Raw genomic sequence first — 57,671 nt, 5'->3', positions numbered from 1 at the left:
ATTCGAAAATAGCCCCTGTTCGCAGCAATTCTCCTAAGATGCCTGGATCGTACTTTTCGATTCTCGCAGCCAGCACCAGATGCTGGTTGGGCCGCACAGCATTGACTGGATCGAGCTGGACACACTCCAAATGCCTGATCACATCCATGACCACCTGCCGGGGAGAGCTGGCCCCGCTTGTGGACAACCCTGCTCTGCTTTGTGAATCGGGAAGCAATAACTGCGTCTCCAGCAAAAAACGCCGGAGCGCCCTTTTGGTCGTTTTGATTGGATTCATCATGGCACCTCCGAGTAACTCGCCTGCGATCGGGATTTCTTCGCTCCCCTGCCGCTGCGGGGAATGAGCAGAAAAGCGGACAGCAATACAAGCATACCGCTCACACCGCCTGCCGTCACCATCCAGGACAAAGGCATGATCGACAGCAGAAAGCCTCCGAGCGAAAAGCCAATCGTGTGACTCACGTTCATGATACTAAATCCTTCCGCTTTCCGCTCTTCAGGAATTTCCTGTTCGACGGCCAAGGAACGGACAGTCATCAGCGGAGCCGTAGACATGCCGATCACGATCATTGATATTGCCATTGTTACCCAGTTTGCCGAAAAGGCAAGGCCAATGCAACCCGTGGCACTTACAAACAAGAAAAGGATCGCTTGAAACGTATGGGAGAAGCGGATTTTATAAGAGAAAAACGCATAGGCAAGACCGCTGGCCGCACTGCTTACCGCCAATACCGAGATGAAAGCAGCCGCCGCACCCGTACTGCCGCCGTACTGTCTCACGATTGGCAGTGCTCCCACCTCCGCCGTGCCCAGTGCATGTCCAAACGCAATACTGAGCAGCATCCAGAAAACAAATCGGCGGTTCAGCCACCAAAGAGGGCCTGCTTGTGGAGGCTGTTGTGGCTGTTGGGACTGCTGCGACTGTTGCGGCTGTTGCGGCTGTTTCGACTGTTGGGACTGTTGCGGATGTTGCGGCTCTTGCTCTTCTTGTGGCTCTGGCAGTTGCTGCCGCCGCTTCACTTTGTCTGTCTCCGTTGCCTGAGCGCTGTTCCCATCCGGCGCAGCGTTTTCCTGCTCTGAGTGTACACGCTCGGCCTGAGACTTGCTGGCACCCGCCTCCATGCTTCTGCCCAATCGCCACGTCAAGAAAGCAGCCATCAGTGCAGAGACCACCATCGCGCCTACTGCTCCCGGCACCCAGTAGATCGCAGCCGCGGCCGCAATCAGCGGGGCGCTTACAACAACAAGCTCGACAACTGTCGCGTCAAAGGCAATGGCTGAAGCTAGCAGATGCTGCGGGATCGTACGGCTCAGGAGCGAACGCATGGCCCCGGGAATTCCCCCCATCAGCGCTCCGGTCAGTCCGGCGAACAGGATCAACAGCCAGCCCTCCGAGAAGATGGCAGCCGCTATGACAATCCCTGTCAGGACTCCTGCTACCAAGAGCAAAAAGAACGGCGCACCTTTTTTCACACCGATCCGGTCAATCAGACGGCCGCCAGGGATGGCAAAAAAGGTGGAGCATAAAATGTAGGCGGTAATCATCAAGCCGCCGATCTGATTGCCGCCGACCAAAACAAAGGCAAACGACGTCATGATAGACGGCATTCGCATCAATTGCACGGCCGCCGACCATTGCAAATACCCGCTGTGTGTTAGCAGCGACCGCATAGGCGGCCTTTCCTGTCTGGCTGTCGACATGAAAACATCCCTCCGGTGCGATGAACTGATGGTCACAGCAGTACTCGGCCGTTTTCCCTTATCTTCTCCCTGATGCTAGAATGAAAGAAATGTGGAAAAAACGCTGACCTGGTAAATAGCATGGATGGAATAAAATCACAGTGACCACTAAAACAATTATAGTGGTTCCGGCATTTCATAGTCAAGGAGGATCACTGTATGTCTGATTACGACGATTTGGACATTCTGGCCGATTTTTGCAATACCCGCGATGAGCGGCTTCGCTATGAAGGCGACCCGGGACTGGATCATTTGCAGACCTGCGAGCAGTTGCAGCTTTGGCTGCTTGAGCATCATTTGCTTACAGAAGAGGCCGTCGTTACGGATGAAGAGCTGCAGCTCGCTCGGGAACTGCGCAGAGGGATGCGAATCGCGATTGACCCGCTGGCGGATCGACAGGTTGAGGCTGCTGCAATCATAAATGAGGTCGCCTCGCAGTTGGCCGCCGCCGTTATATTCGATCCATCCATGAAAGCCACTATACAGTTTGCAGGAACAAAGGCCCGGCAAGCGATCGGGAAGCTTCTCTTGCTGATCCTAAACACGCAGCAGACAAACGCCTGGAACCGGTTGAAAATGTGCACTGCCGAAGATTGTCGCTGGGTGTTTATCGACCGTTCCCGCCCCGGAAGCGGAAAATGGTGCTCCATGCAGGCTTGCGGCAATCGGGCGAAGAAGCGGACGTTCAGGGAGCGGCAAAAAGAGGAGAAGAAAAAAGTCCCCGAATAATTTTCGGGGTTCAGGCAGGCTCGAATACTCCAGCGAAATGGTGGAATGACCACGACACAAAAAAACCTGGCATGTAGTAAACATACCAGGTGGCAACCCGCTTTATTCATACTCTCGTCTTTGATCCATCTCAACCATTCTTTCTAGCCGTTGCTGGTTTATCTGCCTTCTCCAACTGAAAGCGCAGCTTTTCCAATCGCTCGATCTGCGTTATTTGGGAGTCGTGCACGACGATTTGGACGGAGCCGTACTCCAATCCATCCAGTGCTTTCAAAATGCGCTGCACCCATTCTTCTCGATGGTCCTTTGCGTTTGACATGCAGATACTCCTCCTATTTTCAAACTACAATCTCATCGCAAGAGCGCTTCTCGCAAAAACGGCATCCGGATCTGGGTTTATTTACAAATTTCTATGCCTTGCCTGTAATTTTAATCAAATTATTCCCATCAAACAAGTGTGATTTAAGCCCTCGCTCTCCTTCCTTATGGCTTGCTGTTGTAAAAGTCCTTGAATTTCCGCAGCTCTTCTACCGTCACCTTGGTCGGGAGGTAGTTTCCTTTGTAGGTTTCTGTGATGAAATCGGAAACCTCTTTGGATTGATAAATAGCGACCAGCTTTTGCAGGTCTTCCCGATTTTCATTTGCTCTGGATGTCGCGATCACATTAATGTACGGTTTCGCTGTCGCGCTTTCGTGAAAAACTGCGTCTTTCAGCAGGAATCCGGCTTCCACCGCAGTGCCGTTATTGATAATGGAGGCCGCCACATCTTTCATGACGCGAGGGGTCGTCGCCCCGTCAACAGGGACAATTTCCAGCTTCTTCGGGTTATTTTTAATTTTGTCTGCCCCTCCAAAACCGTCGAATTTGTCTACGACCTCAATCAAACCCGCTTCCTGTAAAAGCAAAAGGGAGCGTCCCCAGTTGGAATCATCGTTCGGTACGGCGATTTTCGCGCCATCCGGGATTTCTTCGATGGTTTTGAACTTGTCGGAGTAAATCCCGAGCGGTGCAATAATGGTTGATCCGATTGGGACAATATCCGATTTGTTTTTCGTATTGAACTGATCCAAAAAGGCCACGTGCTGAAACGCATTGGCGTCGATATCCCCTTCTAGCAAGACGGTATTGGGATTGACATTGGCATTTAACTGAACGAGCTCGATTTCCAGCCCTTGTTTCGCCGCCTGTTCTTTTACAAACTCCCAGGTCCGGCTTTCCGAACCGCGAATCCCAACCTTGATGGCTTTTTGATTCTCGGTCGCTTGGCTGCAAGCTGTTGCCAACAGCGCCGTTGCAGTGAGGAAAAGTGTAAGAACGATTTTTTTCATGGGGATCTCTCCTGTCTTTTATACCTATCCATGGCGGCGTATTTTTCGGGCCAATACATTGCCCAGCGATTGGATCGCCTGCACAAGCACGACGAGAATGATGACCGTGGCAATGATCGTGACCGTGCTGAAACGCTGATACCCGTAAGTGATCGCCAAATCCCCGATTCCGCCGCCGCCGACCGCTCCGGCCATCGCTGTCGCCCCGATCAAGCCGATCGTTGCAGTCGTAATGCTCAGAACCAAAGACCCTAGACTCTCCGGGATCAGAAACCGAAAAATAATCTGCATGGGCGTCGCTCCCATCGCTTCGGCAGCCTCGATAATGCCCGCGTCTACATCAAGGAGTGAATTCTCTACCAGCCTGGCGATGTAGGGCCCAGTATAGATGACCAGCGGCACGATGGCGGCTGTCGTGCCGATCGAGGTGCCGACGATCAGTCGTGTGAACGGAATGATCGCCACCAGAAGAATAATGAAGGGAACCGATCGCAAGACATTGATGACCGGATTTAATGCCGAAAACAAGGCTTGGTTTTCCAGGATATGTCCCTTGCGCGTCACGACGAGCAAAATGCCCAGCGGCAGACCGATCAGGGTCGCAAACACCAAGGAAACACTCACCATGTACAAGGTTTCGGAGACCGCTTGAATGATCTGATCGGAACTGACTTCCATCTCTATGAAATCTCCTTCACTGTGACATTGTGCTGGCGGATATACTGATAGGCCCTGGCGATCTCTGCTTCGCTCCCTTGCAGCTCAACGATCAAATTACCGAAGGGGACGCCTTGCAATTCGGTGATATTGCCGAACAGGACGTTCACCTCGCTGTTGAAGCGTTTAGCTACTTTTGAAAGCAAAGGCTGCCCGGAGCTTTCGCCAATGAAGCGGATTTTTACAATTTTTGAACTCCCTTGTTTCTCTTTCAGCAATTGATAAACGCTCGGGGGAATGTCATCCCGGATAACCGATTTCACAAAGTTGCCAGCCGTCTCGGTTTGAGGGTTGGCGAATACGTCCAGTACATTGCCCTGCTCGATGACCGCTCCATTTTCCATGACAGCGACGCGGTTGCAGATTTCTTTGACGACATTCATTTCATGGGTAATCATCAGAATGGTAACGTGGTACGCTTGATTGACTCGTTTCAGCAATTGCAGGATCGATTCGGTCGTTTGCGGGTCCAATGCAGACGTGGCTTCATCACTGAGCAGGATGGATGGATTGGTGGCAAGCGACCTGGCGATACCCACACGCTGCTTTTGCCCCCCGGAAAGCTGATCGGGGTAGCTTTTTGCCTTGTCAGACAAACCGACAAACGACAATAGCTCCTCAACGCGCGCTTGCACCTCTTTCTTGGGAATATGACTAAGAGAAAGCGGCATGGCGACGTTCTCAAAAACTGTCTTGGACGAAAGCAAATTGAATTGCTGAAAGATCATGCCGATATTTTTCTTCGCCCTGCGCAAATCACTTACAGACAAGGCCGATAAATCTTGACCGTTGACGATCACCTTGCCCGATGTCGGCCTCTCCAGCAGATTGACCATGCGCAGAAGCGTGCTTTTTCCTGCACCGCTAAAACCGATGACGCCAAAAATGTCTCCTTTATCAACGGTAAGTGTGACGCCTTTGAGCGCCTCAACCGTTTGCCTGCCGCTCTCAAATGATTTTTTCACATCGCGAAATTCGATCATGCTTTCTTTTTTTATGGCCTGCGCTGCCGGCTGCTGAAGGAAAGTATCCTGACTCGGCAAATCCAATACAAAAGTCTCGCTTCCCATTTTTGCTTTCCTCCTTGTCAGCAATTTTTTGTTTATCAAGGGTGAGACGATCCGATCCTCCTTCAGCCCCTCACTCTTGTACCAATAAAAAAAGACTCCCTGCCTCAGCAAAAAGAAAATCAAGCGGCGGGAAGTCTCCAGTGGTCTGGTCGACTTTCATTAATTCGTATCGGATTACTTGGAATAATATCACCTGTTTCGTGGTACGTCAATCAGTATTTTGGGTTGGGAGTTACAAAATTGGCCCACTACGTTTGGCAAACAAAATAGCCGACTTTGCTCAAAGTCGGCTGCCGATTACCCTAACTCTTTCTCTCTGGGCTTTGTAGGTTGCTTCTGTCCTGCTACTTGATCCAAATACTGCGTAAAGATTGAGTCTCCACTATAGGTTACAAATAGCCATTCAAGGGCACGTGTCATTCCGATATACAACAGGGAAACCTCTCGTTCCACTCTTTCTTCCAAGGGAAATGGCATGTTTTCAACAGATATGATAAATACCACTCGAAAATCCAGCCCCTTGGCACTATCAATCGTCGAAATTTTTACCTTGTTATCTTCTCGTAGAAAGCTTCGTTTCGACTTCTCGTTTTCCGTAACCCAGGTGTAGGGAAGCTCATGCTTTGCCAGGCTGCTTTTGATCTCATCGATATAGGAGATACGGTGACTATTCTTGACCCTGTACAAAATTGCCATGTCACTGTAAGGTATTTTTTTCTCTCGGTTCAGGAAGTTAATCGACTTGGATACAAAGTTCATCTCTTCCTGAATGTTACGGAATCGCTGAATGATCGGCTCCGGTCCTCTTCTTTTCGTTGACTGTGGAGGGATAATTTCTACCCCTTCAATGGTTCCACTCTGGACTTTATTCTGTAGTGGAGAATGCGACTGAAAGAAATTCCAAGCAAATTGAACGATTTGGGCCGTATTCCGGTAATTAATTGTCAGGATCTTGGAGCGTCCCCGAAAATCAAGGCCAATGTCCTGTGCCAAACTAGCCTTTCTTTTAAAGATGGACTGGGCTCGATCCTCTACGAGCAGCAAGGATTGTGTATTCGGGTTCAAACAGTAGCTCAATAATTTTAGCCAATCCGGTTCAAAATCCTGGCCTTCGTCAATTAATATCGCATCGTACATGGGGAAAACTGCTTCTTTTTGGCCAGCCTTTTCCAAAAGTGCAGGAATCTCCGTATCTTTCATTCGCAGATGTTGAGTGAGCCATTCATGAAAATTGTAAACTTCTAATTTGGATTCAGAAGTAGAGTCGAGAGTGTTCATCATCTCAAAAAGATCTTCCGGTTCATTCATCATCTTTTCAATCATTTGTTTCAAGCTTTTTGACAAGGCAATCCCGTAACAGAGAACGAGAATTTTCCACTCTGGATGAGCTTTTGCTAACAACCTGGCACGACTCGCCAATACAAGGGTCTTTCCGCTTCCAGCAACCCCCCGGATAAGCCGATGCTTGTCTCCCAACTGCTTCGCCATGTTTTCCTGATGCAGGTCCATTGTTTTGATATTATGCAAAGAGAGCAGTAATTGATCCTGATGGCGAACCGGTGGAGTAAACTCAGCACTGATCCGAACCTCTGGAAAGAGATGAAATCGAATAGCCTGTATATCTTCATTCGTCAGGACGTACCTTCTCATATTGGGTACAGTGAACATTCCCTGTATTTTTTCAAGCAAGACTTCCGGAGAAAACCCATCCTCATCAGAGTCAATCTCGTCTTGGCAAAGAACAAATTGCGGTTCGATTACATGATAAAGATTATGCTTGAGAAAATACTCCTGTTTTAGACGGGTAAAAACTGTACCGTAGCCATAGGAGAATTTTAAATAGCTAGTATTTTCCTGAAGCAGGTTCCGATCTTTTTTTAATTGGTCAACCAGTAAACGAGCATTGTCCCTCGCTTGTTTTAAGGGACTTTTGGTTGTAACCATCCCACCGTCGGCCTTGTGCAAAGTCCAATCATCATTATTGATTTTATATATGGTATTACCCGTATAATCTTTTACTTCCAATACAACCAGACCCAGATCAGGCCCGATAATCACGAAATCTGGCCTTCTCCCCCGTATTTCCGGTTCATAGTACACAATATAATCACTCGGCAAATGGTTTTTCAGACACTCAAACAACATTCTCTCTCCCGCCGTTGCTACTCTCGGGATTGTTTCTGGTACCATGTAAGCCATGATTTGTCTCTCCTAGTACATTATACCTATTTCTATCATTATAATAGAAATAGCCGCAAAGCAGTAGACAAAAAACAAGAAAAAGGCCACCAAACGATGGCCTTCCCAACCTGCTATTCACATATTTGCATCCGGTGACTCGGAAATCTTCGCCCCATTTTCTCCTGCAAAAACCGCGCAGCCGTCACCAGTTTGTCGGGTTCAACCCCTGTATCCATTCCCATGCCGTCGAGCAGGTACAGCAAATCATCTGTAGCCAGATTACCTGATGCTCCCGGAGCGTAAGGACAACCGCCCAGCCCCCCCAGCGCGCTGTCAAAGGTGGAGATTCCCATCTCTAGCGCCACCAGGACGTTGGCCATGCCCATTCCCCGCGTATCGTGAAAATGAAGCGCCAGCCTCTCCGCCGGAAATCTCTTCAGCAATATCTCCAGAACGTCGCGCACCTGGCGAGGATGGGCCACGCCGATCGTATCGCCAAGCGAGACTTCACTGACTCCCATGTCCAAAAGTCTCTCCGTCACGCGAATAACCTCATCCACGGATACTGCTCCCTCGTACGGACAGCCAAAGACGGTGGATACATAGCCGCGAACGGATTTTCCTGCTGCCAATGCGGCTCTTGCCGTTTCCTGCAGGATCGGATAGGTGTCTGCGATCGATTTGTTGATATTCTTTTGATTATGCGTTTCACTGGCTGACAGAAAGATTGAGACTTCATCCACATGGACGGACAAGGCACGCTCCAGTCCTTTCGCATTGGGGACCAGCGCTGCATACGTCACACCCGGTACCCGCTCAATTCCCGCTGCTACCTCTACAGCGTCAGCCAATGCCGGAATCCATTTGGGATGAACAAACGACGTGATTTCGATATACGACAAACCGGAGCGGGACAACTGATTGATCCAGGCAATCTTGTCTTCTGTCGCCACGAAGTCTGGCTCATTTTGCAAGCCGTCCCGCGGCCCCACTTCCTTGATGATAATGCGTCTTGGGTCCATGTTCATCGTCATATCATGCTCCCAGCAGCTTTGCCATCATGTACGTCGAGCCGTAGAACACCATGAACTGCACACCGGAGCTGACGCCCAGCACGCGGTTCAGCAGACCGCCCACGGTCGCCATGATCAGCGTCAGCATGACCCCGACCAACTGCGCCTCGTGGAAAGCGAGCAAGCAGACCAGACCGATAAACATGCCGACAATGGCTTCCTGGCTGATGTGCTTCATGACAAATACCGTCGCTGTCCGCGCGTAGTTCATGGCAAACGGATAGGCAATCACGGTCGCGATCAGCAAACCAATCAGGCCGTACAAGAAGAAATCCCACGGCGTGAGCATATTATGCAGATTGTTGACCGGATCGCTCGTAAAGACAGGCGGTGCATTAAACAACGGGGAAGCCGGTCCCAGGGCAACAGGGCTGAGCGGGATGCCAAATGCCAGCAGCGGAATCACGGTTTCAGCGATATAGGTGGACTCCGTCACACCGTTCATGGTAGCCAGACTGGAGGTCGACTTTTTGTAGACGCCTTTGTTTCGAGAGCTGACGATCTCTCCCATCAGCGAGGTCATCCCTACCGGGCTAAAGGCAAACGTCAGCGACGATACGAACGAAGTGGCGGCGGTATGCGCCGTCTGTCTTGCGGTCAGCACGCGAAACGGATTGGGGAAAAACCCCTTCCACGATTTGTTCTCCGGTGCCAGATGGTACTCTTTCGCCTGGGAGCGAACCAAGCTTTTGCGCGCGCTCGATGACAAGGAAATCAAAATGTCAGAGAACATCGGCCCAATGGCGATCCCTAAAAAGAAGCTGATGCTGAGGTTTTTTTCCGTCAGCGAGAAGCTGTACGTGCCGATGCTTTTGATGAAGAAGGCAAACGGAATGATCATCAGGACGCTGACCCATTTTCCTTTGGAAAAATAGGCAATCAGAATCGCGGCGAGCGTAAAAATCAATCCCGAGGACGCTTTGAAAAAGTCTGCGAACTGTCCGAGAAACTGACCAAACAAAACGGCTGTTGGCAGCGCGATAAAAGCACCGATCAGACCGCCAGACAGCATTTTGCGCAGCGCCACGTGAGGCAAGCCCAATCTGCGCAATGCGGAGGCGTGGTCAATCAAAGGCACTGCCGTCGTATCACCCGGCACCCCCATCAGGGCGGTCGGTATGGCATGCGTCAAATGCTTTGACAAAACGGCGGCCATGAAAAAGGAGAAAACGGCTTCAGGCGGCGCCCCGAGCAAAATGACGAGCAAGGTAAAAGGCACCATGATAGCGGTTTCATCTGTTCCCGAAACGAGGCCGATCAAGGTAAACAGCACAGCCCCCGCCAATGCAAGCAAAATGGAAATCATCAGGACACTCATGGATTCACTTCCCTCCACTTCGCTTAATGGTTTCGAGAATTCCCAGCTCTTCTACTTCTTTTCGGGTGACGGGATCATTCTTGATCAGATCGTACTCCTCTTTGGGATCGGCCTGCAGATCAAGCAAAATCTCTTCAAACCCTTCTGACGAGGTCTCCGCCTCGGTCAACACGCGGCTGGGCGTAAAAAAGCGGGCATTGATCACCAGGGCGACCAAACTCCCCCCGATGCCCAGAAGCAAAGAGTAGGACGGGACCATTTTTTCACTGGCAATCGCGGGGAAAATGGCTTTCCCCAGAAAATAGCAGCCGAGACTGGCCACGATGCTGATGATAACAGATAAAAGAAGACGGGAGGGGACAACGGTATCCCCCAAAATTTCAATGTATTCCTGTGAAGTCGACGAAGCCGTTTTTTCTCTCACGACAGCTTCTGTTTTCATGGGCAACCTCCTTTTTGCAATTGTTTGGTCAACTCCAAAATGCGATCGTACCGGACGTCTTTTTCGGCGATGGCTTGCTGTACCACCAGATCGATCTGGTCATCGGCAGCACCTGCCATCATGGCGAGATTACGGGCGTGCAAGGCCATATGCCCCCGCTGGATCCCTTCGGCTGCCAAAGCCCGCATGGCCGCCAGATTTTGCGCCAAGCCGACAGCCGCAATGCAGCCGGCTAGCTCCTCAGCCCGCTTGATATCCATGATTTTCAGCGCCACACGGGCCGTTGGATGCGTCTTGGTCGCTCCTCCGACAATCCCGACTGCCATCGGAACTTCGATCGTCCCGACGAGATTTCCCTCCTGGTTACGCTCCCAGCGCGTCAGCGAGCGATAGCGTCCCGACACGGCCGCGTAGGCATGCGCCCCTGCTTCGACCGCGCGCGTATCATTGCCTGTGGCCAGTACGACCGCAGAAATCCCGTTCATGATGCCTTTGTTGTGGGTTGTGGCCCGATACGGATCAGCCTCGGCAAATTCATAGGCGCGAATGATATTGGACACGACCTCTTCCCCGCCCAGCTGTTCGCAGGAAAACACGGCCCTTACCCGTACCAGACGCCGGTCTGCCAGATTGGAGATAATCCGCAAAACCACGCGGCCGCCAGTCACTTCTTCAATGTAGGGTGCCACTGCTTCGGCCATCGTGTTGACCGCATTTGCTCCCATTGCATCGCGGGTGTCGACCAGCAGGTGCAGCACCAGCATGGAGGCAGCTCCGCGCTCGATTACATAGGCCTCGATGTCCATCGCGCCGCCGCCCAAAGAAACCAGGGTCGGGTCCTTCGCATTGCAGCGCTCCAGGATTTCCTGCTTGTTTTCGTAAACTCTCGCCATGGCCCCGTACGGATCAGCCAAATCGACGACCTGAACCTGCCCGCGCATGACGGAACCGCTCAGGGATGTGTGAAAACCGCCCAAATCATAGGCTGTTCGCGCCGCATTGCTGGCCGCCGCGACGACGGATGCCTCCTCTGTCGCCATCGGAATAAATCGGTCTACTCCATCAATTTTAAAGTTGGTGGCGACCCCCAGCGGAATGGAGATCATCCCGACCGCATTTTCAATCATCGCGTCTGCGATGCGCAAAGGAAAGGCAGTTTCTCCGGAAAACACCTGCTTCTCTTCCTCGCTCAATCCTCTTTCTTTTGCCACCAGTTCCAGTCGTTGTTCTGCTGACAGCTTGTAAAATCCTGATACTCGGCTGGTAACCATCATTCACTCTCCTGCTTCTTCGTTGACTTTTCGTGATACAGTGCCGATCTTTCCGCATTTTCTGGGATTCCCTTTGATAAAGCGCTTACAGAAAGACCGGAATCTTTGATGCTTTCGTGAGGTTTGTGCACTAGATGCAACTATGTTTCCTTTAATTCAACTTTGTTGAATGAATACATACTACTATAGGTTGCCGTTCTCTGTAAATACCAAAGATTCAAAGGATTTTTCCAGGCCAGGCTTTTCAGCGAGAGGGTGGGGGCTTTTACCGTACCAGGCAATCACTCGGTACGGTAATGGGGGTTTTTTCGAAGGCAATCGGAAGAAAAAACAAAAGCGGCATTGCCCGGTAGAAGACGGCCGTCAATGGGTCGGGGACGGCTGGATAAAGACACTCAATACTTTGGCTTCCTTGTCGCCGTGGGGGAGAAAAATATGCGGCTTGTCTCCGGAGAAATAAGCGGTGTCTCCCTCCTCCAGCAGGTATCGCTCTCCATCGTAGAACAGCACGATCGTACCGCTGACGATGTAAATAAACTCCTCTTCCGGATGGGTAAAGGGCTCGGTCATGGAAATGTCAGGAGGGACCGTCACCAGCACCGGTTCAATTTTGCTAAATCGGGAGCGGTTGGCCAGTGTTTCATATAAATAGCCCATTTCCTTGCTTCCGATTTTCGACGTCCGCTGTTTGCTTGGCAACAGAACCAAATGCTCATCGCGGTTTTCTTCGAGGAACCAGGCCAACGGGGTTTTCAAATGCTCTGCGATTTTTGACAGGGTTGCTACGGCTGATGCCGTTTGCCCGTTTTCGATTTTCGACAACAAACTTTTGGTAAATCCGCATCGATCCGCCAGCTCTTGCTGCGTAAATCCCTGGCTCAATCTCGCTCTCCTGATGCGTTTCCCGATTTCAGATAAATCGATGACAAACATCCCCTTCTCCTTTTTTTCATGATTGATTATATCGATTTGCTCCGCAGTCATCAACAAAGTTGAATCTTGTTCAATCTACATTGACTTATGCAATTAAGAAAAATTACTCTGTACGCCAAAAAACCCTTCTCGATACCCGCAGGGCAACAGGAAGGGTTTGTAGCTGGTTGAAGCTGGTTTCCGGCAGGGTTTACAGCCGGGTTTGCAACAAGGTTTACAGCCGGATTCACAGCCAGGTTCTCAGCCAGGTTCTCAGACGGGTTCTCAGCCAGGCTCTCAGCCGGGTTTACTACAGGGTTCACAGCCAGGTTACGCTCCTTACCCGTTCATCACTACGCTTTCAACAGGTGAAGACAAAAATCCAGATCGGCCTGCAAATGCTCCTGCATCAGCCGTTCCGCCCGGTCTCCATCATGAGCGCTGATGGCCTGGTAGATCTCTTCATGCTCATCTATCAGAAAAGGGCGCTTGTGGTAAACCACTGTTTTTCTGAACAAATAGATAATCGATTGCATCCGATCAATGATATCAATCATCTGCGGATTGTTGCTGGATTGCACGATAATATCGTGAAACTCTTTATTTGCTTTCATCGTCTCTTCGATCGTGCCGTTGCGCGCCGTGGTGATGCACGCATAGAGCCGCTCCAAGGTTTCCTCGCTCATATACGAGGCTGCACAGCGCGCAGAGAATCCCTCCAGCAGGATGCGCACCTGAAAAATATTGCGCAAATCCATGCTCGATGGATTGACGACTCTTTTCTGTTTGATCAGCCCTTCTTGCTCCAGCTTGCGGATCGATTCCCGGACGGGTGTCCGGCTGACCCCAATCTCTTCGGCCAATCGCTCCTCCACCAGTTTTGTGCCTCGCGGAAGCTCGCCGCTCAATATTTTATCTCTTATATACTCATACGACGATTGATACGCCAGTTGAAACGGTTGCTTGCCCATGTAGATAACCTACTTTCTCACACCAATAATCCTGTCTCTTTTGGTTGTCTATAAAAAGTATAAAGTCCAGCACCTTCTTTTGAAAGGCAAAATAACAGGCATTTTGTATACAAAATGTAAATAATGTATACAAAATAATAAACATTGTGTACAATCATGAAAACTATCCGTACCACTTACTACATACGAGGAGGACATACAATGAAAGTCGGCTTTATCGGGCTTGGCATCATGGGCAAACCCATGGCTCACAATCTGCTGCGCAAAGGTTTTGATCTCACGGTTTACGACATCAATGAACAAGCCGTTCAAGAGCTGGTGGGGCACGGTGCATCCAGCGCAGCTACTCCCCGAGAGGTTGCAAATGTAAGCGCAATCATTGTCACCATGCTGCCCAACAATGAGATCGTAAACCAGGTGATCATGGGTGAGGACGGAATCATCCACGGCGCCAAAGCAGGTTCGATTGTCATCGATATGAGCTCCATCTCCCCTGTCGTCAGCAAACAGCTCGCTGCTGCGCTGAAAGAACATGGCATACACATGCTGGATGCCCCTGTCAGCGGCGGCGCGCCGAAAGCGATCGACGGCACACTGGCGATCATGGCAGGCGGAGATGAAGAGGTGTTCCAGCAGGCCCTTCCTGTGCTGACCACCATGGGCAAAGAGGTGACCTGGGTAGGCGAACATGGCTGCGGGACGATGACAAAGCTGGCCAATCAGATCATCGTCAATGTAAATATCGCCGCCATGTCTGAAGCACTCGTCTTGGCCGCCAAAGCGGGTCTCGACATCGAAAAGATGTATCAGGCCATCCGCAGCGGATTGGCCGGGAGTGCGGTCCTCGACGCCAAAGTTCCGATGATCCTGGAGCGAAATTTTCAAGGCGGCGGACGAATTGACATCAACCTGAAGGATTTGACCAATGTCAAGGAGACCGCCGAGGCCATCGAGGTGCCCATCCCGTTAACCCGACAGGTGCTGGAAATGTTCCAATCGCTTACGGCGGACGGAAAACAAACGGATGACCACTGTGGAATCGTGCAGTACTATGAAAAATTTGCGAACGTCACCGTAGAAAAACAAAATCCTTGAACTACTCCCTGATCGGGGTTGCCTTTGTCACCGCTCTCAGCATTGGGCTGATCATCTCTCACAGTATGGTCGCCTCCACGCCGTGACCATTGGTCAACAAAAGCGGCATCGGCAACTACCTAAACGAAACGATGCAAAGCTGGACCATCCCCGTCCTGCTGCTCGCTTTCCTCTTCTCCCAGATCTTGCGGGCATCGCTCGGCTCGGCAACCGTCGCACTGGTGACGACCTCCAGTATCCTGGGTCCGCTGGCTGTCGATTTGGGCGTATCGCCTCTGCTCTTGGGTCTGGCGATTTGTGCCGGCGGCGTCGGTTTGTCGCTGCCAAATGATTCGGGCTTCTGGGTCGTCAGCCAGATTGGAAATCTGACCATTCCGTAAACGCTGAAAGCATGGACCATTGGCGGTTTTCTGGCAGGCCTGACCGCTCTTGCCATGGTATATGTGCTGAGTGGAGTTTACAGGGATATTACCGGGAATATGAGTAAAGGATGATTGATAGCTTGTGAGAAACAAAATGAGAGCAGCAAAAGAAGTGTTCGACAACCTGTCGGCAGTAGATACACGGATCGTGGATGAGCTACTGGCGAAAGAATGGCAGCGCTTTGACAAAAAAATCGTCGTGCTGGATGATGACCCCACGGGTGTGCAGACTGTTCATGGCATCTCCGTTTTCACGGATTGGTCGGAAAAGTCCATCGAACAAGGATTTTTGGAAAAGAATCGCCTGTTTTTCATTCTGACCAACTCCAGGAGCTTGATCGCCAGCGAGACAGAAGCGGTCCACCAGGAGATTGGGCGAACGGTCAGCCAGGTGGCAGCAAGACTGAACCAGCCCTTTGTCGTGATCAGCCGGGCGGATTCCACTCTTCGCGGTCATTACCCGCTGGAGACAGAGACACTGAAAGCAGCCATTGAAGCGCAAACGGACATTGTGTTTGACGGCGAGGTATTGATTCCATTCTTCCAAGAGGGTGGACGCTATACCATTGACAACACCCACTATGTGCAATACGGGGCTGAGTTGGTACCGGCTGGCGAAACCGAATTTGCCAAAGACCGGACATTTGGCTATACCAAGTCTCATTTGGGAGAATGGGTGGAGGAAAAATCAAACGGGGCCTACAAAGCGGCGGATACTACCTATATTACGCTAGAGCGGATTCGGACACTGGAGATCGACAAAATCACCGATCAACTGCTTGCTGTCCAAGGCTTCCAGAAAATCGTGATCAATGCCGTCGACTATGTGGATGTCAAAATCGTGACGATCGCACTGCTCCGGGCCATGATGGCCGGCAAGAACTTCATGTTCCGCAGTGCGGCGGCCTTGCCCAAAATCATCGGCGGGATCAGTGACAAGCCTTACTTGACGAGAGAAGAGCTTGTCACTGAGGAGACCGGTCATGGCGGTCTTATTATCGTCGGTTCCCATGTCAAGAAAACGACTGAGCAGCTGGAAGAATTGAAAATGTGCCCGTCGATCCGCTTCATTGAGTTTGACTGTCATCTGGTGCTGGAGCCGGATCGCTTCCAATCCGAGATCGACCGGGTCATTGCGCTTGCGGAAGAGCTTCTTGCCTCCGGGCAAACCGTGACCGTGTACACCAGACGGGAGCGCCTTGATCTGGGCGAGCACAGACAGGACGAGGAACTGCTGCTTTCGGTGAAGATTTCTGATGCCGTGACCAGCATTGTGGAGCGGCTGACCGTGCGGCCGAGCTATCTGATCGCAAAAGGCGGGATTACCTCCAGCGATGTTGGCACCAAAGGCCTTCGGGTCCGCAGAGCCACGGTTGCCGGGCAAATCAAGCCGGGTGTCCCTGTCTGGATGACAGGTGAGGAGAGCCGGTTTCCCGGGATGGCGTATGTGATTTTCCCGGGAAATGTCGGCACCAAAACCACACTGAGAGAAACCGTCGAGATCCTGACGGGCCGAGTTCTTTCCCCCTAGGCAGCAAAAGGAGGCGTGCGACGAGACAGACTCGCAAAACGCCTCCTTTTTGCTATGCTCATCGCTTTCGTTTTCATCTCTTCCGTTTCCATCCCCTTTCTCATTTCATCCCTTTGCAATCCATCTGCTTCTTAATCTCTTCGCCAGGTTCAATTGCCAGGATACACCGAAACGTTCTTCCACCCACCCGAATTTATTCCGCAGGACTCTGCTGCCTTCGTAAAGAAGTGGGCTGTAAACAATTCCCTCCCACAAGTAATTTGACTTTATGGGTCCATCTCCTCTATACTGATTAATGTTTTAGTAGGTAAAATATTTAGGTGGTATATCATTTCCACCCTTCAATAGGAGCGGTGAGCCATGACGGATCAGGATAACGTGATGCATTTTGTGGAGTATTATGTGGAGTTTCACCGGAAGATATCGACGGAGTGGCACAGGCGTTTGGACCGAATTATTTCTGGATCACAAGCCATGATTTTGAAAACGTTAGGTATGAAAGGACGGCAAAAAGTCTCTACGCTGGCCGAAATGCTGCGGATCACGCCAGGAGCGGTTACGAGCCTCTCGGATAAATTAATCGTCAATGGGTACGCTACCCGGATTCGGGATGAGACCGATCGCAGAGTTGTCTATCTGGAGATTACCGATCAGGGGCGAGAAGTGATGCAGAAGTATCGCGCAGAGAGCCGGGCGGCCGTGAAGCAATTTTTCGCCGGCTTATCTGAGGAGGATATCCAGCACCTGACGCGCATTTACGAACAGGTATTGCAAAATCTACACCATGGAAATGAGGGGAAATGCGAATGAAAGATTTGACGGAAAAACGGAAAATCACGATTATGATCGCGATTATCACGTCCTTATTCTTTTCCGCCATCAACCAAACGATCATTGGGATCGCCATGCCCCGCATTATTGCCAAACTGGGCGGGATGGAGTACTACTCCTGGGCGATTACCATTTATCTACTTACATCCACCGTGGCATCCGTACTGGTGGGGAAACTCTCTGACATTTACGGCCGAAAACCGTTTATCCTCTCAGGGATTAGCTTGTTTATGATCGGTGCCTTTTTATCCGGTTTTTCCGGAGATATTTTTCAACTGATCACCTACCGCGCGATTCAAGGGGCCGGTGCAGGGATTATCATGTCTACAGCTTTCACCGCCATTGGCGACTTGTATGAACCGCGGGAGCGAGCCAAATGGTCCGGGGTCATGAGCGCTGTCTTCGGCGTCTCCAGCGTGGGCGGTCCGATCCTCGGCGGTTACATCGTCGATCATCTCGACTGGCACTGGGTCTTCTGGATCTTCCTGCCGCTGGGCATCATTGCCTTTCTGCTGATCCTGCTCAATTTCCCCAAAGTGGAAAAACGACCAGGAGAGTCTGTCGATTACACGGGTTCTTTGTTCTTGACGCTAACCATCGTGCCTATGCTTCTCGCCTTTTCCTGGGCAGGCAGCGGTCCGGATAAATACGCCTGGGGTTCCTGGCAAATCATCGGATTACTGGCCGTAACGATTGCTTCTTTGGCCATCTTTCTCTGGACACAGACCCGGGTCAAAACACCCGTGCTTCCACTCGGCTTGTTTAAGAACAGTATCTTCACCGTCTCCAACCTGGCTGGCTTCTTCCTGAACGCCGGGATGATGGGCGCCATCATCTACTTCCCCTTCTTTGTCCAAGGGGTGAAAGGAATCTCGCCTACGCTGGCCGGCTATGTAGCAATGCCGATGTCGATCGCGATGCTGCTCACCTCTGCTATATCTGGTCAGATCATGACCAAGACGGGCAAATATAAAAAAATGGCGATTGGCGGGTTGATCGTGATGACGATCGGAATGAGCCTGATGTATTTCATGAACCCTGCTACGCCAATCTATGAGCTGGTCCTGCTCATGATCCTGCTTGGACTTGGAATCGGGGTTGCGATGCCGGTGTTCTCGCTGACCGTGCAAAATGCCGTTTCACCTCAGCAATTGGGCGTGGCTACCGCGACTTCACAGCTTTTCCGTAACCTGGGCGGAACCATCGGGATTGCTGTCATGGGCAGTGTCATGAGTACCAATTTGGCGAAAAAAATGATGGAACTGACAGCTTCCACGGGGAACCAAATGAATGCAGCTCCTTCTGATCCCGCTCTGGCTGAAAAATTGGCGCTCTTCCAAAATCCGCAAAACCTGCTGGATCAGCCCAAAATTGAAGCGGCGCTCCAGAGCTTGCCGCCCGATTCCAAGGCTGTCTTTATGGCGATGCTGGACATGGTGCGGGAATCCATGAGCTACGCCATCACCACCACTTTCCTGACCGGTGCGATCGTAGCGGCTTTCGCTGTATTAATTACGCTTTTCCTCAAAGAGATTCCGCTGCGCTCCGGGAAAACCATGGCACCAAAAGCAGCAGGTCCCGAGCTCAAACCAAAAGGTGCGCCGGAAACAAATTGATTCAGCAAATAGAAAAGGGCATGGAGTGTTGAGACTCCTGCCCTTTTTCTCATCTGTCGCGTTTCTTTCCTTAAAATTGCCGTTCTCAAGTAGTTGGCCTTCTTAACTAATTGCCCTCTCAAGTAATTATCCACTCAAGTAATTAGCCTTCTCAAGATTGGCTGATTTCAAAATGTACGCGTGCTTTCGCCGCTACCTCTTCCGGGATTTTATAGCTGAGCGGCTCTTGATGCAACGTCTGAAAGAAGCTCATATCACTCGTCTGCAGCATCCCGATGGCAAAGCGGGGAATGAGGCGGACATGAACAGCCTGCTTCACTTCGGGATCGAGAGACAGATTGACTGCCGCATTAAAGCTGGCAAAGCCTTGTTCGGCCATGACAGCAAAAACATCTTTCACCCCTGCTGCGAAGTCTTCCCAGTCCTGTTCGGCAAGGTCATGTACGGAAAAAGCCCGCGGGAATATCGCTGTGAAATCATTATGGCCTTTGGGCGCATAGGCATGCATCCAGGCTACATTTCCACGCTCCCCGATCCACCGCTCCCCGAGCGATTTCTCGGTTTCATAGAGCGCCGTGAAATACTCCTGGTCATGCTCCTTTTGAAAAGCGATAGACTTCTCCCTGATCAGGCTTTGGTAGTTCGTCGGCGATTCGGATACGATCACATGAATATGCGGATGCAGAATGCTCCCCCCCGAATAAGGGAGGTAATTCCAGTTGATCGACGCATACCGCGCCTTCGGATCGGTCTCTGCCACCTTTTGAATATACCGCTGTGCCGCCAAAAACGCGTCCTTGATCATCGTAGTCGTGAATTCTTCCAACCGGACGTAATGCTGCCCGGAGAAAATCACCACGCCGTTGTGTTTGCTGTAGGGAAACAGATTGGGAAAAACCACGGCTTCCCCCTGCGTAATCCTCCCTTGTTCGGTAATCTCTTTGGGGAAAACGGGGGTGATTTTCCACAGATTTTCTGGACAAAACGGACATTTGGCGCCGCCTGTCTGTTCCGCTGCCTCCCGATAATCGGAAGGGGCGACAGCCAGTCCCGCATCAAAAACAAGCCGCGACGATTCACCGGTCAACGGATCGAAGCGAATCTCTGTTTTTCGTTCGATAGCATTTCCTTGGCTGTCAGAAAACGTGAACCATTCTTCTGCTTTTCGGAAATTTACGGTCATCATGCAATCTCCTTTTTCTTGAATATACCATTTTTTGTTGTTATTTTCAGTATATTCACGAAAATACATCACCTAAAAAGAGCCGTCTTTCGTAGTAAGTTCGAAGATCGTTCTTTCTCAGTCGCTCGCCTCATCTCAAGCATCGTAAAAATGGTAGCGGTTTTTCCCCTGCTCTTTGGACCGATACAACGCCAGATCTGCCTGCTTGTAAAGGATATCCGTATCCACCTCAAGCCCGTCCGACAGCGCAATGCCAATACTGACCGTTACGCCTTCCTCCTCCAGGGGGATCTGAGCAGCGGTCGACGCCGTGATGGCCTTGATCATTCCGCGTGCAATTTCATCCGCCTGCTGTCTGCCCACAGATGGCATAATCAAGACAAATTCGTCCCCGCCCAGCCGGACAGCCCGATCCTCTTTACGGGCAAATCGTTGGATACACTCGGCCACATGCTTCAGGAGCTCATCGCCTTTGTCATGTCCCCATTGATCATTTACCTTTTTGAAATTGTCCAGGTCGATCATCATCAGCGCGATGCTTCCTTTACCATCCCGTATGGCCTTTTCGAACAGTTCATCAAAAGCTGCCCTGTTGTACAATCCGGTCAAACTGTCATGAAATGCGAGATACATCGGCCTTGCCACCCATCGGGAGATGATGAATGAGAGGATCACTGTCACGATCAGGATTAGCAAAAGCTGAAAGATAAACGAGTCTTTCTTTTCGTCAAGAATGGCTTGTAAATCTTTCTCATGATAGATGATCTCCAGCACCTTGGTCTGGGTTGTCCCTTTGTCATATTCGGACAAGTACCGGACATATCGGTAAATGGCCGGTTCCTGGTTCCATTCTCCATGGTATTCGGTCGTCTCTCCCGTTCGCAGCGTTTTTTCAAAGGCAGCCCGCCTTTCCTGCGGCAGCTTCTTTCCCTGCACCGCCGGGCTCCCCAGAGAGAAGCCTCCGGAATTTAAGACATGGATCTCCTGGATGGCAGGATGATGCTCCACGAATCCCTCGATCGCCTGTAAAAAGTTGAATTCTTGAAAGATGTTGCTGTCTTGCAGAGAATAGCCTAGTTGTATGATATATTGCTGATCTCGCGTTCCGATGTAGCTGTATTTTTTTATGACTCCTGTTGCTTGCTCCATATCAATGCCGTCGTGATAGAATTCTCCTGACATTCTTCGCGTATCCAGGATCGAAGCAAGCTTCTTGCAGCACTTTTTAAAATCAAGCCCGATGTCCTTCTCGTTGCTGCTCGCTACGATGACATTCTCACTGTTTATCAGATAAATATCCACGGAAAACTTCTTTTTCAGTGCCGCAAAATCCCATTCCTGGTAAGACGGATTCTGATCGTAGAGATCCAGTAGGGAAAGAGAGTTTTTCTTCATTTTCAGGGCAATATTCTCACCAAAGACATGGTAGGCCTTCTCGATCGTTTCCAATGCATACGAGGCCATCAATTCCATCTGCCGGACTTGCTCCTGCTTATGTAAAATGGCTTGCTCCCTCAGTCTCATATAGTCGGTCGTAGCAATCGTAAAGGAAATGATGGTGGCAAACATAATGATGGTGATCGTCAATTTTAAGCCAAAGCGATATATCACTGTCAACACCTCGCTGCTCAACCATTTTGCTAATATTACAAAGACTATTCCACATCTTTACAACAATCCCCTTTATTCGACAAATTTCCTTTTCCATTGACATATCTCAGTGCTATTCCCATTAGAAAAACTTGGCTTATCGCCAAGTCAAATAACGAAAGTCTTAGTTTTTTCGAAATTAAACTTTCCAAAAGTACAAAAAAGAGCCTGCTGACATGAATCAGCAGGCTTCTTCATTCTTGCTATGGTTGCATCTACATGCGTTTGAATCGTTTTCTGCCCAGGAGCCCAACACCCAACAGGATGAAGCTGACTCCGAGGATTTGCCATGGAAGATGGCTTTCTTCCCCTGTCTTCGGCAGTACGTTGGACTTACCTGTTTTGAGACCGCCCGCTGGCACATTCCCGTCAATTTCAAACAACGGGTCCTCAGGATTTCCAGCCTTTGTAGGCACTCCCGTCCCGGCTGGTACATTCGGATCACCTGGAGTCACCAAGTTTGGATTTTCTGGCGCAGTCGGGTTCGGAGTTACAGTTGTCGGATTCTCAGGATTAGTCGGCACTTCTGGATTGCCCGGGTTACCTGGATTTCCTGGATTTCCTGGGTTACCTGGGTTACCTGGATTTTCCGGTTTGGGGTCCGGTCTCTCCGGTCGTTCCTTTTCAGGCTTTTCAGGTTTTCCTGGTCCTGGTCCGGGTCCCGGTCCTGGACCAGGGGTGCTCTTACGGTCATTTTCCACTGTGACGGTTACTTCTTTACCTTGTACAACCTCAAACCTCGTCAGCGTCTTCTTGATGACATAACCACTGGGCGCACTGATTTCCTCGAAGTAGTATACACCCGGTCGGAGGTCGTCAATTCTCAATTCACCGTCTGCATCTGTTACCAGTCCGTTTTTCACCAGTTTCTCGTTTTCGTCAAGAAGTCTGAACTCGGCTCCTTTTAATGTACGATTCGGATAACCGGTCTCAACCTTGATCAGTTTGACGGAGCCTGGAACCATTTTATTGGCAAACTTCACTTCGACGACTACGGCATCCTTTACAATCGAGAACTTCAGCGGTTCTTTGTTCAACTGATAGTTCTCCGGCGCCTTCGTTTCCACGAATTGATAGTTGCCAGATTTCAGCCCTTCGACCAACAGCTCGCCTTTTTCATCTGTGGTCAGTCCGCTTTTGATCGTGTTGCCTTTGCTGTCCTGAAGCTCAAATTCAGCCCCTGTCAAGCTCTTGCCATCGTGATCGTCAACCTTTTTCAATTTGACGGAACCCACAATGTTTTCATTTCTTTCATTCTTTTTCTCGAGAAACTTCGTTGCCGTCTGGCCGGGGGTAATGGTAAACGGAACCGGTGTTTCATCCAGTTTGTACCCCTCTGGCGCTTTCGTTTCTACGAACTGGTACTCGCCTGGCTCAAGCTTGTTGAGGTGAATTTTCCCGCTTGCATCTGTGGTCAGTCGGGAATATTCTTCGACATCGACAAATTCCCCATTCTTCCACATTTGCAGTTTGAACACGGCACCTGAAAGCGGTGTTTTGGAACCATTAGAATGATCGGCATCTACCTTCAGCAGCTCTACATCCCTTACACCCTTCTCGTTGCCAATCTGGAGAGTGGTTGTGGCTCTAAACTCAATCACGTCCCCATTTTGGTACTCTTCCGAGATGATGTAACCGGCTGGAGCAGACAGTTCTTTGAGCAGATACGTTTTAAATTCTAATTTCTCAAATACCGCTTCACCAAATTCATTGGTCGTCAGCTCCTCAAGCAAGGTCTCTCCTGTCTCGTCATAGAGCCCGAATACGGCTCCTTCCAGTGGAGTCTTCTTGTCAGCAGCATCGACTTTGACGATGGTGAGCGTTCCTGTTCCCGGGATGCCGCCAGTGTAGCGGTCGTTTTCCACCTTGACGATTGCTTCTTCACCCAGTACAACCTCAAACTTCGTCAGCGACTTCTTGATGATATAGCCGCTGGGTGCACTGGTCTCCTGGAAGTAGTACACGCCCGGTCGGAGCTCAGGGATGCTCACTTCACCTTCATCACCTGTTACCAGTCCGGCGATAAGCAGCTTCTTGTTTTCGTCAAGGAGATTGAACTTGGCCCCTTTTAATTTGTGATCGGGATAACCGGTTTCTACCTTGATCAGCTTCACTGTACCCGGAGTCATTTTGTTGGCAAACGTCACTTCGACCACTTCGACTTTGGCATCCTCCACAATCTTGAACTTCAGCGGTGCTTTGTTCAACTGATAGTTCTCCGGCGCCTTTGTCTCAACGAACTGATAGTTTCCTGACTGTAGGCCTTCTACCAACAGCTCGCCTTTTTCATCTGTGGTCAGGAGTTCGTCTATGACCCTGTTGCCCTTCTCATCCTGAAGCTCAAATTCAGCACCTTTCAAGCCCTTGCCATCGTGCTCGTCAACCTTTTTCAGTTTGACGGCGCCCACATTTCTTTTATTCTCCTTCTCGACAAATACTGTCTTCGTCTGGTCGGAGGTAATGGTGAACGGAACCGGTTCTGCATCCAGCACATAACCCTCTGGCGCCTCTATTTCGACAAACTGATACTCTCCCGGCTCCAGTTGGTTCAGGTGGATTTTTCCGTTTTCACCTGTGGTGAGTCGGGAGTATTTCTCGACATCCACAAACTCTCCATTTTCCCGCACTTGCAGCTTGAAGACAGCGCCGGGAAGCGGTGTTTTGGGACCGTCCGGATGGTCGGCATCTACCTTTGTTAACTCAACGTCCCTTTCACCCTTCTCGTTCGAAATCTTGAGAGTATTTGAGGCTTTAAACGCAATTTCTGCCCCATCACGATACTCTTTCGAGATTACGAAGTTAGTGGGCGCAGACAGTTCTTTAAGCAGGTACTTTTTAAATTTGATGTTCTCAAATACCGCTTTCCCATCTTCATCCGTCGTCAGCTCTTTAATCAAAATCTTCCCTGTATCATCGTAGAGCCCAAACACGGCTCCTTCCAAAGGAGTCTCGTCATCCGCAGCATCCACTTTGACAACGGTGAGGGCACCTTTACCGATAGGGAAGGCACCGCCCCCTGCTCCTGCAAAATACACCCTGACGTTTTCTTCTTCTATGACTTCAAAATCATCAGAGGAATGTCCCTTGAAAGTTGCTTTGTTTTTCAAAAACTCTTCTTTTTTGTCCTCTACATTAATGAACGACTGATACTCCAGTACGTACGCGCTCTCCATCTCTTCCAGGAAGGTAAGTGTAAACGTATTCCCGTCGATCTTGAGATCATATTTTTTGTCTTTCTCCAGATCCACCAGGGCTAATTTCGTCAGATTACCTTTTTCGTCGACCACGGTCGTATACAGCTTGAAAGAGGCCGGAAGCAAGATTTGATTATCCGACAAGGCATCGGTCAGCGTCGCACCAGCGTCAATCTTGGACTGACTGCGGTTGATGTACACTTCCCAGTCAGCATAGTCGGACTGTTTTGCTTCATCCCAAGTTCCTGTTTTCTTCAGGTACTCTCCGCCGTGTTGAGGGTAAACCGTAGCGGACTTCTTAAATAACAGAACCGATGGATTGGACTGTTCGTACAGAATCGCATCGTTGTTGTACTGCTTTTTCACAGGCTTGCCATTCAGACTTGTTTTATAGGTGATCTGATAGGCAGTGTCAATGGGCTTTTTGAACGTTAAGCTAAAGCCGTCCTTCCCGTCCTTTTTCGACTGTACGAAATCGTATTCGTCCTGCGGAACGGTATCCCCAACCTTTACTCCGTCGCGACCGCCTGTAAGCTCCAGATGTTTTACCTCAAGTGAGCCTTGCACGAAGTCTTGCCCTTCTGAGTAGTAGTCCTCAACCACCGCTTTGTTAATCTCGTGCAGATTGTAGTTCACATGGATGGTCCAGGTGATTTCCTTCGTCACAGCATTATAGGTTCCCGTTTTCTTTCCGTTATCCTGTGTGTAGGTGTCTACGTCAACGGAAGCTTCCTGCCTTTTTGTGACTTCCTTACCATCCACTGTCCACTTCAGCAAGGCTTTGTTTACGTATTTACTCTTGTTTACTTTTTTGGGGTCAAAATATGTTTCGTACGTAATATAGTGATTTGTCGTTATCTTTTTAAGAAACGTAATGGTAAAGCCCTTGGTGTAATCTTCCGGATCATCTGGATTGGCCCGATAACCTTCCAGTATATAATCTTCGCCCTTCTCTAATCCGCTGATCGAAAGTGTTCCGGGAATAAGCTCCAATCCCTCACCGGCATAGTCATCGATGATGACGACATTTTCCATCTCCTGCTTGTCGTCATTGAGACTCATATGCCACGTAATGGTTTTTTTGGCGTAGTTTACGTCCCTGTCTTTGTCAGCCCATTTCGAGAAGACCAATTGCTGAATCCATTGATCCTTGGATGCCTTCTCACCGCTTACCAACTCGACCGTATTATTTACATTGTGGGAATCAATGACACGACCCTTGGCTTTTGTCTTGTAGACAATTTCATAGGCTGAATTGATGTCTTGCTGAAACTTCAGATCGAAGCCATGCTCGACAGTGTCATCGACAATGTAGTCGGTACCCTTCACCAGCGGTTGGGAGGTTTTCCGTTCCGCGCTGCCGTCATCCTTTATGACCATTTCATACACTTCAAAAGACTCCGTGTCCAGCTCTTGCAGAGTCTTGCTGAATGTATCTTTTATCCATGCTTTCTCTTGTGGGATGGATTGCTCGTTGTAGTTGTATCGAATGGTCCAGGTAATGACATGCGTAGTTGAATCCTGTTCAAACTTATACGAGGCGGTTTTTTCCAGCGGCTTGCTGAATTTCGCACGGACTTTGTCATATGCGTTCCATTTTGGCTCGCCGTCTTCCGAGATCGTCACTTTATTTTGGAAGGTTGCCTCGTAAGGAGCAGTGGTGATCGGGTCGACCTCTGTGGTGTATTTCACCTGGAATGCCTTGTCAATGGTACCGAAATCGAGTTTGAAGCCGTTTCCGGTGACAGTTGCCTTGCCCTTGTATTCATCCAGAGGGCCCTTTTCCACTGTCACGTTTCCATTCAGGTCAACGGACAGTTCATACACTTCAATCGAAGCCAGGTCGATTTTAAGTCCGTCCGGCAGTTCATCCTGGAATACTGCCCCTTTTATCGTTCTTTCATCCTTGTTAAAATTAACAACCCAGTCGATGGTGCTCGGGTTCATTTCTGTTTCTGTTCCCTTTTGGTTCCTGGGTGTTCCTTTCTTGCTGATCTCGCCGCCTTTATTTTTGAAATGAACGGGAACGGTCTGGATCACGGTTTCATCATAAGTAAACTTGATGGGATGCTTCGTACCATCTGTTATTTTACTTTCGTCAAAGCTTCTCCAGATCTCAAAGTAACCGCCTGATATTTCTTCAATGTATTCATTGAAGTAGAAGGTGACTGTCCCTGCGCGAGTTACTTCATACGTCCCTACACCCTCGGGATAACCCTGTAATTTAAGGATACCATCCAAAGGCTGCTCGGTTTTAAACTCTTCGGGGAGATTGAAGGTAAAGGTTGCCCCTGCTTTATACCCGTGGTCTGCACCTAGTTCCCACGTATATTCGATTCGTACTTCTTCACCGATGTCAGCTCGAATATCGTCCTTTGAAATATCTAGGTACTCCCCAGTTTTCTTGTCTTTCTGTTTTACGGCCACGCTCGTGATGATGTTATCCTTGATTTCCTTCCCATCACTGTCATCCGAAGGCGGTACAACTGGAACCTCAGGGACAGTCGGAGGAACTGGTACCTCTCCGGGCGGCACCTCTGGGTTACCAGGTGTTCCCGTCTCGCTTCCAGGTGTTCCTGTCTCGCTTCCAGGTTCTCCCGTCTCGCTTCCAGGTGTTCCTGTCTCGCTTCCGGGCTCTCCCGTCTCGCCTCCAGGTGTTCCCGTTTCGCTTCCGGGCTCTCCCGTCTCGCCTCCAGGTGTTCCTGTCTCGCTTCCAGGCTCTCCCGTCTCGCTTCCAGGCGCTTCCGACTCTCCTCCGGGTGCTTCCGACTCTCCTTCAGGAGCTATCTCTGTCCCATCGCCACCGGAGATTTCTTCCGTAGCGTTTTCCTGAACAGAGGCTGTCGGCACGCTTCCCTTTCCATTCGCCAATGCCAATGAAGTAGGTAAGAACAGGTTCAGAAATAACGCTGCCACCATGAAAATATAATACGCTTTTCTAAGTTCCCTCATCCTTGGAAACTTCACCCCACCTTTTCCATTGTCTCACTTGCACGTTTCGCACAGCACACCAATCAGCAAACGTCCCGGATCGCAAGCTGGCCCTTGTGCGGAGCTCACTTTTTTCCGGCGCTAACTGGACCGATTCTCTCTTTATCTGCTGCCCCTCTCCTTTCCATTCCCCATGCGCGATTGGCATCGGGATGTATTTTCTCTGGCTGTCGACCTGCTCGGTGTGTATCAAGGAAACTATATAGGATCAAACTGAATCTATTCTGAATATCCGAGACGCCAAAAAACCGCCCACCTCCTTCATGGAGATTGAGCGGTTGTTGCTTTCACACTTGGGATCTAAAATTGTTTTTCCGTTACATAATCTTGACGATTTTTGATCATCAGCGGTTTTGTATCGCCTTTTACCATAGCCGCATCATAGGTCGTATCGATAAAGACCCATTCATTGGTATCCTTCAGGTAAACCTCGTTCCAGGCATGATATTGATTGATATCATGTTTGCGGCCCATTATCAGCTTGGTGGGAATTCCCTGGCTGCGAAGCATGGCGGCAAATAGCGCTGAGTAATCATAACAAATCCCTTTTGATTCGTTCATCGTCGCTTCAATCGAGGGGAGATAATCATTGGTGACCTGCTGGGCTTTCTCGAAGTCGTAGCTGATGTTATGAATCATGAAATTGTAAACGGCTGCAATCTTGTCTTTGTCACTCTGCAAGCCCTGGGTCAGCTCCCTGGCTTTAGTGATTGCCTTCATTTGGTCGTTCCAGTAAATCATCTGAATCGGCTGAAGAAAAACCGTCTGTTCGTCAGTAGCGTTTCGGATTACTTCTTTGTTTTCTACCATTCTATATTTGTTGCTGCCTGCTACGTTTTCCAGCAGCGTGACTGTATATTTACCATCCCCCAACTGCAGGGGAAACCGGTTGTTGTCGGTGACACTGTAATAAAAATGTTGATTTCCTTTGCTGATCATAATTTTTTCGATTGTTTGTTTCTGAGGATCTTTTTCGATTTTTACAATTCCTTTGCTCGCTTCGCTTGCATCAATACGCGATGTGGATGGACCGGCCAGCGCCGTCATGGGAGCAGTCAAGAGACAAACAGCAGACATCATCATCACAAGGCGTTTTTTGAACATAAAAAAAACTCTCCTTTCGGTAACTGGCTGCCATCTTAATCAAATTAAGGAAGGCCCTATAGCTTTGCGTCTCTAATTTTCATTAGATTTGCCTTTATCGGTTGAAAGTTATCCGATGTATTTTTTTATTTTCTACTTCCAGTGTAATACAGCTCGTCCAAAATGTGAATCTCTTTTCTCTCTCTTATTCGACATTTTTCTGACCATCAATGACTTTGCCTTTGATAATCAGCCGATGCGTCGGGTTTTCCATGGGATGGCAGGTGATCAGCGTGATTTCTCGATCGACGTTATTTGCCTCCAACACCCAGACTTCTTCCGGCTTTACATACAGCTTCTCTGTGACCGTATATTCAAACTGGCCTTCTCCGCTATCTACGATGATCGTATCGCTTTGCTCCAATTCATCCAGCCGGTTAAAGTTTCGTCCATACGTGTAGTTGCGATGTCCGGCTATCGCATAGTTACCGATCTCTCCGGCCTTCCCGGTATTGGCGATACTGGCGACGGTCGTTTTCATATTTTTATCGGTGGCGCCATGCAGAATCGGCAGTTTCAAATTGATTTTTTCGATCATCAGGATGCCTTCCATGCCGGGATAACTGCTGAAATCTAGTTCTGTCTCCTGGGACTCTTTTGCTCCCTCCTGTTGCACGTCACCATCGTGAACGTCACCGGATGTATTCGTGGCTGCCTGTATGGCTTGTGCGGGTTCATCCCCGTTATGAATGTTTTCCATGGTGCTCTGCCATTCCCTGACCAGCTTTTGTTGCTGATAGTCATAGTACAGCTCCGACAGCTTCGGGAAAAACAGAATCACAATCCCGGTAAGAATAAGCAGAGTGGATACGAGTTTCGTCTTCATCGTTTGTTCGCTCCCCTCCCCCGATTCCCTTACTCTTTCATCCCCGGTTTCCACTGCTCATACCAATCGATCAATTCTTTGCTGGGCGAAACGTCAAACTCCTCTTTCAACCTGTTTGAAATGAGTTGAAATTGTTTCCTGACCTCACCCTGATGATTCATCGCCGCATACATTTTCATCAGCTCAAAATACCCATCCTCCAGATCGGGGCAAGTTTCCCTGATCTTTTGATACAGCATGATGGCCTCGGTATGTCGTCCAAGCGTTTTGAAGCACTCCGCGATTTGCTTGACATGCTGCAGCCAGATCAAGCGCATCCGTTCCTGCTCGTAGTCCGCCCAGATGTATCGATGCTCTTCCAGGTAGTTGCCGGTGTATAATGCCATGATCGCCAGATGCTGATCCAGTGTCTCAGGCATAACAGGTGGAGCCTGGCGCACACCGTTTTCCCACTCGTCCACATCCAGCTTTTCCTCTCCCCAGACCAAGCGATACCCTTCATCCATATACTTGATCGACAATTCGAGCCCAGCCGTCTTGATGATCTTCCGAATCTGGTAGATGGCCGTATGCAGCTGAGTGGTCGCTCTCTCGGTGTCATAGTCGGGCCACAGCAAATCGATCAGAATCTGTTTACTCACCGTTTTATCCCGATGAAACACGAGATAAGCAAAGAGCTCCGGTGCCTTCAGTGTTTTCCACGGGAACGACTGTGTCCTTCCCTGCGTATCCTGATAATGTAATCTTTGCATGCAGCAGAGCATCGCTTTTTTGGCTTCCTCGGTGCTTCTTGCTGTTTTTTCTTTGGAGGCCATAAATCGCTGCAGGGTCACGGTCAACCTGCTGTGATGGACAGGCTTCATCAAATAATCAAGCGCGTTCATTTCAAATGCTTTGACTGCATATTCCTGATAAGCGGTTACAAAGATAATCGAAAGACAGGGGTGAATCTTCAGCAGTTGCTCGGCTAATTCAAAGCCGTTAATCTCCGGCATCTCGATATCCAAAAAAGCCAGGTCCACCTCTTCCCGTCTGGCTGCTTCCAAGGCTGCGTGCGCATTATTGTATGTACCGATCAACTCGATACGGCCGTCCAAGTCCACTTGTTCGCGCAGCAGATTCTCCATTTTCTTTAAAGCAAGCCGCTCATCATCCACAATAATTGCTTTCAAGGCCCTCTCCCCTCTACGATCCAAACGTTACTTCTCCCCTACTGGCCGGACAACAGAAATCAACAATCGTTATGCCCCCTTCACACTATGATTGGAATGAACATTCGCAATACGACGAATATCGCTAGCACTACTGTTGCAGCCAGAATGAGATTCTCCTCATTTTACCTTCATTTTCAATTGTTTTCCATACGTTTTAAAATTTGGAACTTCCGTTTACAAGCCCTTTATTCTGGATGGCTCGAAAAATGACTTTTCCACTTCCTCCGCTGACAATGGCTTGCTGAAATAGTAGCCTTGAATTTCCTTGCAGTCATTTTTCGTAAGAACGTCAAGCTGATCCTTTGTTTCGATGCCCTCCGCAATCACATCCAATTTTAGATTCTGGGCCATGGAGATAATGGTAGCCACAATCGCTTTATCGCTATTGCTTATGGAAATATCGGTGATAAAGGATCGGTCAATCTTCAATTTGTGGATCGGGAACTTTTTCAAATAGCTAAGGGAGCTGTATCCCGTGCCAAAGTCATCCAGGCTGATCCGAATCCCGATTTTGTTCAGCTCCTGCAGGATACTGATCGAGACGGCAGGGTCCATCATCATGCTCTCCGTGATTTCCAACTCCAAATATTTGGGTTCCAGTCCGGTTTCCTCCAGAATATTTTTGATGTACGCTACCAGGTTCGACTGATGAAATTGCTGAGAAGACAAGTTTACCGAAACCGGAATCAATGGACCTCCGTGCTCATGCCACAGCTTCATTTGTCTGCACGCTTCACGTAAAACCCATGTCCCAATCTCAAAAATCATGCCCGTCTCTTCCGCGATGGGAATAAACAAGCCCGGTGACAGCATCCCTTTTGTCGGATGGTTCCATCTCACCAGTGCTTCTACGCCAATCATCCGGTTATTTTCCGCATGAAATTGAGGTTGATAGTAGACGACCAGTTCGTTGCGTTCGATCGCTTTCCGCAAATCCGTTTCCAGTTCAATGTTTGTGATCAGTTGGTCTTCAAGCTCCGGCGTGTAAAATTGATGGCCGTTTTTGCCTTGCTTTTTCACTTCATACATAGCTGCATCTGCTTTTTTCAGCAGTTCAACTGAATCCTTTCCATGCACGGGGAACAAGGCTGTACCGATACTTGCCGAGATGTAAAACTCGCTATCTTTCAAATGGAAAGGAACCTTCAGCGCGCTGATAATCTGTTCAGCCAAACTCTGAGCCTCTGTTCCATCCGCATCCGTCTCGCAGATAATGGTAAATTCATCTCCGCCCAGGCGGGCAACTGTCGCTTTGTACCCTTCTGCACTCTTCGTGATTCGATCGCTTACGCCTTGCAAAAAAATATCGCCGTATGTGTGTCCGAGAGAGTCGTTTATCATTTTAAAGCGATCGATATCCAACATCATGACGGCAAAGTAGGAAGTCTTGTCCTGCTCATACTGCTCAATGGCTTGGGTGAGAATCTCGTTAAATTTTCTTCGATTCGGCAAGCCTGTCAAATCATCATGATACGCCTGATGTTTGATTTTCTCTTTCACTTTATTCTCTTCCGTTATATCCTTTATGATGATATGACTACCAACCACTTCATCTTGAATTTCCACAGGCACTTTGATAACACTCAGTTCGACACGTTTGCCGTCCGGTCGTATTATGGCCGTCTCAAAATTGTTTTGGTTCGTTTTTTCCTGCTCTTCCTCTGCAATCATTCGTCCGATTTCGGAAATGTGCCGGTTGATGTATTCTTCTGTCCGAAATCCCCCAATCATCGCGACGGCAGGATTCATGTTCATGATCGTACCTTCCGTATTAATCGAAATAATGCCGTATTCAATATTTTGATACAAAGAGAGATACCAGCTTTCATTCTCCTGAATCACGGAATCCTTTTGAGAAAAGCGCTTGTTGATAAATACGCCAAACAAGGTGACACCGAGGAGCAGAAAGGTGGCAACCACGATGATATAAGCCAGGGTTTCCGTCTCAATATTCATATCTGTACTGCCCGGGATGAACCCATCAGTATGAAACTGTGCGGCATACATTCCTGTATAATGCATACCCGCAATCGCGGCTCCCATAATAAGCGCGCTCCCCAGTTTGTACAGATAGGCAAAGCGAGATTGATCTTTGCGAAAATAAAACAGAAGCCACAGGGCTGCGAGTGAGGCAGTTGCCGCAATGACGATGGACAATGCGACGATGTATGGATCATAGGTAATCCCGATAATCATTGCTGCCATTCCTGTATAGTGCATGCCCGATATTCCGGCTGCCATAAGGATACCGGCAGAGATCAGCTCTTTGAATCCCAGTTCATTTCTCGTTACCGTCAGCAGAGCAATCCCTGACACCAGAACCGCCAGGAGTACGGATACGACAACCAGCTCGATATTGTAATAAACCTTTATGGGCAAAGTGAGCGCCAGCATTCCGACGAAATGCATGGACCAGATGCCCAGCCCCATGGAGGCAGCTCCAAAGATCAGCCAAAGCAGCCTGTGTCTTCCTTTGCTCATATTTACTCTTCCCGCCAGGTTCAAAGCGGAATAAGAAGCAGTGACAGCGATTAAGTAAGACAGGATAACCAGCAAATTGTCATAGGTTCCATGTATCTGATGATGCAATTCCATTCACCCGGCTTTCCAATGTTCAATCTGACTCATCAGGTGAAATACCTGAAGAAAAACCATCCCCCGTCCTGCCGCCTCTGAAACTCAACTGGCGGGAGTATTTGTCATAGTTAAATATACACCCTTTCTATCTACCATCAAAATCCTAATGAGTAAGACATCCTATTTTAAATCTTCACGCTGAATGATTTCTGAACAGGGTGTTTCCCAAGGCAAAAACGATCCCCATATTTCGTCTGGGGATCGTTTTTGCCTTGGGATTCCTAAAACAGCGTGACAGATCAGGAACGGATGGCAAACGTTATTTTGGCGGTAGTACCTTTACCCGGCTCAGATGAAAAGCTCAGCTTTGCCCCGTGATTGTCCGCGATTTGCTGGCAAAGGCTCAAACCCAAGCCCGCTCCGCCGCCCGCTCGACTGCGGGAAGGATCTACCCGATAAAATGCCTCGGTAATATGGGCGAGATGTTCCTCCGTCATCCCCTTTCCATTATCCTGGACCGCGATCACCTGATGACCATTCTCCAGATCAGCGACAAGCTGGATGAGTCCACCGGGATGACATGCTTTCAGTGCATTGTCAATCAAGTTGACGAGCAGGATATGCATCAGATCAGGGTCGCAAAACAACGTATCGAAGCGGCACTCATAGCGAATCTGGACATTCCGTTCAGCAGCCTTTATCGACATCGCTCGCTCAACTCCGCCAACGAGCTCTTCCATTCGGACGCGACTTTGCTCCAGCTTATTTTCACGAAGCGTTGCTAAATCCAGCAAACGATACGCGATATTCTGAAGCCTGCGACTTTCTGACATGATGTAGTTTGTTGCAAACAGTTTGTCCTCCTCAGTACGGGCGACTTTCTGGATATATTCCGCATATCCGTATATCGCGGTCAGAGGAGTCCGGAGTTCGTGGGCCAGATTATCGACAAATTGCTGCTTCTGTTCTGCCGCTTTTGCCAGCTGGTGTATCTGACTTTGAATTTCTTCCGCCATATGATTGAAGCTCTGTGCCATTTCCGAAAGCTCATCATGACCGGATACCGGAAGTCTGGTCTCATAGGCACCTGCTGCGATATTGCGGGAGGTTTGAGAAATCTGCGCGAGCGGCTGGAAGATCCGATTCAACAAGATCAAAAGGCCGCAAGCAAACAGACAGGAGAGAAGCAGTCCCGCAACGAAGAGCATGTTTTTCATCTGTTCCCAGGCAGTGATGGCTTCGCTCGTATCAAAAAGGTAGACCAAGGTATAAACCTCATAGGGCTCTGGAAGCTTTCCCGACACCATGACATAGGTGCGCCCCTCTGCTTTTTGAATCGATACCAGACGATTGCCGTTCTCTGGCGGCTCCCCTATATTGCTCGGCCCTGTGAGCTCCTGCCCGCTGGAATAGACGAGCTGATTGCCCTTGTACAGCGCCAGCTTCACTTTTTTATCTCCCGACAGATAGCTGTATGGCTGGAGCAGCGAGCCCAAAGAGCCGTCAATCTCCGTTCCCCGGCTTTCCACCGCTTGAAAATCCTTGATAAGCGCTGAGGTGATAAAATAATGTTCGCTCAAGCTCCTCTCTTCTGCTCGTCGAACGGTATCTTTGAAGGTTGTAACTGAAATAATGACGATACCAAGATGAAAGGAGAAGAGAAAAAGGGCAAGGGTTGTCATAAAGGTACGGTATTTCATTGACTTTTCCCCAAGCGGTATCCCTCTTTGTCCGCGCTGTTTCTCGCATTCAGTGTTCCGGATCGTTTTTGCAGCTTTTCCATTTGCACGGCTGCCACAATGATTCACCTCTTTATCACATTATCGTTTTCGATTAATGGTGAAAGCCGCCAGCATTCGTGGCGGCTTGCAGACTCAATCCAGTTCAATAGATCGTAAAAAGGGTGTTTCGTTTTCTGCAGGTGGAGCAGATTTCTCCAGCTCTTTGACTTTTTCCTGCAAGCGCTGCATTTGCTTTTCACTGAATTCCAGCGCGTGCTTGGTTGGCGTACTGTAGCCGATACCGAGCAATGCCTTATCATAGCGGGAGAAGCTCATGGTAGCCAGCTCCCCATTTTCGCCCGTTACATACATGGTGATATCCGGATCATTGTTACTGTACCCTTGGCTATTGTATTCAACCGTCTTGATCGGGCTGTGGACCACGTTGTTTTTCTCCGCCAGTTTCCTTGCCAGTTCCACGTATTCCTGCGGGTTTTTCGCAAGGACTGGATCAAAGGCGAGTGAAACCTGTTTATCCAACGTTCTGCTTCGCGCTAAACCAAACAGCTCTCCTGTTACAGAGTCCAGAAAGAACGTATAGGCGAGCTTGCCGCCGATATACACATCACCCGACCAGGTTGAACGGGGAAGACTTTCGGTTGCCTGTCCGTAGCCCATCTGTATCACCTGCCCCTCCAAGTTCAGGTCAAATACTTGCCACAGAGCCTGCGCTCCGATTTCCGCCGCCGCTTCTTTGGTCATATCCTTGCTGGTTGGCGTTTGGTTGCGATAGTATTCCAGATCAATCGTTCCCACAGTGTAATTCGCTTTTTTGTACCCTGCCGGCAAGCTGTTCTGTGCCGCTTGGGAGGACGCCGCTGTAAAATTGGCATAGCTTGTCGGGATCGTATCCGTTTTTTTGAATTCCGCTGCTGTCACTGCCTGGATCAACCCTTGGAACAGTAAGGTGCTTGCTCCAATAATCACAGCTCCCACTGCCAAGGTTTTTTTCAAGCTTCCTCTTTCCAGTCTGTTTGCTTTCATCTGCATTCTCTCCTTCATCGTTTGGTTGTGATCACAATAAGGAGTATAAAAAGGAAGGATTATCGAATCGTCATCAACCGATTATCAAGTTGTAAAAGTTTCATCTCTACACCTCTAAACGATACCCCATCTTGTAAACCGTTTTGATTCTGGACTCCATATCCAGCTTTTTTCTCAGCTTTTGAATATGAACGTCCACCGTCCGTGTATCCCCTACATAATCAAAGCCCCACGCAAGCTCCAGCAGCTTGTCCCGGGACAGGGCAATATTGCGATTATTGACCAGCACCTCGAGCAATGCGAATTCTTTGGGCGTACATTCAACCGGTGATCCATCGAGGAATACTTGTCTGCTCTCAAAATCGATGGTTACCCCATCCAGCTCAAACCGCCTGCACTCCTTCTTGGTACGCCTGAGCACCGCATCCACTCGCGCCAGCAGCTCCAGCATCTCAAAGGGTTTGGCCAGATAATCGTCGGCGCCGAGAGTGAGCCCCTTCACCTTATCCGGCAAACTGCTTTTGGCCGTCAGGAAAATCGTCGGAGTCCCCCGGATTTGCCGAAAGACTTCATAGCCGTCCAGCTCTGGAAGCATGATGTCCAGCAAGACCAAATCTACTTCGCGCTGTTCCAGCTCATGGATGGCTGCCCTGCCATCAAACACGCAAATACATGTATGTCCCACTGATTGCAGATTTCTTTTGAGTAGCTCGTTAATCGGAATTTCATCCTCGACAATCAAGATGGTTGCCATCAACATCACCTCTCTTGTTTAGCATAGCACGGTGATGTAATCGAGTTGTAAAATCCTTGGATGAAAATGGGGCGGTCGCATAGAAAAAAGCAGCCATCAGCGGTGCCGCAGCTGCTTTTCCTATGAAAATGGATCGATTCTACTGGGCGTAATCACCTGTATAATTGATCGCTGATGGTTTGCACAAACGCAGTGTTGTCATCCTGCAGCATCACTTCTACGGTAAGCTCCGAAAAAGCTGGATGGCAGCTGGGTCTCACTGTTGTCATCCTTCAGCACACCCAGGGTGATGGTATCGCCACTCTGAAGGTCGAGTTCACGCAGCGGAACGGCCGCCTTCTGGATCGTCCGCCACGGTGAATCAAGCGTCCCAGGATTGCTGTCATCGCCATCGAGTGCAACATAGTACACGGTTCCAGGTGCATGATAGATTGGAAAAACGAGACTTTGTTGCATTCGTTGCCCAAATAAATTCCAAATATTGGTTTGGGCCGTTCGTTAGAGAGACTGGTAGCCAAAAAAGGCTGTATGTTGCGCGAAAGTCTCTGGACTGTTGGGAGAGTAATCGCGAGCGGTGTTGGGTATCGGATATGCTTCTTCCTCAGATGGCAATCTTGCTTTCACATGACCCGAGTCAATACTTCGCCTGACGCTATGTCACCGGTAAGCTGACTGGCTGATGCGCGGCGGTCGGGCACTGGGCAAACTCAGAGAACCCCAAATTGTTCGTCGCGCACATTGGTAATAAACATATGTCCCGGGGCATGCGTAATCATGATGTCTGGCTTCGATTGCATGGCGACAGCTTGCGGAGTTACACCACAAGCCCAAAAGACCGGAACCTCGCCGTCTCGAATCGGTACCGGATCACCAAAATCAGGCCGATCGATCGCTTGAATCCCGATTGCTCGCGGGTCCCCGATATGCACTGGTGCGCCGTGTACGGCCGGAAAACGGGAGGTCACCTGAACAGCTCGCACCACTTGTTCCTGGGGAACGGGGCGCATGCTTACCACCATGGGGCCGGAAAACTGGCCTGCCGGTTTGCAGGCAATATTGGTGACATACATAGGTACATTGCAATCCTCTTCGATGTGCCGGACAGGTATGCCGTTTTCCAGCAACGCCTTCTCAAACGTAAAGCTGCAGCCCAGCAAAAAAGCAACCATATCCTCTCTCCACAGATGCTCAATGCTGGTGACTTCCTCCGTCATTTCCCCGTGTCGGTACACGCGGTATTTCGGGATATCCGTGAGCAAATTGGCATCAGGAGCCACAAGCGACGGTACGACAGACCCGGGTTCCGTTACGTCCAGAACCGGACAGGGTTTTGGATTGCGCTGGCAGAACAAAAGGAAGTCAAACGCATGGGACCGGGGCAAAATCGCCAGATTGGCCTGGGTATATCCATTAGCCATTCCTGCCGTCGGTTTTTGCCAGCGTCCTTCTCTTATGCATTGACGGGCTTCTTGCGGTTTCAGGTCTGCGATGGAAATCATTCGTCTTCCTCACTCTCGTTTGTTGTTGTTTCGAATCGAATGCTGTTGCCTGCTGCCCATGATGTCGCTTGATTCGAGATTTTTTCGTCAAGTAGATCATTCAACAATCGAGCTGGATACTCCTTTTCCCCCATTCCTATGACTCCCCACAACCCCGTAAGACCGGAAACTCCTAAACCATTCCCTTAGACAAACTGTCTGACGTCATTATTGCGACTAAACCGGTAAATGGCGATCAAGGAAAAGACAGCGGCGAACGCAATCAGAATCGCCATATTCACATACAAGCTCCCCAGGCTATGGCCCTGCTGAAGCTTATTGATCATGTCCAGCAGCCAATGCTGCGGCAAAAAGTTCGAGATTTTGCGTACGGTGTCCGGCATAATGTCCATCGGGAAAAAGCAGCCAGCAAGCAGGCAACTCGGCGTGATAATCAGATTTTGCATAGCGCCGGCACCCGCCGTACTGTTCGCAAAGGCAACGATCAAGAGCGAAAGACCGATAGCCGCCAGCGCAAACAGCAGAAGAGAGAGAATCAATTGACCGTAGGTGATGCCCGAATCTATATGGAAGACGTTTTTCATCATAATCAGCGTAACCACAATTTGCAGCAGCATGATCATGAAGTTCACAATGACGTTCGAGAACACATATGTCCTGGCCGATATCGGCGATGAGAGCAGGCGCAGAAAGGTTCGGTTTTCTTTTTCTTTGAGAATGATCTCCGTCATATTGACCGCAGAAAACATCATGAACATAGCGAGAAAGCCAATCGATTGATACGTCATCGCCTTCGTGCTTGACTTGTCTTGCAGCGTTACCGCCTTCAGCTTAAAATCTTGCTCGCTGTATGCCGCATAGATCCGGGAGAACGCCGCTTCATCCCCGCGTGATTCCTTGCCGATGGCTGCGATATTGCCGATATAGCTTTGGAGCATGGCTTTGATGTAGGCAGTTACTTGCCTTCCTTTCACCGAGACGATGTTCAGGTGATCCGGCTTGCCCTCCCGCACACTGGCAGCAAACCCTGGCTCAAAAATGATCCCGCTGTCCAGCTTTCCGGATGCGATGTCGTCGTGGAGGCTTTGTTCATCTGTGACGGTAACTGTGAGTTGATTCAACCCTTCCATGAACCGTATCACGTCCATCGTAATTGCCTGATTGCCGTCCTGGTTGCTAATGCCTACACGTATCGTGCCTGAGCTTATGTTGCTGTAGAGAAACATGGAAATCAGAATGCCTACAATCGGCAAACCAAAGTAGACGAACCAGCTGCTTTTTTTGCGAAACGTGTCCGTCAACGTTTTGCGTATGAGCCACATCATTTCACGCATCTCAAAGCGCCTCCCTTCTGCGTATGGAGATGATAGCCAAGATCAGAAAAACAGAAGCGATGCCAAGATTCAGTCCAATAGCAGGCCATGCTGCGGCTGTATGATCGGCGTAGATGATTTGCATCAAGGCCGTATTGACCCAGCGCATTGGCGACAAGTTGGTCAGAATCCGCATCACGCCCTCCATGCCATCAACAGGAAAAAAAGCACCACCCAGAAAGGATGCGATCTGTGTGAAAATCATGACGACCGCCCGTGACCCTTCCCCCTTGACCAGAAAGCTAACGCCAAGGCCTACGCTCACGGCGAGCAGCACTTCGGTGAACAGGACGAGTACCACCATTCCGTAATGGTTGCCCCAATCCGCATGGTAAACGAATTTGCTGAACAAGACGACGACCAGGACAAAAAACAGATTAATGACCGTGCTGCCAATGAGTTTTCCGGTGAAAATAATCCCCTTGCTAACCGGAGCCGCCATCAAGCGAACAGCGGTATTGCGGGTTCGTTCACCTCTGAAGAGATAGCTTGCCGAAATGACCGAATAGAAGGCGATCATCGTTGTCATCACGATCGCGTAATAATCGAAAGAGCCCGGTTTTTTATTGGGTTGAAGCGCCGTTTCCCGGATAAAATCACCGCCCTCTCCAGCGCTGGCGACGATTGCCTGAGCCGCTGCCGGTTCCACCTGAATAGCCGCCGTTGCGAGCGAGTAGCGATCCGCAAATACGGTCAGCATGCCCTGGATAATGTTGCTCTCAATCGTATTCCTGCTACTCCCATAGAACTCTATGCCAGAGTCGTCAAGCCTTGCATACGCCGTATAGCGGTTGGTGCGCACTTCTTCTTTGCCGTCCATGTCTGCATCTGCTTGCACAACTTTGACTCCTTCTTTGCCAATCGCTTCCGTAAAATGGTTCCAGTACGTCGAGATGTGAGGATCGCTCCAATTGCTTGTATACAGCAATCGCATTTCTCCGACCGAATAATCTGAGGAAAATACCTGGGAAAGGGCAGACCCGAGAATGAGCATAAGTACGATGGGCAATGCGAGCATAAACAGAAAAGATCGAGTGTTGCGAAGGTTGGACTTGATTTCTTTCCACGCGATATTCCATATATTCATGATGCCGCCCCTCCTTTAGTCTCGCAGATTCCGACCAGTCAAGGTCAGGAACACCGACTCCAGATTAGGCGCTTGCTCTTCGACGGATCGGATTTCCACCTGATCCTTGATCAATTGCTGGATGATCCGGTTGAGATTGTTAATCTCAGCTTTGGACACGATTTTGATCGTGTTCTCTTCTTGACGGACTGCTGTTACGCCCTGGATCGTCTTGAGGCCCTCGAGAGGCAGTTCTTCATTCGCTTTGATACCAATCCAAATTTCCTTCGAGTCGGTAATCGTCGATTCCAACTGCTCCTTGGTACCTTCCGCGATGATTTTCCCATGGTCCACGATGGCGATGCGCGTGCAGATTTCTTCGACTTCCTCCATGTAATGGCTCGTATAAATAATCGTACAGCCCATTTCGTTCAGCTTGCGCACAGAGTTCAAAATATAGTTCCGCGACTGCGGGTCAATCCCGACCGTCGGTTCGTCCATGATCATCAGCTTTGGGCGATGAGCGATGGCACAGGCGATGTTGAGCCGACGCTTCATCCCGCCTGAAAAGTTCTTGGGGAAGCTCTTGAGTTTGTCTCCCAGACCCACGAAGGCAAGTGCTTCTTCGGTTCGCTCCCGAAGCAGTGCCCCTCTCAGGCCGTACAAGCCCGCGAAGAAGCTCACGTTTTCATAGGCAGTCATATCCTCGTAGATGGCGATATCCTGCGGTACGATTCCCGTGTTCATCTTGGCGAATTTGCTATTCTTTGCAATGTTTTTTCCCAGTAGGATAATCTCGCCCTTGGTGCTGCGCAAGAGGGACGCGATCATGTTGATTGTGGTGCTCTTGCCCGCTCCGTTCGCACCTAAAAAGCCAAATATCTCACCTTCACGTACGTTCAGCGACATATTGTCGACAGCAACGAAATCACCAAATTTTTTGGTCAAGTTGCGGATTTCCAATACATGGCTCATCCGAGTCACTCCCTTAGTGGTTATGTTTGTATTCTATAAAAAGGGGATGCCCTTATGTCAGTGCATAAGTTCATCCCCTGTCTATGAGAATTTTCACTTTGTTCTTTATGAAACCTTTCACAGGTTCCCGTATGGCAAAAGTGTTGTCACACGGAAGCCCTTATTCCCATCGACGATGACAGTCCCGCCAACAGAAGCGGCCCTTTCCTCCATGCCCAGAATACCAAGCCCCTTCACCACTTTATCCACCCCGATCCCGTTATCCGAGACTACGGCTTTGATGAGTTTGTTCAGCACCTGGACCTCAATGTTGATAGCCGTTGCTTTGGCATATTTGAGTGAATTCGTGACCGCTTCCGTCGCATTTTGCTGGATAATTTTCCACTGGAGCGGCGAAATGACATCGATATCCCCGTCAAAGGTAAGCGTAGCGGTCACGGTCTCCTTTGCCGACAGCTCATCGACAAACAGCCGAAGCCGGTTGATTCCCATCTCTTCCGGTCTCGGCTTCACATCCTTGAGCGTCAGCCTGATTCGCTCCAGTCCCTCCCTGGCGATGGCGATGGCATTACCCAGCAGCTCGGATGCCTTGTCCTGGTTGATTGCGAGCAGTCGCCGCGATGCTTCCATCTGGATTAGTGCGCCCGCCATCGCATGCCCGACATCATCGTGGATTTGCTGGGAGAGGCGGTTGCGTTCCTCCAGCTTGATCGTATAGGCGGACTGCCGGATGTATTCGTTGTTTTCACTCAAGGACCGGGTCAGCCGTTGCAAATCCGCCCGCATTTTTTCCCGCTCCTCCTCCATCCTCCTGAGCTTGTCGCCCAGCTCATGAACACCCGCAAACAGCAAATAACTGAGCAAGCCACTCAGCAAGTACAACGGGATCAGTTCGAGAGGGATGAGGAAAAGCAGAATCAGCATAATCAGGAACGCGTATATCGTTCTCGTTCCGGACCAGGAGCTAAGTTCGTACACATGAATGGGGAGCAGCAGCAGAAACAGCGGCTCCAAACAGATTCCGCTTGTGACGACAAGCACAGCGGATAATCCGACAAGCATCTGCTTTGGTTTGGTTTTTTTAAAGATGGGAATGGTGATATTCACAGCCAGGTAAAGAAGGTAGCCAAGGATTAGCCAAGGGCTGATTTCGGATGTGAGATGAGCCAAGAAGGAAGCCGTAATGATATAGCCAAGCACGGTTGCTTTATTCCAAATCGTCCAGTACTCCATGTTGTATGATCTCATTTGTCCGACATTCTCGCTTCGCCCGTTAAATAATAAATCGCGATCTGGGTACGATGTTCCAGCCCGGTTTTGTTCAAAAGAGAAGTGATATAATTGGCAACCGTTCCTTCGGAGATGAAAAGCTTCTTGGCAATTTCTTTGTTGGACAATCCCTTGGCGATGTGTGCCATCACATCGAGCTCCCGTTCTGTGAACAAGCTTCGGTCGATTTTGCTGCCGGCCCGGTCGGATAAGACTGACGCAGGCACTGACTTAACTGGAGGAGTTGGCGGCGTATTCGCTGTTTGCTGGCTTGCGGCAAGATTTCCTTTGATCTTGTCCAGGACGACATCCTGCAAAACATGATGATTGTGGTAGACACTCTTGATAGCGTCCCGAATGCGTTCCGGGTCATTGTTCTTCAGCAGATATCCACATGCTCCCGCCTTGATGGCTTCAAGAATGAACTCGTCGTCATCGAACGTCGTCAAAATCAGCGGTTTGACGGCTGTCTGTTCCTTCAGCAGGCGGGTCGCCTCAACTCCGTTCATGTTCGGCATTCGTACATCCAGCAGTGCAACATCCACTTCGTTGCTCATGCAAAAAGCAACCGCCTCGGCCCCCTCCGTAACCGTCCCAACCACTTCAAATTCATCGAAGGTGGCCAGAATGATTTTCATGCCTTCTCGAATAAATGAATTGTCGTCCGCAATCAGCACTTTGATTTTCAATGCAGCCTGCCTCCTCTCTCCCGAGCCTCTTGCGCCCAAATCGTGAACGAAAGCTTTTCTATATATGAAATACGAATCTCATCTTTACGTAGTGATGACAATGGAACGCGCAATGAACCTGTTTGGCAAAACAATTATAGCAAAAAAAGTCAAATGAAACGCTCCTGTTCCTTAAACGATTTACTGTGACCCATAGGCATGTGGTCCGACCGCCGCCATGCAGCGCTGCAACATGTGCCGGGAGAGGCACACGTCTGAGGGGACGCGGTGAAAAAAGTCAAAAAAAAGATGACTCCTGATAAATTCAGAAGCCATCTTTTTTTTGACCAGCCTATGGACTTTTTTCAAACGATTTACTAGTTCGATCACCGTGCAGGGAAGCGTGTCAGTTTCTTTGCACAATTACCAAGGGCATGCCCAGTTTGGACCTCCTCCGATGCATACGCAATCCGGGTGCGGTTTCGGTCCGACACAGCCTGCGCACGTTTCTTCTTGATTTGCCGAAGCAGAGGATACTGTGAAAACCAGCGCAGCTGCAACCAGAAGACCTGCTACTTTTCTCATATGCTTCACCTCCTTTTACCTATATATTCTATCTATTACATATTTTCCCTTCCTAGAACTTGCACTAATTTTTCTTTGCTGGATCGGTCTGGCTTACCATTTGAACACCAGCCATTTAACCTGAATACGAAACGGTTCCCGTCAGGAGCTCAGCCATTTCTATTCGGCTGACTTCATACGTGATTTGCGCCGATCCCTCTCTGGCTACAGCGACCGAAGCCAGATACCCCTTAAGAGGTGAAAACGTATAAAAGGAAAACCCTGTATCCTCTACGAGATCACCGAAAGCTGGCACCGAAAAAGAGAGCGGCGGCAGCGAAAATCCCATCCCCTTCGCCTTCATCACCGCTTCCTTTCTTGTCCACAGACGATAAAATACTTTCCGTTTTCCTTCAGGCGCGGCCTGCTCCTCCACCGCGGCTATTTCCTTCTCCAGGAACACAGTGGGCATCACCTCTAACACGCAATCCTGATGGGCAGCTTCAACATCAATACCCGTCTGCTCGATCTCGGACAATGCACAGACCCACATCTGCTGGGAATGGGATAAATTAAAGAAAACAGGTCGTTTGATTGTCTCCGTCATCGCCCTGTAATCGATAAATAATTTCCCGTATTCATTTGCAAAAAACCGGATCTGTTTCGGGGACAAGCCCAGTTTCTGTCCAACCAGCCCCTTTACGAGCAGGCGCCCGATCAAAAACTCCACTTTTTTACAATCGACCAGATATCGCTCATACGTCTTTCTTTCCTCCGAATCCAGGATGTCGATATGCTCGCTTAGCACGGCGGACTGCAGCTCTTCATCAGCATGCACCCAAAAAACCTCCACCTTTTTCCGCATGGCTTGCCATCCCCTCCCCGTCCGATCTTTCTGTTTCCATGCATCAAGCTGTTTCCATGAAAGAAGAGGAGGTCTCCCTCCTCCCTCGTCATTTTGATGGCTGCATACCCTTTTGCTGTTCAACAAATGCCGCGATACTGTCAATGGTTTTAAAGGTATCTGTATTGACCGCGCCGATGTCCAAATCGAATTCTTTTTTAATCGTATTGATGAACAGCAGCACATCCATGGAGTCCAGTCCGAACGGGGAGTCCGGTCCAAACAACGCTTGATCATCCTTCACTTCTTCCTGGGAAACATTCAGTTTATAGGCCTCCAAAAATTTTTCTCTTACTTTCTCTTTGATCATAAGTCAGTCTCCTTTACTCGTTTTTGTTGTATTTTAAACACAGTGATCCCCATAAAAATCCGGCACCAATAGCGGATATCACCAGGTAATCACCCTGTTTCACCGCTTTTTCCGTCAAGGAATGATGGAGCGCGGAAAAAAGCGAGGCCGCTCCCGTATTGGCATACTCTTGTATCGTGACCGTTGTCTTTTCCAGCGGCACATCCAAAGACCGCATGGCTTCCTTAATGATGTTCAGATTCGCTTGATGCATGACAAAATGGTCAATATCAGACACTTGCAAGCCTGCTTTTTGCACAACATTGCGAATGGAGTCGGGCATCTTTTGCGTGGCCACCTTCCAGACCTCTCTCCCGTTCATTCTGATATAATGACTGGACGCAAGGTCTGCTCCCTCTGGCAACGGTGCTGTGCCTGCACCATGAATCGTTACGGCCATATTTAAGGACGAATCCAGATGCCAGGAGAGCAGCCCGCAATCCTCCCCTGTTTTCTGAAGCAAAATCGCCCCGGCCGCATCCCCAAAATACACTCTGGTTGCACGATCGGCTGGGTCAGTCGAGCGCGACAGGACTTCCGCCCCGATGACGAGCACGTTTTTGATCATTTGATTTTGCAAGAGATGGGAAGCTAGCAGGATCGCAAAAATTCCGCCTGCACAAGCTCCCTGGGTGAGATCAAACGGGATCGCATTTTTCGCCCCCAGCTTCTCCTTCACGATGAGCGCAGTAGATGGCACCCGGTGATCCGGCGTAGTGGTAGCCAGCACGATCGCATCGATCTCCTCACAAGAAATGCCTGCATCTCGGATGGCATCCAAACTGGCCGATACACACATATCCGATGTGGCTAAATCATCTGGCAAATACCTGCGCTCCCTCACCCCAATCTTTTCCCGAATCCATTCGTCACTTGTGTCCAAGTCGCGGGTAAGCATCTCGTTGGTCACCACATGTTCAGGGACATAGAACCCTGTTCCCTGGATGCTGAAGGAAGTGTCAAGCCCGCTTTGGTTGACGGCAGGTGGTTTGATACATGTATCGATCTTCATTCACATCAACTCCTTAACAGGAAAATCACCGTGCAGTTTCGTGAGCGGTTCCGGTACATCATCTACCGAGACCATCGCTTCGATCACGACCACTTGCTTTCGCTCGTATTCCCTCCAGGCTTGCTCGATAACCTGCTTGCATTCTTCTCTTTTATGCAAAGGGATCACGGTCAATTTCGGATGACGGCTTTCTGTGCATGAAAAATGCGGGTGCAAGAATCGCGAGCCCTCCTTCCTGCCTGTATTGACGTGTTGAAAATCAAGCCAGCCATAGCCGCCATTTTGCAAGACGACATAGATGAGCGGCATTTCGTAGGCTAATGCGGTGGACAGATCACTGCGGAACAGATTGAAGGCGCCATCCCCGACGAACGCAACAACAGGCTGCAGCGGTTTTGCTTTGGCTACCCCGATGGCCGCGCACGCGCCAAATCCCAAACTGGTTTGTTCGCTGGGAACATACGCGTTTTGCTCTTGAGCAAGCCCCAGGTACGGAAAGAAATAGGACCACATATCTTGCAAGCCATTTTCATGAACATAGATACTGTTGGCCGGCAGACAAGCTTGCAGCTCCTTCAGGAGATCAGCCACCCGCAAACGGGACTCCCCGTGTTTGGACTCGGCTTTATCCAGAAGCATCGCTTGTTTGCACTGCTCGATCTCGCGGACCCATTCCAGGTGTGGTGCACGGTTTTTCGTATGGGCAAGCATTTCATTGACCACGCACTCCACATCGCCAATCAGGCAGAGACTGGGGTAGTCCAGATGAAAATGTTCTTCGTTGATGTTGACTTGAATGATCTCCTTGGTTTGGAGTTGTTCCTCCCACCCAAAAAGAGCGGTCTCCTCCAGCTTGCTCCCCAGGGTAATCACCAGGTCAGCTTCTTGCAGGAGTGTTTTGACTCTCCGATGCACATACAATCCCGCCAGCCCGCCGTACAAGGGATGCTCTTCATGAAAGCTGCCTCTCCCTGAGGCGGTGACAAGCACGAGGGCTCCCAATTGTTCCGCCCACATCTCCAAGACTCCGCGCCTTTCCATCCATTTGCATCCGCCGCCCAGCAGCAAGATCGGCTTGGCAGCATGCGAGATTTTTTCACACGCGAACCGGAAGCTCAGGGGATCTGGCATCGTTTTGGAAATCGTCAAAGGTGAAAAATCAGGGAAATCCCCAGAGAGCTGCTGACTGCCGATATTCTCGGGAATTTCGATATAGACCGGACCGGGTGTTCCCTGCGTCGCCAGAAAAACGGCTTTGCGCAAAACCCATCCCAGCGATTCTTTGCTTTCCAGCCGATGACTCCATTTCACCAACGGAGAAACCAACGCCATCTGGTCAGCTTCTTGAAACGCTTTTTTCTTTCCATAGGAACCTGTTGAGGTGCCGGAAGAAAGAATCAACAGCGGGCAGCTCTGCGCGTGCGCTTCCAATAAGCCGGTGATCGTATTGGAAACGGCCGGCCCTTTACCTACCACACAAACACCCAGCTTTTGCGCAGCCAAGGCATAACCGGTGGCCATGAACACCGCATTGCGTTGATCTTTCGTGACCATAAATTCGATGTCTTGGTTCTCAATGGCATGCATCAGGAGTAGCTCGTCATTGGGAAGCCCGAACACCACTTCGGTTCCAAACGCTTTGAGTCCCTTGGCGATACCCTCATATACACTGATTTGGCTCATTGGTCACCTCTTTGCCAGTATTCACTCAAGATTTGTGAAATCAAAATTGGTTTGATGATTAATTCCCCTTGATAGAAGACAAAGTTGGCCATCGGCCCATAACCGCCGAACGGCGCATTGCCGTTTTCGATATCAAACAGGGTTTCATTAATGGAAACGGTATGTTTTTTGCGGAGAAGCTCAATCAGCGGACTGTCTGGATGACCGTAGAAGGTAGCTCCCAGCGCCCGTTCCACAAAATACTCCTGGGTGACGATCCGCTTCAAGTCTTCCTCTTTTTCATAGATAACCACGTTAAAAACAGGGGAGAAAAACTCAAGAATTTTTAATTTCTGAGCCAAAGCACTGACAAGTACGGTTGGCTGAATCACTTTGTCCCGGAAATCAATTCTTCCCCCGTAGACGATATGCTCACCGTACTGGTTGAGATGCTGGCCAACCATTTCCAGCGTCTCTGTATAGTGAATCGGTCCGTAGGCAGCGTCTACTTCCTGATTGCTGCCAAACCTCAAGCCGTCCAGCTTCGCCGTCAGCAGCGTCAAAAACGCGTCCTGCTGTGACTGGCTCACATAGATGACATCCGGGCCCATGCAATCCTGACCGGTGTTGTATAAACGGACCTGGATGAGATCGTGAACGGCTTTTTCCAGATTGGCTGTTTCGGAGACGATAAACGGATTGATCCCCTGTCCAAAGAAGATAAACATTTGCTGCTTGGACAACTGCTGCTTGATGCTTTCTGCGTTTTGATAGGTTCCGGTAAACACAACCACATCTGCCTGCAAAACAGACGATTTGATGTATTCTCTGTGGGAGAGCTCCAATAACGCAAAAGGCAGCTGGTGTACCTCCTTCAGCACCTCATGAAGCTTTCTGACTTGGGGGAGAACGGACATGGAACTGCGAAATTCTATTTGATTGACATACAGGGAGGGAATCAACAGATACAGTACGTAGGAATAGAGAATCACGTTTGAAGGCATAAATACGGACATCGTCGAAATGAGGGGAGGCTGATACTGGTGTACCTCATGAATCGCATTTTTCAAAGCCTGTAAAGATGCTTGTATCTCCAGCTCTGCCGTCTGGTACGTCGAAATTTCGGTCAAGATGTCTCGGATGGTCCCCGGATTTGATTCGATAAACGAAATGCAGCGGGCAATCGCTTCTCGTCGCTGGAGTAGTGGAATCGAAAGCTCCAGGTCTACGGTTGAACCATGCATGTCCCTTCCTCCTCTCTACTGCTCTTCCATTGAGCTGCCAGATTTTGCAGCGCCACTAGGTCAACCTTTCCATTTGGCCGGTAGGGAAAAGCGGGTATAAATACAATCTTGTCAGGCTTTAAAATAGAGCCCAGCGTTTCATTGATGGCTCTCTCCATCTGTTGGGTCAACGGCAGCTCTGTCTCCACGAACAAAATCATATAGGCTCCTTTTTTCTCGTCCTGAAGAGAGACCACCCTCCCCCGCAGTTTCAGTTCATTTTCCAGCTTTGTTTCAATATGCGCGGGATAGATGACATACCCCTTGCGAACAATCTCATTTCCCTTTCGGCCCAGAACATACAGGTTGCCCTGCTCATTCAAGCATCCCAGATCGTTGGTTTTGAACCATCCCTCCGCCAACACCGAGGCTGTCTTCTCGGGTAAATCCAGGTAGCCATTCATCATTCCCGGACTTTGAATGTAGATCTCTCCCAACTGGCCGGCCGGAAGCTCCGCTCCTTGGTGATCAACCACCTTGATTTTCACACTGGGAAGCGGCTTGCCGCATCCTTCGCGATAATCTCTGGTATTGAGAGCGACATTGCCCACTTCCGACAAGCCGTACCCATCCAACAACGGCTGATCCAACACCGCCGAAAAGCCTTCAGCCAGCTCCTGGGATAACGGCGCCCCGCCGACACACCACATCCGAACCGCAGAATGCTTCAGGTCGGTGCATACCCGTTCCCGCTTTTTGCACATTTGGAGCAAAATATAGTAGGTAGAAGGGATGCCATCGACGACGGTCACTCCGCTCTCCGTGATGGCTTTCAGGATCGGTCTGATTTTTTTGTAATCACAGATCACCAGATCGCACCCTGTCCGCCACCAGATCAGCACAATCGACAGCCCGTAAAAGTGGGTAAAGGGAATGAGCGGCAGCAGGACATCCTGATTGTTGTATTGCATGATGTCCATGCTCTCTTCCAGATTGAAGAGAAAGGAATGGCCCGATTTCACAATCCCCTTTGGCTTGCCTGTAGAGCCGGAGGTATACAGGATGAGCGCATCTTCCCTGTCTGACCACCTTGCAAAGGACAGCTCTTCCGCAGGGTGGTCCCCCCTGTACTGCATCCCTTCAGCGACATGGAACGTCCGGACCTGGTCATCCAGCGAAAGGGGACGATCCGAAATACAGAGCCGACTCTTAGAATCGAGAGCAATCTCGTTTACTTCCCGTTCATCGGTCATGCAATCAACGAGTACAATCGAACAGCCCATGTTCATGAGTGCGAAAAAAGCAATGAGGAATTCATAGGAGTTCTCCATCGTCAGCATGATCCGGCTCTCTTGGCGAATCTCGCAGCTTTTCAAAAAGGCGGTATAGCGTCCTACATCGGCAAGAAAAGCAGCTTTCCCGTAGCTGGTCTCATCCGTACGGATTATGTGAGCCATGAAATACACCTCATGAGATACCCACCTGCTGCATAACGGAGTCAGGGGATATACCAATTGTTTGATATTCTGCTTTTAAGAGCTGGGCAAATAAATTTCGGGGACCCACCACATATGCGGTATCCAGTTGTTTCGCCTTCATCGATTTCGTCACGAGATCCCAGCGAACCGGATGGTCATACCCATCCAAAAGCATCTGTTTCAGCGTTTGGGAATCTGTGTAAATGTGACCATCGACGTCGGAAATAATCGGGATGTGGAGGGGTTTAAAGGAAATCTGATTGTAGTATTTTTCCTGAAGCTGATGCTTGAGCTCGGTTAATTTGCGGCTGTGGATCGGCTGTTTCATCGTATGTAGCGAAAAGCATTTGCTTTTTTGATTGATGACTTCCTTTAGAGCCTGGATCACTTTTTTCTCGGCGCATAAACAGACGACTTTTTCCAGGTACCCCACCAGCTCAAGCTCCATGCCTGCCGCTTCAAAGCTCCTGATTACTTCCTCTGTCTCGGCCAGAGACATATTGTAAATAAAGTGAGTCTGGTACTCCCCATCCATCTGTTCAAAGAAGGTGGTGGAATGCCGGGCACTTTCATGAGTCAGCCAGACGCATTCCTCGTAGGTGACCCCACCTGATTGAACCGCGACCGCCATTCCCCCAAAGCTTGCTCCGATGGCATAGTCAGGCTGCACGCCATAGTGCTCGTAGAAATAATCCAACAGCGCAATCGTATTGGCTAAAAAGGCGCACTCCATCACTTCTTGCTGACCTTCCTTCGCCTCCCGGAACGCCTCCGCCAGGGAGTATCCGATCACCTCGCTTGCCTGGTGAAATCGTTTTTGGGCATACGGACTTTTTTCTACAAAATCTTTTACTTCGTCATAGCCTGAAGGAGCCAAACCAGGCAATACCAATCCAATCATGTATGGGCCTCCTTGCCTTCTTTTGTGGTCAAATATGCTTCCACATCATGACTGTCGAGAAGTCTCTGAACGGTAAACGGAAGATCTGTCGTGAATTGCAAAGACTTGTGAACGAAGTTGCCCGGTCCGAGAACGATCAATTTTTCTACCCCTTTGCGCGACAGCTCTTGCAGGCATTTATACCAGCACACACTGTTGATATACTGCTCGGTCAGCTCGGTAACCAAGCCGGCTGTGTCGTTGATTTCCTCGGCATTGACGTTGCTGAGCAGCGGAACGCGGGGAGAGTGGAAGGAAAGAAGCGGCAGCACCTCCTGTTGCAAACGCGCTCTGACATTTTTCATCAAAGAGCAATGTCCAGGAGGACCGTACGGAATCGTGACACCCAGACCGCCATAGGGACTGGCCATTTTGTTCAGCAGCTCCAGGCTTTCCTGGTCGCCGTTCACAATCATTTGGGTGGCATTCACCGTCACACAAGGCTCCAGAATTCTTCCCTCTTCGGTCAATTCCGCGATCAGACGCGAGAGGATGTTGACATCCACGTTATAAAAGAAATAGACCCCGTACTGTTTCTCCGGAAATTCTTCTTCTTCCATTTCGCACATGTTTTTCACCATGCGGAGGGTGTCTTCGAAAGACAATCCGCCTGCACAGTGTATAGCAGAGACTTGTCCCAGACTGGGGCCCACAAAATAAGCGGGCTGCCCAAGCTCCTGCTGCAACATCTCAAATAATGCCGTGCTGATCGTAACGATGCTGGGCCGGGCGATGACACCTTTATTCGTCATGCTCTCGCTCTCAAAAAAGAAGGCCCGGGCGAGATCGTATCCCAGAATTTCACTGGCTTCTTCAAACTTGGCTTGCACGCGGGGAAAACGCTCGTACAGATCATAAAAGCTTCCCTGCTTCAATTTCACCAAAGGCGGAAAGATCAAAGCCGTTTGCATTGCCTGTCACACTCCCTTCCCTACATATACCCTCCATCAACGACTAACGTTTGTCCCGTGATATAACTGGCCTTATCCGAAGCCAGAAAAGACACAGCCTCTGCAATCTCCCTGGCTTGCCCCAGTCTGCCCATCGCGATCCGCTTCCTGAATTGGTTCATTTGGTCTTCGGGAATGCGATCGACCATGCCCGTATCTTCTGTATAGCCGGGTGCTACAGCGTTGACTCTCACGTTGTACGGCGCGTATTCTTTGCCAAGCGATCGGGTTAAACCCACGACCCCCGCTTTACTGGCACTATAGGCGCTCAACCGATCCATCCCAATAAGCCCGGCCACGGAGGCAATGTTGACAATGGACCCTTTTTGCTCCAGCAGCATATGCAGAGAAACCGCGTGGATACAGTTGATGGTCCCGATGATATTGGTCTGGACAATCTCTTCCCATTTATCGAGGGGATTGCTGGGGATCAATGCGCCCCCATAGCTAACCCCCGCATTGTTTACCAAAACATCAATGTTCCCAAATGACTTGATGATTTCCTGTACGGCGTCCTGCACCTGTTGCCGATCCATCACATCCAGCTTTACAAATGAAACAGCCTCGTTACCGGTCTTCTCCTGTATTTCCTGTGCGGCCTGCTCGGCTTCCTTCAATGAGCTCCGATATCCCAGGACGACCCGGTCTCCCGCCTCCGAGAAATGACTCGCGATGGCTTTGCCGAGACTTTTGGAAGCACCCGTCACCAGAACGACATTTTGCTTACCTGCCAATTTTCTCACCTTGTCTCAACAGATTTGGAAAACACTCGTCTTTCCAGTGCTCCTGTAGATAGGCGTACAGTTCCTCCCGGATTTGCTGCTTCTCACTTTTGGGGATCATATCCCCTGGTTCACTGTACTCGTAGTATTCGTGACGCAGGATCGAAGAGATCACTGCATCGTGGTACTCTCCGTCCAAAAAGATGTAATCGCGCAAAATTCCTTCGATGGTTACTTTATTCTTGAGTAAAAAGCGAACAGATCGCAAATTGTAGAGGCCGTTAATAAATTGAATTTTATGCGCATTTTTAGAGTGGAACAGGTAATCCATGAGTAACAGGGAGGCCTCTGCACCATAACCCATGTCCCATAGATTCGGATCTCCAATCACACCGCCCAGCATGTAGCTGCCCTCATATTTCAACGGCTGCCAGGAGACAAATCCGATTTTTTTCCCCTCATGGGTGACGACAGTTGCGTAGCGTGTATTTCCCTGAACGATGTCTTTCCGGATCTCTTCCTCTGTCACAAAATCCTGTGCCCCTCTTGCCAGCGCACTCACCTTGGATGGACATACCCACTGAGAAAAGAGCTTGTAATCTTCATCTTCAAGTGGTTGCAGAGCAACAAAATTACCCCTCATCGCTTCCTCCTTCTAACCTTCCGTTAAGAGATTGTACCTTCATGATAAGCAAGCTTCAGGTACGACGCCCCCGTATTTCCCGCAAAGTATGAGCAGCCCTATCATTTTCCATGATAGAGCTGCTCCAATTCGGTACCGCTGATGCGGGGAACCGTCACCGTATTTGTTTTTTCACCATTTGTCTGAACAAATTGATCTTTGCGATCTTCACCGCCAGTCCAACCCGGCTTTTAACCCCCAGTTTTTGCATGCAAGCGGCAATATGGTATTCTACTGTTCGTTTGCTGAGGTAGAGGGCATCGGCGATTTGTTGATTGGTCCGGTCATTGGCCAATTCTTCCGCTACGCGAAGCTCCATTTCCGTCAACGTCCCCGGCAAATGGAATTCCCAGTCGATATCCCCATCGATCCCCTCTTTTCTCCAGTTTGAAAAGATCGCTTCCATGAACTCACTGGAGTAATAACACCCTCCTCGTTCCACCACATTGATGGCGATCATTAACTCACTTTGGCAATCCTTCAGTAAAATGGCCCGTGCATCTTGAATGTATTTCAGATAATGTTTATTTCTATGATCCATCAGAAGAATCGTTGGCGAATGATTCTGTTTTAAATGAAATGCGATGTTATCTTTCGTAAGATGAAGAATGACGAAATCAAACTTTTTCAGAAAAACGGGATCCGAAAGTAAATAGTCGTTATTTAAAAAATGGCAATCGTATCTGTTTACCGACAACAAGTTGGAGTAAAATGGCTGTTTTCCTTCTCTATCGTCTACGATCAGAATATTCCGGACACCCATTCTATCTCACCTCTATTTCATTGTGACCAGGATCAGGATGGTAGGAGAAGTCCTCGTTTTCATGTCTGGCGGTGGAACAGAACCACCGGGGCCAGAAGGAAACATTTGGAGGAATTCGTCGAACACCTTATTGCCTATCATTCAATTTTTTCACACCTTTCCAATTTTATACTTTCAATATACGAGAGATTTCTGTTAAGATATATATGCAAACATGCAATATTTGGAAAATAAGGTGATTAAAGGGAGGGTTGTATGGTAGGAATCGGAAGGAAAATCCAGTATTTTCGAGAGAAACGAGGGTATTCCAGAAAGTATGTTGCCGAGGACATTTGTGACGAATCGACGTTGTTTCGGATTGAGAAAGGAAAGCAAATTCCACGATTGGACATTTTGCAAAGCATTTGTCTAAAACTAAAAATTCCCGTCGATTATCTGCTTTCCTATGAAAACGAGGAATTTATCCATTTTGTTGTAAAAATTCAAAAGCTATGTCGGGAAAGTCTCTATTTTCAGGATTACACCGCTCTCCAGTACCTCATCGAAGAAGCGAATTCTTTTTTGAAACAGAACAAAAACTTCCGCGATAACAGTTTTTTGCGATTTATTGAATGGCAAAAAGGCATCTTGTATTACCAGATTGATCACCATGCCCGAAAAGCAGAGCATACCTTCCGGAAATTGATCACCAATAACCAAATCGTCAATGAGCTCGATATCAATATTGCCAATTCTCTTGCCTTGCTCTTGCTGGAACGGAATGAAAAAAATGAGGCCTGCCACATCCTGACCGAAAGCATGAAAGTTTGGAGCAAACTTCCCTTTGTTGAAGACCGAACCCTTTTCCCCCGACTGGGCTACAACCTGGCATACCTGCACTATCACCAGAAACATTATGATCGATGCCTGGAGCTAGGATACCAATCACTCCACTACCTCTATTCACACCATCTCCATTATTCAGCTGGCGAAATCTATCACATGCTGGGCATTGTTTACCAGATTCACGGAAACCTCACACATGCCAAAGAGTACCTGGAGCGGGCCGTCTCTATTTTCAAATATGAATTGCGCGATCAATCGTACGCGCGAGCTGTGGGTAGCCTGGCCGAAATCTATTTCAAGCTCGGCGAAATCGAAGAAGGCCGCATCATGCTGCAGAAGACAAAGGAGGCCCGCGAACAAAAAGGAGAGCATACTGAATGTCAGTATGCTAGAGAGGGCTGTCCTTCAACATCTTTTCTACTGCTTGAACCGCTTTGTTAATATCATCACTGCTGATCTGCCGATGTACGACAGCCCTGATTCGACCATAGCCCATTTCCGAAAAGATCACGCCGTATTCCTTTGCTGTCTCCAAAAAAGTGGACCATGAAAATCGCGGGTCCGTGATACGAAAGAGAACGATGTTGGTCTGCACTTCGCTGGCGTCCAAATCGATGCCGTCAATCTCGGCCAGTCCGTGCGCCAGTTGCTTTGCATGCTGGTGATCCTCATCCAGTCTCTTCACCATCGAATGAAGAGCTACCAACCCCGGCGCTGCAATAATTCCTGCCTGTCTCATTCCTCCACCTAACATTTTTCTTATCCGTCGCACTTTTTTCAGATGATCATGCGATCCCGCTACAATCGAACCGACCGGGGCTGATAATCCTTTTGACAAACAGACCTGAATCGAATCGGCATAGCAGGTTATTTCCCGCACATCCATATCGAGCGCTACAGAAGCGTTGAAAATGCGGGCTCCATCCATGTGAACCGGGATTTTTCGCGCACTCGCAAATTCTTTTACTTCCTGCAAATAGGGAATCGGCAAGACTTTTCCCCCGCACCGATTATGGGTATTTTCCAGACACAGCAAGGCAGGCAAAGCAAATTGCGGGTCCTCCTCATCGACGGGAAAGGCCTTTTCGAGATCCTGTACCAACAAACGACCATCCGCTTGCGTGGGGATCGGCTCATAGACAATGCCGCCGCATACGGAAGCCCCACCAGCTTCATAGATATAGATATCAGATTCGTCCCCT

The 57,671-nt window shown here is 49.4% G+C and carries 48 protein-coding genes, 1 pseudogene and 1 riboswitch (2 of these 50 running past the window's edge); of the genes and pseudogenes, 7 read left to right on the top strand and 42 right to left on the bottom strand.

Annotated elements, in window-relative coordinates:
* Both NDK47_RS04850 and NDK47_RS04845 read right to left on the bottom strand, forming a co-directional pair.
* Positions 1–277, bottom strand: partial view of a winged helix-turn-helix domain-containing protein gene (locus tag NDK47_RS04850; protein WP_251873740.1) — the start only. The gene continues 968 nt to the left of window position 1, outside the view; the window shows 277 of its 1,245 coding nt (coding positions 1–277); the start codon lies at positions 275–277; the stop codon falls past the left edge of the window.
* Positions 277–1,701: an MFS transporter gene (locus tag NDK47_RS04845; RefSeq protein WP_251873739.1), complete on the bottom strand. Its 1,425-nt coding sequence runs from the start codon at positions 1,699–1,701 to the stop codon at positions 277–279. The genes NDK47_RS04850 and NDK47_RS04845 overlap by 1 nt, the downstream gene beginning before the upstream one ends.
* A 198-nt stretch (positions 1,702–1,899) precedes the next feature.
* Between NDK47_RS04845 and NDK47_RS04840 the strand changes: the two genes are divergently transcribed.
* Positions 1,900–2,469 (top strand): CGNR zinc finger domain-containing protein, encoded by a 570-nt coding sequence (locus tag NDK47_RS04840; RefSeq protein WP_251873738.1) that lies wholly within the window; start codon positions 1,900–1,902, stop codon positions 2,467–2,469.
* Between the two features lie 130 nt (positions 2,470–2,599).
* On the opposite strand, the gene NDK47_RS04835 is transcribed toward NDK47_RS04840, so the two are convergent.
* From NDK47_RS04835 to NDK47_RS04785, 11 genes are all read right to left on the bottom strand, one after another.
* On the bottom strand, positions 2,600–2,788 hold the full coding sequence (locus tag NDK47_RS04835) for a YezD family protein (protein ID WP_251873737.1): 189 nt from the start codon (positions 2,786–2,788) through the stop codon (positions 2,600–2,602).
* Positions 2,789–2,952: 164 nt separating this feature from the next.
* Positions 2,953–3,798 carry a MetQ/NlpA family ABC transporter substrate-binding protein gene (locus NDK47_RS04830; RefSeq protein ID WP_251873736.1) on the bottom strand — a complete coding sequence of 282 codons (846 nt, stop codon included), beginning with the start codon at positions 3,796–3,798 and terminating at the stop codon, positions 2,953–2,955.
* Between the two features lie 24 nt (positions 3,799–3,822).
* Positions 3,823–4,476, bottom strand: a complete 654-nt coding sequence (locus NDK47_RS04825; protein ID WP_251873735.1) for a methionine ABC transporter permease — start codon at positions 4,474–4,476, stop codon at positions 3,823–3,825.
* 2 nt (positions 4,477–4,478) lie between these two features.
* The gene (locus tag NDK47_RS04820) at positions 4,479–5,498 is read right to left on the bottom strand and encodes a methionine ABC transporter ATP-binding protein (protein ID WP_251875989.1); all 1,020 of its coding nucleotides are present in this window, start codon (positions 5,496–5,498) and stop codon (positions 4,479–4,481) included.
* A gap of 384 nt (positions 5,499–5,882) precedes the next feature.
* Positions 5,883–7,784, bottom strand: a complete 1,902-nt coding sequence (locus tag NDK47_RS04815; RefSeq protein WP_251873734.1) for a 3'-5' exonuclease — start codon at positions 7,782–7,784, stop codon at positions 5,883–5,885.
* Positions 7,785–7,897: 113 nt separating this feature from the next.
* The gene (locus tag NDK47_RS04810) at positions 7,898–8,794 is read right to left on the bottom strand and encodes a hydroxymethylglutaryl-CoA lyase (RefSeq protein WP_251873733.1); all 897 of its coding nucleotides are present in this window, start codon (positions 8,792–8,794) and stop codon (positions 7,898–7,900) included.
* Positions 8,795–8,801: 7 nt separating this feature from the next.
* On the bottom strand, positions 8,802–10,157 hold the full coding sequence (locus tag NDK47_RS04805) for a tripartite tricarboxylate transporter permease (RefSeq protein ID WP_251873732.1): 1,356 nt from the start codon (positions 10,155–10,157) through the stop codon (positions 8,802–8,804).
* Between the two features lie 4 nt (positions 10,158–10,161).
* Positions 10,162–10,599 (bottom strand): hypothetical protein, encoded by a 438-nt coding sequence (locus tag NDK47_RS04800; RefSeq protein WP_251873731.1) that lies wholly within the window; start codon positions 10,597–10,599, stop codon positions 10,162–10,164.
* Positions 10,596–11,870: a hydroxymethylglutaryl-CoA reductase, degradative gene (locus tag NDK47_RS04795; RefSeq protein WP_251873730.1), complete on the bottom strand. Its 1,275-nt coding sequence runs from the start codon at positions 11,868–11,870 to the stop codon at positions 10,596–10,598. Before NDK47_RS04795 ends, NDK47_RS04800 begins: the two co-directional genes overlap by 4 nt.
* Positions 11,871–12,233: 363 nt before the next feature.
* Positions 12,234–12,803: a helix-turn-helix domain-containing protein gene (locus NDK47_RS04790; RefSeq protein WP_251873729.1), complete on the bottom strand. Its 570-nt coding sequence runs from the start codon at positions 12,801–12,803 to the stop codon at positions 12,234–12,236.
* A gap of 332 nt (positions 12,804–13,135) precedes the next feature.
* Positions 13,136–13,753, bottom strand: coding sequence for a GntR family transcriptional regulator (locus NDK47_RS04785; protein ID WP_251873728.1), 618 nt, complete (start codon positions 13,751–13,753; stop codon positions 13,136–13,138).
* A gap of 201 nt (positions 13,754–13,954) precedes the next feature.
* Between NDK47_RS04785 and garR the strand changes: the two genes are divergently transcribed.
* The 5 genes and pseudogenes from garR (at position 13,955) to NDK47_RS04760 (ending at position 19,248) form a co-directional block, all read left to right on the top strand.
* The gene (gene garR / locus NDK47_RS04780) at positions 13,955–14,848 is read left to right on the top strand and encodes a 2-hydroxy-3-oxopropionate reductase (protein ID WP_251873727.1); all 894 of its coding nucleotides are present in this window, start codon (positions 13,955–13,957) and stop codon (positions 14,846–14,848) included.
* Positions 14,849–14,937: 89 nt separating this feature from the next.
* Positions 14,938–15,331, top strand: a pseudogene (locus NDK47_RS04775) (GntT/GntP/DsdX family permease); the annotation flags it as partial.
* A 33-nt stretch (positions 15,332–15,364) separates the two neighbouring features.
* Positions 15,365–16,801 carry a four-carbon acid sugar kinase family protein gene (locus NDK47_RS04770; RefSeq protein WP_251873725.1) on the top strand — a complete coding sequence of 479 codons (1,437 nt, stop codon included), beginning with the start codon at positions 15,365–15,367 and terminating at the stop codon, positions 16,799–16,801.
* A gap of 360 nt (positions 16,802–17,161) precedes the next feature.
* Entirely contained in the window at positions 17,162–17,611 is a 450-nt protein-coding gene (locus NDK47_RS04765; RefSeq protein ID WP_251873724.1) for a MarR family winged helix-turn-helix transcriptional regulator, read from the top strand.
* A complete protein-coding gene (locus NDK47_RS04760) occupies positions 17,608–19,248 on the top strand; it encodes an MDR family MFS transporter (protein ID WP_251873723.1) in 1,641 nt (546 codons plus the stop codon). The genes NDK47_RS04765 and NDK47_RS04760 overlap by 4 nt, the downstream gene beginning before the upstream one ends.
* Positions 19,249–19,399: 151 nt before the next feature.
* Here the strand turns inward: NDK47_RS04760 and NDK47_RS04755 are convergent, their stop codons facing one another.
* The 28 genes from NDK47_RS04755 to NDK47_RS04620 all read right to left on the bottom strand — a co-directional run bounded on the left by NDK47_RS04755 (position 19,400) and on the right by NDK47_RS04620 (position 55,644).
* Complete coding sequence (locus tag NDK47_RS04755) at positions 19,400–20,431, bottom strand: hypothetical protein (protein WP_251873722.1); 1,032 nt, start codon at positions 20,429–20,431, stop codon at positions 19,400–19,402.
* A gap of 135 nt (positions 20,432–20,566) precedes the next feature.
* Positions 20,567–22,051 (bottom strand): GGDEF domain-containing protein, encoded by a 1,485-nt coding sequence (locus NDK47_RS04750; protein WP_251873721.1) that lies wholly within the window; start codon positions 22,049–22,051, stop codon positions 20,567–20,569.
* Between the two features lie 245 nt (positions 22,052–22,296).
* Positions 22,297–28,227, bottom strand: coding sequence for a SpaA isopeptide-forming pilin-related protein (locus NDK47_RS04745; RefSeq protein WP_251873720.1), 5,931 nt, complete (start codon positions 28,225–28,227; stop codon positions 22,297–22,299).
* A gap of 339 nt (positions 28,228–28,566) precedes the next feature.
* Positions 28,567–29,370 (bottom strand): transglutaminase-like domain-containing protein, encoded by an 804-nt coding sequence (locus tag NDK47_RS04740; protein ID WP_251873719.1) that lies wholly within the window; start codon positions 29,368–29,370, stop codon positions 28,567–28,569.
* 15 nt (positions 29,371–29,385) lie between these two features.
* A riboswitch (cyclic di-GMP riboswitch) is annotated at positions 29,386–29,473 on the bottom strand.
* Positions 29,474–29,554: 81 nt separating this feature from the next.
* Positions 29,555–30,235: a class D sortase gene (locus NDK47_RS04735; RefSeq protein WP_251873718.1), complete on the bottom strand. Its 681-nt coding sequence runs from the start codon at positions 30,233–30,235 to the stop codon at positions 29,555–29,557.
* Between the two features lie 29 nt (positions 30,236–30,264).
* On the bottom strand, positions 30,265–31,407 hold the full coding sequence (locus NDK47_RS04730) for a response regulator (RefSeq protein WP_251873717.1): 1,143 nt from the start codon (positions 31,405–31,407) through the stop codon (positions 30,265–30,267).
* 216 nt (positions 31,408–31,623) lie between these two features.
* Positions 31,624–34,038 carry an EAL domain-containing protein gene (locus NDK47_RS04725; RefSeq protein WP_251875987.1) on the bottom strand — a complete coding sequence of 805 codons (2,415 nt, stop codon included), beginning with the start codon at positions 34,036–34,038 and terminating at the stop codon, positions 31,624–31,626.
* 287 nt (positions 34,039–34,325) lie between these two features.
* The gene (locus tag NDK47_RS04720) at positions 34,326–35,726 is read right to left on the bottom strand and encodes a sensor histidine kinase (RefSeq protein WP_251873716.1); all 1,401 of its coding nucleotides are present in this window, start codon (positions 35,724–35,726) and stop codon (positions 34,326–34,328) included.
* 174 nt (positions 35,727–35,900) lie between these two features.
* Positions 35,901–36,791 carry a ribonuclease P Rpr2/Rpp21/SNM1 subunit family protein gene (locus NDK47_RS04715; protein WP_251873715.1) on the bottom strand — a complete coding sequence of 297 codons (891 nt, stop codon included), beginning with the start codon at positions 36,789–36,791 and terminating at the stop codon, positions 35,901–35,903.
* A gap of 106 nt (positions 36,792–36,897) precedes the next feature.
* On the bottom strand, positions 36,898–37,545 hold the full coding sequence (locus NDK47_RS04710; RefSeq protein WP_251873714.1) for a response regulator transcription factor: 648 nt from the start codon (positions 37,543–37,545) through the stop codon (positions 36,898–36,900).
* 198 nt (positions 37,546–37,743) lie between these two features.
* The gene (locus NDK47_RS04705; RefSeq protein ID WP_251873713.1) at positions 37,744–38,001 is read right to left on the bottom strand and encodes a hypothetical protein; all 258 of its coding nucleotides are present in this window, start codon (positions 37,999–38,001) and stop codon (positions 37,744–37,746) included.
* Positions 38,002–38,252: 251 nt separating this feature from the next.
* Complete coding sequence (locus NDK47_RS04700) at positions 38,253–39,044, bottom strand: putative hydro-lyase (RefSeq protein ID WP_251873712.1); 792 nt, start codon at positions 39,042–39,044, stop codon at positions 38,253–38,255.
* 185 nt (positions 39,045–39,229) lie between these two features.
* The gene (locus NDK47_RS04695) at positions 39,230–40,378 is read right to left on the bottom strand and encodes an ABC transporter permease (RefSeq protein WP_251873711.1); all 1,149 of its coding nucleotides are present in this window, start codon (positions 40,376–40,378) and stop codon (positions 39,230–39,232) included.
* Position 40,379: 1 nt separating this feature from the next.
* Positions 40,380–41,504: an ABC transporter permease gene (locus NDK47_RS04690; protein ID WP_251873710.1), complete on the bottom strand. Its 1,125-nt coding sequence runs from the start codon at positions 41,502–41,504 to the stop codon at positions 40,380–40,382.
* A 15-nt stretch (positions 41,505–41,519) separates the two neighbouring features.
* The gene (locus NDK47_RS04685; protein WP_251873709.1) at positions 41,520–42,458 is read right to left on the bottom strand and encodes an ABC transporter ATP-binding protein; all 939 of its coding nucleotides are present in this window, start codon (positions 42,456–42,458) and stop codon (positions 41,520–41,522) included.
* A 117-nt stretch (positions 42,459–42,575) separates the two neighbouring features.
* Positions 42,576–43,691 carry a sensor histidine kinase gene (locus NDK47_RS04680; RefSeq protein WP_251873708.1) on the bottom strand — a complete coding sequence of 372 codons (1,116 nt, stop codon included), beginning with the start codon at positions 43,689–43,691 and terminating at the stop codon, positions 42,576–42,578.
* Positions 43,692–43,702: 11 nt separating this feature from the next.
* Positions 43,703–44,365, bottom strand: coding sequence for a response regulator transcription factor (locus NDK47_RS04675; protein WP_251875985.1), 663 nt, complete (start codon positions 44,363–44,365; stop codon positions 43,703–43,705).
* Positions 44,366–45,095: 730 nt separating this feature from the next.
* On the bottom strand, positions 45,096–45,824 hold the full coding sequence (locus NDK47_RS04670; RefSeq protein WP_251873707.1) for a 4'-phosphopantetheinyl transferase family protein: 729 nt from the start codon (positions 45,822–45,824) through the stop codon (positions 45,096–45,098).
* Positions 45,825–45,912: 88 nt separating this feature from the next.
* Positions 45,913–46,173, bottom strand: a complete 261-nt coding sequence (locus tag NDK47_RS04665; protein ID WP_251873706.1) for an acyl carrier protein — start codon at positions 46,171–46,173, stop codon at positions 45,913–45,915.
* 13 nt (positions 46,174–46,186) lie between these two features.
* The gene (locus NDK47_RS04660) at positions 46,187–47,224 is read right to left on the bottom strand and encodes a 3-oxoacyl-ACP synthase III family protein (RefSeq protein ID WP_251873705.1); all 1,038 of its coding nucleotides are present in this window, start codon (positions 47,222–47,224) and stop codon (positions 46,187–46,189) included.
* The gene (locus tag NDK47_RS04655) at positions 47,225–48,907 is read right to left on the bottom strand and encodes a thiamine pyrophosphate-binding protein (RefSeq protein WP_251873704.1); all 1,683 of its coding nucleotides are present in this window, start codon (positions 48,905–48,907) and stop codon (positions 47,225–47,227) included.
* Positions 48,904–50,130, bottom strand: a complete 1,227-nt coding sequence (locus NDK47_RS04650) for an aldehyde dehydrogenase family protein (RefSeq protein WP_251873703.1) — start codon at positions 50,128–50,130, stop codon at positions 48,904–48,906. The genes NDK47_RS04655 and NDK47_RS04650 overlap by 4 nt, the downstream gene beginning before the upstream one ends.
* A complete protein-coding gene (locus NDK47_RS04645; protein WP_251873702.1) occupies positions 50,112–51,566 on the bottom strand; it encodes a class I adenylate-forming enzyme family protein in 1,455 nt (484 codons plus the stop codon). The genes NDK47_RS04650 and NDK47_RS04645 overlap by 19 nt, the downstream gene beginning before the upstream one ends.
* Positions 51,567–51,576: 10 nt before the next feature.
* Positions 51,577–52,488, bottom strand: coding sequence for a hypothetical protein (locus NDK47_RS04640; protein ID WP_251873701.1), 912 nt, complete (start codon positions 52,486–52,488; stop codon positions 51,577–51,579).
* Entirely contained in the window at positions 52,485–53,438 is a 954-nt protein-coding gene (locus NDK47_RS04635; RefSeq protein WP_251873700.1) for an ACP S-malonyltransferase, read from the bottom strand. The genes NDK47_RS04640 and NDK47_RS04635 overlap by 4 nt, the downstream gene beginning before the upstream one ends.
* A gap of 20 nt (positions 53,439–53,458) precedes the next feature.
* On the bottom strand, positions 53,459–54,220 hold the full coding sequence (locus NDK47_RS04630; RefSeq protein ID WP_251873699.1) for an SDR family NAD(P)-dependent oxidoreductase: 762 nt from the start codon (positions 54,218–54,220) through the stop codon (positions 53,459–53,461).
* Positions 54,201–54,842: a GNAT family N-acetyltransferase gene (locus tag NDK47_RS04625; RefSeq protein ID WP_251873698.1), complete on the bottom strand. Its 642-nt coding sequence runs from the start codon at positions 54,840–54,842 to the stop codon at positions 54,201–54,203. Before NDK47_RS04625 ends, NDK47_RS04630 begins: the two co-directional genes overlap by 20 nt.
* A 154-nt stretch (positions 54,843–54,996) precedes the next feature.
* Positions 54,997–55,644 (bottom strand): LuxR C-terminal-related transcriptional regulator, encoded by a 648-nt coding sequence (locus NDK47_RS04620; RefSeq protein ID WP_251873697.1) that lies wholly within the window; start codon positions 55,642–55,644, stop codon positions 54,997–54,999.
* 255 nt (positions 55,645–55,899) lie between these two features.
* Between NDK47_RS04620 and NDK47_RS04615 the strand changes: the two genes are divergently transcribed.
* Positions 55,900–56,910 carry a tetratricopeptide repeat protein gene (locus tag NDK47_RS04615; protein ID WP_251873696.1) on the top strand — a complete coding sequence of 337 codons (1,011 nt, stop codon included), beginning with the start codon at positions 55,900–55,902 and terminating at the stop codon, positions 56,908–56,910.
* On the opposite strand, the gene ltaE is transcribed toward NDK47_RS04615, so the two are convergent.
* Positions 56,858–57,671, bottom strand: partial view of a low-specificity L-threonine aldolase gene (gene ltaE / locus NDK47_RS04610; RefSeq protein ID WP_251873695.1) — the 3' portion only. Its footprint extends 233 nt past the window's final position; the window shows 814 of its 1,047 coding nt (coding positions 234–1,047); its start codon lies beyond the right edge, outside the window; its stop codon occupies positions 56,858–56,860. The genes NDK47_RS04615 and ltaE overlap by 53 nt on opposite strands.

Source organism: Brevibacillus ruminantium (genome assembly GCF_023746555.1).
GTDB lineage: Bacteria > Bacillota > Bacilli > Brevibacillales > Brevibacillaceae > Brevibacillus > Brevibacillus ruminantium.
Note: the sequence above shows the minus strand (reverse complement) of the source record. Positions and strands in the feature narration are given on the sequence as shown.

What these genes read in the sequence shown, in the direction of transcription:
- NDK47_RS04815 (WP_251873734.1), bottom strand. Translation starts at nt 7,784, where the DNA reads ATGGCTTACATGGTACCAGAAACAATCCCGAGAGTAGCAACGGCGGGA.
- NDK47_RS04675 (WP_251875985.1), bottom strand. Translation starts at nt 44,365, where the DNA reads ATGAAAATCATTCTGGCCACCTTCGATGAATTTGAAGTGGTTGGGACG.
- NDK47_RS04620 (WP_251873697.1), bottom strand. Translation starts at nt 55,644, where the DNA reads ATGGGTGTCCGGAATATTCTGATCGTAGACGATAGAGAAGGAAAACAG.
- NDK47_RS04735 (WP_251873718.1), bottom strand. Translation starts at nt 30,235, where the DNA reads ATGAAGACGAAACTCGTATCCACTCTGCTTATTCTTACCGGGATTGTG.
- NDK47_RS04645 (WP_251873702.1), bottom strand. Translation starts at nt 51,566, where the DNA reads ATGGCTCACATAATCCGTACGGATGAGACCAGCTACGGGAAAGCTGCT.
- NDK47_RS04805 (WP_251873732.1), bottom strand. Translation starts at nt 10,157, where the DNA reads ATGAGTGTCCTGATGATTTCCATTTTGCTTGCATTGGCGGGGGCTGTG.
- NDK47_RS04705 (WP_251873713.1), bottom strand. Translation starts at nt 38,001, where the DNA reads ATGCAACAAAGTCTCGTTTTTCCAATCTATCATGCACCTGGAACCGTG.
- NDK47_RS04615 (WP_251873696.1), top strand. Translation starts at nt 55,900, where the DNA reads ATGGTAGGAATCGGAAGGAAAATCCAGTATTTTCGAGAGAAACGAGGG.
- NDK47_RS04785 (WP_251873728.1), bottom strand. Translation starts at nt 13,753, where the DNA reads ATGGGCAAGCAACCGTTTCAACTGGCGTATCAATCGTCGTATGAGTAT.
- NDK47_RS04635 (WP_251873700.1), bottom strand. Translation starts at nt 53,438, where the DNA reads ATGCAAACGGCTTTGATCTTTCCGCCTTTGGTGAAATTGAAGCAGGGA.
- NDK47_RS04640 (WP_251873701.1), bottom strand. Translation starts at nt 52,488, where the DNA reads ATGATTGGATTGGTATTGCCTGGTTTGGCTCCTTCAGGCTATGACGAA.
- NDK47_RS04830 (WP_251873736.1), bottom strand. Translation starts at nt 3,798, where the DNA reads ATGAAAAAAATCGTTCTTACACTTTTCCTCACTGCAACGGCGCTGTTG.
- NDK47_RS04660 (WP_251873705.1), bottom strand. Translation starts at nt 47,224, where the DNA reads ATGAAGATCGATACATGTATCAAACCACCTGCCGTCAACCAAAGCGGG.
- NDK47_RS04740 (WP_251873719.1), bottom strand. Translation starts at nt 29,370, where the DNA reads ATGTTCAAAAAACGCCTTGTGATGATGATGTCTGCTGTTTGTCTCTTG.
- NDK47_RS04685 (WP_251873709.1), bottom strand. Translation starts at nt 42,458, where the DNA reads ATGAGCCATGTATTGGAAATCCGCAACTTGACCAAAAAATTTGGTGAT.
- garR (WP_251873727.1), top strand. Translation starts at nt 13,955, where the DNA reads ATGAAAGTCGGCTTTATCGGGCTTGGCATCATGGGCAAACCCATGGCT.
- NDK47_RS04745 (WP_251873720.1), bottom strand. Translation starts at nt 28,227, where the DNA reads ATGAGGGAACTTAGAAAAGCGTATTATATTTTCATGGTGGCAGCGTTA.
- NDK47_RS04760 (WP_251873723.1), top strand. Translation starts at nt 17,608, where the DNA reads ATGAAAGATTTGACGGAAAAACGGAAAATCACGATTATGATCGCGATT.
- NDK47_RS04840 (WP_251873738.1), top strand. Translation starts at nt 1,900, where the DNA reads ATGTCTGATTACGACGATTTGGACATTCTGGCCGATTTTTGCAATACC.
- NDK47_RS04845 (WP_251873739.1), bottom strand. Translation starts at nt 1,701, where the DNA reads ATGTCGACAGCCAGACAGGAAAGGCCGCCTATGCGGTCGCTGCTAACA.
- NDK47_RS04835 (WP_251873737.1), bottom strand. Translation starts at nt 2,788, where the DNA reads ATGTCAAACGCAAAGGACCATCGAGAAGAATGGGTGCAGCGCATTTTG.
- NDK47_RS04665 (WP_251873706.1), bottom strand. Translation starts at nt 46,173, where the DNA reads ATGATCAAAGAGAAAGTAAGAGAAAAATTTTTGGAGGCCTATAAACTG.
- NDK47_RS04825 (WP_251873735.1), bottom strand. Translation starts at nt 4,476, where the DNA reads ATGGAAGTCAGTTCCGATCAGATCATTCAAGCGGTCTCCGAAACCTTG.
- NDK47_RS04765 (WP_251873724.1), top strand. Translation starts at nt 17,162, where the DNA reads ATGACGGATCAGGATAACGTGATGCATTTTGTGGAGTATTATGTGGAG.
- NDK47_RS04755 (WP_251873722.1), bottom strand. Translation starts at nt 20,431, where the DNA reads ATGACCGTAAATTTCCGAAAAGCAGAAGAATGGTTCACGTTTTCTGAC.
- NDK47_RS04800 (WP_251873731.1), bottom strand. Translation starts at nt 10,599, where the DNA reads ATGAAAACAGAAGCTGTCGTGAGAGAAAAAACGGCTTCGTCGACTTCA.
- NDK47_RS04650 (WP_251873703.1), bottom strand. Translation starts at nt 50,130, where the DNA reads ATGCATGGTTCAACCGTAGACCTGGAGCTTTCGATTCCACTACTCCAG.
- NDK47_RS04625 (WP_251873698.1), bottom strand. Translation starts at nt 54,842, where the DNA reads ATGAGGGGTAATTTTGTTGCTCTGCAACCACTTGAAGATGAAGATTAC.
- NDK47_RS04690 (WP_251873710.1), bottom strand. Translation starts at nt 41,504, where the DNA reads ATGAATATATGGAATATCGCGTGGAAAGAAATCAAGTCCAACCTTCGC.
- NDK47_RS04695 (WP_251873711.1), bottom strand. Translation starts at nt 40,378, where the DNA reads ATGCGTGAAATGATGTGGCTCATACGCAAAACGTTGACGGACACGTTT.
- NDK47_RS04820 (WP_251875989.1), bottom strand. Translation starts at nt 5,498, where the DNA reads ATGATCGAATTTCGCGATGTGAAAAAATCATTTGAGAGCGGCAGGCAA.
- NDK47_RS04670 (WP_251873707.1), bottom strand. Translation starts at nt 45,824, where the DNA reads ATGCGGAAAAAGGTGGAGGTTTTTTGGGTGCATGCTGATGAAGAGCTG.
- NDK47_RS04790 (WP_251873729.1), bottom strand. Translation starts at nt 12,803, where the DNA reads ATGTTTGTCATCGATTTATCTGAAATCGGGAAACGCATCAGGAGAGCG.
- NDK47_RS04710 (WP_251873714.1), bottom strand. Translation starts at nt 37,545, where the DNA reads ATGGCAACCATCTTGATTGTCGAGGATGAAATTCCGATTAACGAGCTA.
- NDK47_RS04795 (WP_251873730.1), bottom strand. Translation starts at nt 11,870, where the DNA reads ATGGTTACCAGCCGAGTATCAGGATTTTACAAGCTGTCAGCAGAACAA.
- NDK47_RS04720 (WP_251873716.1), bottom strand. Translation starts at nt 35,726, where the DNA reads ATGAAATACCGTACCTTTATGACAACCCTTGCCCTTTTTCTCTTCTCC.
- NDK47_RS04680 (WP_251873708.1), bottom strand. Translation starts at nt 43,691, where the DNA reads ATGGAGTACTGGACGATTTGGAATAAAGCAACCGTGCTTGGCTATATC.
- NDK47_RS04770 (WP_251873725.1), top strand. Translation starts at nt 15,365, where the DNA reads ATGAGAGCAGCAAAAGAAGTGTTCGACAACCTGTCGGCAGTAGATACA.
- NDK47_RS04655 (WP_251873704.1), bottom strand. Translation starts at nt 48,907, where the DNA reads ATGAGCCAAATCAGTGTATATGAGGGTATCGCCAAGGGACTCAAAGCG.
- NDK47_RS04700 (WP_251873712.1), bottom strand. Translation starts at nt 39,044, where the DNA reads ATGATTTCCATCGCAGACCTGAAACCGCAAGAAGCCCGTCAATGCATA.
- NDK47_RS04715 (WP_251873715.1), bottom strand. Translation starts at nt 36,791, where the DNA reads ATGAAAGCAAACAGACTGGAAAGAGGAAGCTTGAAAAAAACCTTGGCA.
- NDK47_RS04810 (WP_251873733.1), bottom strand. Translation starts at nt 8,794, where the DNA reads ATGAACATGGACCCAAGACGCATTATCATCAAGGAAGTGGGGCCGCGG.